Annotated in this window: 54 protein-coding genes and 2 tRNA genes (2 of these 56 only partly in view); 36 read left to right on the forward strand and 20 right to left on the reverse strand. The window is 63.7% G+C overall.

Translation table 11 applies throughout. The features are described 5' to 3' along the window. The 6 genes from J2X67_RS16900 to rimO all read left to right on the forward strand — a co-directional run. A protein-coding gene (locus J2X67_RS16900) for an alpha/beta hydrolase (protein WP_309954552.1) crosses the window boundary here: on the forward strand, positions 1–795 show its 3' portion. Its footprint begins 198 nt before the window's first position; only the last 795 of its 993 coding nucleotides appear in the window; its start codon lies off the left edge, out of view; it ends in the stop codon at positions 793–795. A 58-nt stretch (positions 796–853) separates the two neighbouring features. Next, a complete protein-coding gene (locus J2X67_RS16905) occupies positions 854–3043 on the forward strand; it encodes a bifunctional (p)ppGpp synthetase/guanosine-3',5'-bis(diphosphate) 3'-pyrophosphohydrolase (protein ID WP_309954989.1) in 2190 nt (729 codons plus the stop codon). 48 nt (positions 3044–3091) lie between these two features. Further along, a tRNA-Val gene (locus J2X67_RS16910) sits at positions 3092–3168 on the forward strand. A gap of 188 nt (positions 3169–3356) precedes the next feature. Then, positions 3357–3707 carry a hypothetical protein gene (locus J2X67_RS16915; RefSeq protein WP_309954554.1) on the forward strand — a complete coding sequence of 117 codons (351 nt, stop codon included), beginning with the start codon at positions 3357–3359 and terminating at the stop codon, positions 3705–3707. 69 nt (positions 3708–3776) lie between these two features. After that, the gene (gene phaR / locus J2X67_RS16920; protein ID WP_041946121.1) at positions 3777–4337 is read left to right on the forward strand and encodes a polyhydroxyalkanoate synthesis repressor PhaR; all 561 of its coding nucleotides are present in this window, start codon (positions 3777–3779) and stop codon (positions 4335–4337) included. 41 nt (positions 4338–4378) lie between these two features. Continuing rightward, complete coding sequence (gene rimO, locus J2X67_RS16925) at positions 4379–5785, forward strand: 30S ribosomal protein S12 methylthiotransferase RimO (protein WP_309954556.1); 1407 nt, start codon at positions 4379–4381, stop codon at positions 5783–5785. A 320-nt stretch (positions 5786–6105) separates the two neighbouring features. Here the strand turns inward: rimO and J2X67_RS16930 are convergent, their stop codons facing one another. Further along, positions 6106–6498 (reverse strand): YkvA family protein, encoded by a 393-nt coding sequence (locus J2X67_RS16930; RefSeq protein ID WP_309954558.1) that lies wholly within the window; start codon positions 6496–6498, stop codon positions 6106–6108. A gap of 562 nt (positions 6499–7060) precedes the next feature. Then, positions 7061–7145: transfer RNA gene (locus J2X67_RS16935), tRNA-Leu, on the reverse strand. Between the two features lie 80 nt (positions 7146–7225). On the opposite strand from J2X67_RS16935, the gene rnr reads away from it, so the two are divergent. Next, positions 7226–9493, forward strand: a complete 2268-nt coding sequence (gene rnr / locus J2X67_RS16940; RefSeq protein WP_309954991.1) for a ribonuclease R — start codon at positions 7226–7228, stop codon at positions 9491–9493. Positions 9494–9554: 61 nt separating this feature from the next. Beyond that, complete coding sequence (locus J2X67_RS16945; RefSeq protein WP_309954560.1) at positions 9555–10319, forward strand: SDR family oxidoreductase; 765 nt, start codon at positions 9555–9557, stop codon at positions 10317–10319. Between the two features lie 7 nt (positions 10320–10326). Here J2X67_RS16945 and J2X67_RS16950 read toward each other — a convergent pair whose 3' ends face one another. The 3 genes from J2X67_RS16950 to J2X67_RS16960 are packed head-to-tail and all read right to left on the reverse strand — an operon-like array spanning position 10327 to position 14475. Then, entirely contained in the window at positions 10327–11790 is a 1464-nt protein-coding gene (locus J2X67_RS16950) for an NAD(P)H-hydrate dehydratase (protein ID WP_309954562.1), read from the reverse strand. A gap of 52 nt (positions 11791–11842) precedes the next feature. Continuing rightward, positions 11843–13099: a D-amino acid dehydrogenase gene (locus tag J2X67_RS16955; protein ID WP_309954563.1), complete on the reverse strand. Its 1257-nt coding sequence runs from the start codon at positions 13097–13099 to the stop codon at positions 11843–11845. A 50-nt stretch (positions 13100–13149) separates the two neighbouring features. Beyond that, positions 13150–14475 carry an amidase gene (locus J2X67_RS16960; RefSeq protein WP_309954565.1) on the reverse strand — a complete coding sequence of 442 codons (1326 nt, stop codon included), beginning with the start codon at positions 14473–14475 and terminating at the stop codon, positions 13150–13152. Positions 14476–14698: 223 nt separating this feature from the next. Between J2X67_RS16960 and rpsB the strand changes: the two genes are divergently transcribed. The 22 genes from rpsB (at position 14699) to J2X67_RS17070 (ending at position 37074) form a co-directional block, all read left to right on the forward strand. Continuing rightward, positions 14699–15451 (forward strand): 30S ribosomal protein S2, encoded by a 753-nt coding sequence (gene rpsB / locus J2X67_RS16965; protein ID WP_126749808.1) that lies wholly within the window; start codon positions 14699–14701, stop codon positions 15449–15451. 81 nt (positions 15452–15532) lie between these two features. Next, positions 15533–16462 carry a translation elongation factor Ts gene (gene tsf / locus J2X67_RS16970; RefSeq protein ID WP_281151092.1) on the forward strand — a complete coding sequence of 310 codons (930 nt, stop codon included), beginning with the start codon at positions 15533–15535 and terminating at the stop codon, positions 16460–16462. A gap of 102 nt (positions 16463–16564) precedes the next feature. Then, a complete protein-coding gene (pyrH, locus tag J2X67_RS16975) occupies positions 16565–17287 on the forward strand; it encodes a UMP kinase (RefSeq protein WP_012747709.1) in 723 nt (240 codons plus the stop codon). An 11-nt stretch (positions 17288–17298) separates the two neighbouring features. Next, positions 17299–17868, forward strand: a complete 570-nt coding sequence (gene frr, locus J2X67_RS16980) for a ribosome recycling factor (protein ID WP_309954569.1) — start codon at positions 17299–17301, stop codon at positions 17866–17868. A gap of 8 nt (positions 17869–17876) precedes the next feature. Further along, positions 17877–18620, forward strand: coding sequence for a polyprenyl diphosphate synthase (gene uppS / locus J2X67_RS16985; RefSeq protein ID WP_309954571.1), 744 nt, complete (start codon positions 17877–17879; stop codon positions 18618–18620). 30 nt (positions 18621–18650) lie between these two features. Continuing rightward, complete coding sequence (locus J2X67_RS16990; RefSeq protein ID WP_309954573.1) at positions 18651–19496, forward strand: phosphatidate cytidylyltransferase; 846 nt, start codon at positions 18651–18653, stop codon at positions 19494–19496. Continuing rightward, positions 19493–20680 (forward strand): 1-deoxy-D-xylulose-5-phosphate reductoisomerase, encoded by a 1188-nt coding sequence (ispC, locus tag J2X67_RS16995; RefSeq protein ID WP_309954574.1) that lies wholly within the window; start codon positions 19493–19495, stop codon positions 20678–20680. Before J2X67_RS16990 ends, ispC begins: the two co-directional genes overlap by 4 nt. 24 nt (positions 20681–20704) lie before the next feature. Beyond that, the gene (gene rseP, locus J2X67_RS17000) at positions 20705–22075 is read left to right on the forward strand and encodes an RIP metalloprotease RseP (RefSeq protein ID WP_309954576.1); all 1371 of its coding nucleotides are present in this window, start codon (positions 20705–20707) and stop codon (positions 22073–22075) included. Between the two features lie 38 nt (positions 22076–22113). Next, positions 22114–24543: an outer membrane protein assembly factor BamA gene (bamA, locus tag J2X67_RS17005; protein ID WP_309954578.1), complete on the forward strand. Its 2430-nt coding sequence runs from the start codon at positions 22114–22116 to the stop codon at positions 24541–24543. Continuing rightward, positions 24544–25092 carry an OmpH family outer membrane protein gene (locus tag J2X67_RS17010; protein WP_126749816.1) on the forward strand — a complete coding sequence of 183 codons (549 nt, stop codon included), beginning with the start codon at positions 24544–24546 and terminating at the stop codon, positions 25090–25092. 15 nt (positions 25093–25107) lie between these two features. Beyond that, positions 25108–26085 (forward strand): UDP-3-O-(3-hydroxymyristoyl)glucosamine N-acyltransferase, encoded by a 978-nt coding sequence (gene lpxD, locus J2X67_RS17015; protein ID WP_309954583.1) that lies wholly within the window; start codon positions 25108–25110, stop codon positions 26083–26085. Positions 26086–26108: 23 nt separating this feature from the next. Next, the gene (fabZ, locus tag J2X67_RS17020; protein ID WP_309954585.1) at positions 26109–26558 is read left to right on the forward strand and encodes a 3-hydroxyacyl-ACP dehydratase FabZ; all 450 of its coding nucleotides are present in this window, start codon (positions 26109–26111) and stop codon (positions 26556–26558) included. Positions 26559–26581: 23 nt separating this feature from the next. After that, entirely contained in the window at positions 26582–27370 is a 789-nt protein-coding gene (lpxA, locus tag J2X67_RS17025; protein WP_309954587.1) for an acyl-ACP--UDP-N-acetylglucosamine O-acyltransferase, read from the forward strand. 12 nt (positions 27371–27382) lie between these two features. Next, positions 27383–28531 carry a lipid-A-disaccharide synthase gene (gene lpxB / locus J2X67_RS17030; RefSeq protein WP_309954589.1) on the forward strand — a complete coding sequence of 383 codons (1149 nt, stop codon included), beginning with the start codon at positions 27383–27385 and terminating at the stop codon, positions 28529–28531. Next, positions 28503–29222: a ribonuclease HII gene (gene rnhB / locus J2X67_RS17035; RefSeq protein ID WP_309954591.1), complete on the forward strand. Its 720-nt coding sequence runs from the start codon at positions 28503–28505 to the stop codon at positions 29220–29222. The genes lpxB and rnhB overlap by 29 nt, the downstream gene beginning before the upstream one ends. Before the next feature lie 12 nt (positions 29223–29234). Beyond that, on the forward strand, positions 29235–30029 hold the full coding sequence (locus J2X67_RS17040) for an RNA methyltransferase (RefSeq protein WP_309954593.1): 795 nt from the start codon (positions 29235–29237) through the stop codon (positions 30027–30029). Between the two features lie 198 nt (positions 30030–30227). Beyond that, positions 30228–31412, forward strand: coding sequence for a glutamine-hydrolyzing carbamoyl-phosphate synthase small subunit (gene carA, locus J2X67_RS17045; protein WP_309954595.1), 1185 nt, complete (start codon positions 30228–30230; stop codon positions 31410–31412). Continuing rightward, a complete protein-coding gene (locus J2X67_RS17050; protein ID WP_309954597.1) occupies positions 31405–31962 on the forward strand; it encodes an ORF6N domain-containing protein in 558 nt (185 codons plus the stop codon). Before carA ends, J2X67_RS17050 begins: the two co-directional genes overlap by 8 nt. 1 nt (position 31963) lies before the next feature. Continuing rightward, the gene (gene carB, locus J2X67_RS17055; RefSeq protein WP_309954599.1) at positions 31964–35212 is read left to right on the forward strand and encodes a carbamoyl-phosphate synthase large subunit; all 3249 of its coding nucleotides are present in this window, start codon (positions 31964–31966) and stop codon (positions 35210–35212) included. Between the two features lie 8 nt (positions 35213–35220). Beyond that, a complete protein-coding gene (locus tag J2X67_RS17060; RefSeq protein WP_309954601.1) occupies positions 35221–36090 on the forward strand; it encodes a Kdo hydroxylase family protein in 870 nt (289 codons plus the stop codon). A gap of 64 nt (positions 36091–36154) precedes the next feature. Beyond that, positions 36155–36631 carry a transcription elongation factor GreA gene (greA, locus tag J2X67_RS17065; protein ID WP_126749827.1) on the forward strand — a complete coding sequence of 159 codons (477 nt, stop codon included), beginning with the start codon at positions 36155–36157 and terminating at the stop codon, positions 36629–36631. A 17-nt stretch (positions 36632–36648) separates the two neighbouring features. Continuing rightward, positions 36649–37074, forward strand: a complete 426-nt coding sequence (locus J2X67_RS17070) for a DUF4149 domain-containing protein (protein WP_309954603.1) — start codon at positions 36649–36651, stop codon at positions 37072–37074. A gap of 48 nt (positions 37075–37122) precedes the next feature. On the opposite strand, the gene J2X67_RS17075 is transcribed toward J2X67_RS17070, so the two are convergent. Beyond that, positions 37123–37842, reverse strand: a complete 720-nt coding sequence (locus J2X67_RS17075; protein ID WP_309954605.1) for a glycosyltransferase — start codon at positions 37840–37842, stop codon at positions 37123–37125. Between the two features lie 41 nt (positions 37843–37883). After that, positions 37884–38363, reverse strand: coding sequence for a YhbY family RNA-binding protein (locus J2X67_RS17080; RefSeq protein WP_309954607.1), 480 nt, complete (start codon positions 38361–38363; stop codon positions 37884–37886). A gap of 90 nt (positions 38364–38453) precedes the next feature. Here J2X67_RS17080 and J2X67_RS17085 point away from each other — a divergent pair, with 90 nt between their 5' ends. The 5 genes from J2X67_RS17085 (at position 38454) to J2X67_RS17105 (ending at position 44011) form a co-directional block, all read left to right on the forward strand. Further along, positions 38454–39122 carry an RlmE family RNA methyltransferase gene (locus tag J2X67_RS17085; protein WP_309954609.1) on the forward strand — a complete coding sequence of 223 codons (669 nt, stop codon included), beginning with the start codon at positions 38454–38456 and terminating at the stop codon, positions 39120–39122. 190 nt (positions 39123–39312) lie between these two features. After that, the gene (gene ftsH, locus J2X67_RS17090) at positions 39313–41229 is read left to right on the forward strand and encodes an ATP-dependent zinc metalloprotease FtsH (RefSeq protein WP_281151074.1); all 1917 of its coding nucleotides are present in this window, start codon (positions 39313–39315) and stop codon (positions 41227–41229) included. Positions 41230–41295: 66 nt separating this feature from the next. After that, positions 41296–42195, forward strand: a complete 900-nt coding sequence (gene folP / locus J2X67_RS17095; RefSeq protein ID WP_309954612.1) for a dihydropteroate synthase — start codon at positions 41296–41298, stop codon at positions 42193–42195. Continuing rightward, complete coding sequence (gene glmM, locus J2X67_RS17100; RefSeq protein WP_309954614.1) at positions 42192–43529, forward strand: phosphoglucosamine mutase; 1338 nt, start codon at positions 42192–42194, stop codon at positions 43527–43529. Before folP ends, glmM begins: the two co-directional genes overlap by 4 nt. After that, positions 43526–44011, forward strand: a complete 486-nt coding sequence (locus J2X67_RS17105) for a GNAT family N-acetyltransferase (protein ID WP_309954616.1) — start codon at positions 43526–43528, stop codon at positions 44009–44011. Before glmM ends, J2X67_RS17105 begins: the two co-directional genes overlap by 4 nt. An 80-nt stretch (positions 44012–44091) precedes the next feature. Here the strand turns inward: J2X67_RS17105 and J2X67_RS17110 are convergent, their stop codons facing one another. The 9 genes from J2X67_RS17110 to lexA all read right to left on the reverse strand — a co-directional run bounded on the left by J2X67_RS17110 (position 44092) and on the right by lexA (position 53273). Next, on the reverse strand, positions 44092–45363 hold the full coding sequence (locus J2X67_RS17110; RefSeq protein WP_309954618.1) for an acyl-CoA dehydrogenase family protein: 1272 nt from the start codon (positions 45361–45363) through the stop codon (positions 44092–44094). A 33-nt stretch (positions 45364–45396) separates the two neighbouring features. Next, the gene (locus tag J2X67_RS17115; protein ID WP_309954620.1) at positions 45397–46503 is read right to left on the reverse strand and encodes a phosphotransferase; all 1107 of its coding nucleotides are present in this window, start codon (positions 46501–46503) and stop codon (positions 45397–45399) included. A gap of 24 nt (positions 46504–46527) precedes the next feature. After that, on the reverse strand, positions 46528–47247 hold the full coding sequence (locus J2X67_RS17120) for a Crp/Fnr family transcriptional regulator (RefSeq protein WP_157614137.1): 720 nt from the start codon (positions 47245–47247) through the stop codon (positions 46528–46530). 59 nt (positions 47248–47306) lie between these two features. Continuing rightward, positions 47307–48086, reverse strand: coding sequence for an oxepin-CoA hydrolase, alternative type (locus J2X67_RS17125; protein WP_309954623.1), 780 nt, complete (start codon positions 48084–48086; stop codon positions 47307–47309). A gap of 33 nt (positions 48087–48119) precedes the next feature. After that, positions 48120–49640 (reverse strand): 3-hydroxyacyl-CoA dehydrogenase, encoded by a 1521-nt coding sequence (locus tag J2X67_RS17130; protein ID WP_309954625.1) that lies wholly within the window; start codon positions 49638–49640, stop codon positions 48120–48122. Positions 49641–49768: 128 nt separating this feature from the next. Then, positions 49769–50926, reverse strand: coding sequence for an MFS transporter (locus J2X67_RS17135; protein WP_309954627.1), 1158 nt, complete (start codon positions 50924–50926; stop codon positions 49769–49771). A gap of 63 nt (positions 50927–50989) precedes the next feature. Then, a complete protein-coding gene (locus J2X67_RS17140; protein WP_281151066.1) occupies positions 50990–51997 on the reverse strand; it encodes a D-2-hydroxyacid dehydrogenase family protein in 1008 nt (335 codons plus the stop codon). Positions 51998–52089: 92 nt separating this feature from the next. Further along, positions 52090–52461 carry a hypothetical protein gene (locus J2X67_RS17145; protein WP_309954630.1) on the reverse strand — a complete coding sequence of 124 codons (372 nt, stop codon included), beginning with the start codon at positions 52459–52461 and terminating at the stop codon, positions 52090–52092. A 137-nt stretch (positions 52462–52598) separates the two neighbouring features. Next, positions 52599–53273, reverse strand: a complete 675-nt coding sequence (gene lexA / locus J2X67_RS17150) for a transcriptional repressor LexA (RefSeq protein ID WP_093023612.1) — start codon at positions 53271–53273, stop codon at positions 52599–52601. A gap of 73 nt (positions 53274–53346) precedes the next feature. Between lexA and J2X67_RS17155 the strand changes: the two genes are divergently transcribed. Further along, on the forward strand, positions 53347–54336 hold the full coding sequence (locus J2X67_RS17155; protein ID WP_309954632.1) for an asparaginase: 990 nt from the start codon (positions 53347–53349) through the stop codon (positions 54334–54336). 69 nt (positions 54337–54405) lie between these two features. Here the strand turns inward: J2X67_RS17155 and adk are convergent, their stop codons facing one another. From adk to lpxK, 4 genes are all read right to left on the reverse strand, one after another. Continuing rightward, positions 54406–55062 carry an adenylate kinase gene (adk, locus tag J2X67_RS17160; protein WP_309954635.1) on the reverse strand — a complete coding sequence of 219 codons (657 nt, stop codon included), beginning with the start codon at positions 55060–55062 and terminating at the stop codon, positions 54406–54408. A 135-nt stretch (positions 55063–55197) separates the two neighbouring features. After that, entirely contained in the window at positions 55198–55968 is a 771-nt protein-coding gene (kdsB, locus tag J2X67_RS17165) for a 3-deoxy-manno-octulosonate cytidylyltransferase (protein WP_309954637.1), read from the reverse strand. Beyond that, positions 55965–56147 (reverse strand): Trm112 family protein, encoded by a 183-nt coding sequence (locus J2X67_RS17170; RefSeq protein WP_013541700.1) that lies wholly within the window; start codon positions 56145–56147, stop codon positions 55965–55967. Before J2X67_RS17170 ends, kdsB begins: the two co-directional genes overlap by 4 nt. Next, positions 56128–56651 carry the 3' portion of a tetraacyldisaccharide 4'-kinase gene (gene lpxK, locus J2X67_RS17175; protein ID WP_309954640.1) on the reverse strand. The gene runs 499 nt beyond the window's last position, so 524 of the gene's 1023 nt are visible here — the last part of the coding sequence; its start codon lies beyond the right edge, outside the window; its stop codon occupies positions 56128–56130. Before lpxK ends, J2X67_RS17170 begins: the two co-directional genes overlap by 20 nt.

Raw genomic sequence — 56651 nt, forward strand, 5'->3', positions numbered from 1 at the left:
GCCATCGTTGCGCGTGCCAATGGCAACGTTCGCGTGGTGTGTCCCGACGTTGCCGGGCGAGGCCGAAGCGATTGGTTGCGAGATCCGGCGCTTTACCAGGTGCCAGTCTATGCGGGCGACATGCTGGCGCTGGTTGCACAACTGCACCGCGAGCAGCCGATCGACGCATTCGACTATCTGGGTACCAGCATGGGCGGGTTGATCGGCTTCGTGCTGGCAGGCCACAAGCAGTTGCCGTTGGCGAGGCCCATCCGCCGCTTTGTCGTGAACGACGTCGGCCCGACCATCGAGGCAGGCGCCATTCAACGCATCGGAGCCTATGTAGGGCAGGGCGGCCGCTACGCCAGCGTGCAGGAAGCAGCAGACGCCATGTGGTCGATATCGACCACCTTCGGCCCGCACACGCCGGCTCAATGGCTTGCGTTGTCGCAGCACATGGTGGTGCCTGCATCGCAGCGCACGGCGGATGGCTTGGGCAAGCTCGAAGGCGGTGAAGACTTGGCGGGCCCGTGGGTACTTCACTACGACCCGGCCATCGCCGTGGCGTTGCGCGCCATCACGCCCGAGGCTGCGGCCCAGGGCGGCACCGTGATGTGGAGCCTTTATGACGCCATCGAGGCGCGCACGCTCGTGACGCACGGTGCCCAGTCGGATCTGCTCTCGCGCGAAACGGCCCTGGCCATGACCGAGCGCGGCCCGCGCGCGGCGCTGGTCGAGTTCGAAGGTGTTGGCCATGCCCCCACCTTCATCGACCCCGCGCAGGTCTCCGCCGTCACATCCTTCCTGTTCGATTGAGGCCAACGTGAAGCGCGAGTCTTCGAGCCTTCAGACGGCAAACACGTCCGACGCGGTCATGGTGGACTATCCGTTGTCCGCCGCAACGGCCGATCGCACTCCGGTAATGGAGAACATGCTCGCGCGCGCACGCGCATTTGCCGAGCCGCTGATTGCCGACGAAAAGCTGGACACTGGTGAAAACACCTTGGCGCACGCAGATGCCGTAGCCGGCATCGTCGCGAAGATGGGCGGCTCCGAGGCCATGCAGGCCGCAAGCTACCTGGTGTACGCCTGCCAGCACCTCAACCGCCCGCAGGAGGTGATTGCCAAGGTGTTCGGCGACAACTTCGCTGCGCTGGCGGTGGAAACCACCAAGCTGGTCCGCGTGCAGGAACAGGCGCGCTCGGCTTCGCAGGGCCACCATCTGTCTGAAGGTGCGGGAGCGCAGACAGAGAATGTGCGCAAGATGCTGCTTGCGTTTTCACGCGACCTGCGCGTGGTGATGCTGCGACTTGCTTCACGGCTGCAGACGCTGCGGCATGCAGCCGCCAGCAAGCAGCCGGCGCCCGAGAGCGTGGCGCGCGAATCGCTGCAGGTGTTTGCGCCCCTGGCCAACCGCCTGGGCATCTGGCAGGTGAAGTGGGAAATCGAAGATCTTTCGTTCCGCTTTCTGGAGCCCGAAACCTACAAGCTGATTGCGCGTCTTCTCGACGAGAAGCGTGTCGAACGCGAAGGCCACGTGGAGCAGTTGCGCTCGCAGCTCGAGCGCGAACTGCAGGCCGAAGGCGTGCGCGCCACGGTGCAGGGCCGGCCGAAGAACATCTACAGCATCGTCAAGAAAATGCGCGGCAAGTCGCTCGACTTCGCGCAGGTGTTCGACATCCTCGCGCTGCGCGTGGTGGTGCCCGATGTGAAGGACTGCTACGCGGCACTGGCCTGGGTGCACTCGCACTTCTTGCCTATCGACGAAGAGTTCGACGACTACATTGCGCGGCCCAAGCCCAACGGCTACCAGTCGCTGCACACGGTGGTGCGCGAGGTGGTCGACGGCAAGCCCGGCAAGCCGATCGAGATCCAGATCCGCACCGAAGAAATGCACGACCATGCAGAGCATGGCGTGGCTGCGCACTGGGCCTACAAGGAAGCAGGGCACAAGGGCTATGCGGGCGTGTGGGCGAGCGGAGAGTACGACGCGAAGATCGCAGTGCTGCGGCAACTGTTGGCCTGGGAGCGCGACCTTTCTGGCGGCTCGCAGGGCCAGGGCCTCTTCGACGACCGCATCTATGTATTGACGCCCGACGCGGCCATTGTCGAACTGCCGCAGGGCGCAACCCCGGTGGATTTCGCCTATACGGTGCACACCACGCTCGGCCATCGGTGCCGCGGCGCGCGTGTCGATGGGGCGATGGTGCCGCTGAACACGCCGCTGTCCAATGGGCAGACGGTAGAGATCATCGCGGCGAAAGAGGGCGGTCCTTCGCGGGATTGGCTCAACGCGGAGTTGGGCTATCTGGCAAGCCACCGCGCCCGTGCAAAAGTGCGCGCGTGGTTCAACGCGCAGATCACGCACGAGACCGTGGCGCGCGGGCGAGAGGCCGTCGAGAAGCTGCTGCAGCGCGAAGGCAAGACTTCGACGCGGCTTGAAGACCTGGCTTCACAGCTCGGATTCAAGTCTGCGGATCATCTGTTCGAAGTGGTCGGCAAGGACGAGTTTTCGCTGCGCAACATTGAGATGCTGCTGCGCCCGCCAGAGCCCGCACCCAACCCTGACGACGGCGTGCAGCTCAAGAAGCCGCGCGCGAGCGAAAAGTCCGGCAAGGGCGGTGTGCTTGTGGTGGGCGTGTCTTCGTTGATGACGCAGCTGGCCAAGTGCTGCAAGCCCGCGCCGCCGGATGCCATCAGCGGCTTTGTGACGCGCGGCCATGGCGTGAGCGTTCACCGTACAGACTGCAGCAACTTCCGGATGATGGCCTCGCGCGATGGCGAGCGCGTGATCGATGTCGAGTGGGGCGCAGCCAAGGGTGGCGAAGCACCAATGTATGCGGTCGACGTGGCGGTGGAAGCGGCAGACCGCCAGGGCTTGCTGCGCGACATATCCGATGTGTTCGCACGAGAAAAGATGAACGTGATCGGCGTGCAGACCCAATCGGTCAAGGGCACTGCGTGGATGACGTTCACTGTAGAAATCGCCGATGCGGCGCGCCTCGCGCAGGTGCTTGGCGTGGTTACGGCGGTTGCAGGTGTGCGATCTGCACGTCGGCGCTAAAAAGCGCGTTTTCTCCTGCTACAATAGCTGCTTCTCGGACACATCCTTAGGCGCGTAGCTCAGCTGGTTAGAGCACCACCTTGACATGGTGGGGGTCGTTGGTTCGAGTCCAATCGCGCCTACCAATTTCTGTTCCAACTTCCGGCCAACCACCGGGTCTGTTGAACAGAGCTCTCACCGGGTTCCCCGGTGTTTCAATCGTCCTTGCGGTTAAGCAGACAAAGACCATGGCCATGTTGTTGTGCTACCTTGGCCGCTCTGCAAGCCTTTTCCAAATTTCTTGATAAGCGATCCGATGAATACGCGATCAACGATGGTTGATCGGGCTCATGCCGATATGCGCCTTGCCGCATTGCTTCGGCAAGCCCCTGTTGAATTTGCACGTGCGGTCTATGGCATCAACGACCACGCAAGCGGCCGTACCGACACCATGGCAGCGCGCGAAATTGCGCGCGCCTTGAGCCAGGGCATACCTGTCACGCAAGAGCGCGCCGAGCAGCGCTCCCGCGCTTACTTGCCTACCGCCGGCCACGAGCATTGCCCACGTTGCTGGGTGGTGTACGGCCACAAGAGCCCTTTGCGTTTTCGGGAGGCGACCGCAGAGCGCCCCGAGAGCGCGGCGTGCAATGCGTGCGGCGCCGAATACGCCACAACCTCCGATTGAAGGGGATGCGCGGTCAGGGTAAACCTTGTCGCGATGCAGCAAAACCGCTACCTAGAATCATCGGATGACATGGGCATCCATGTGAAGGAGTCCGCAGTGCAGAGCAAGAAGTCCGGGGTCAAGCCGGTGCAACGTGTAATCAAGAAGTACCCCAACCGAAGGCTCTACGACACCGAGACATCCACATACATCACCCTCACCGAGGTGAAGCAGCTGGTCATACAGAATGCCCAGTTCGTGGTGCGCGATGCCAAGACCGGCGACGACCTTACGCGCAGCATCCTGCTGCAGATCATTCTCGAGGAAGAAGCGGGCGGCGCGCCCATGTTCACCGAGCAGGTGTTGGCCAACATCATCCGTTTCTACGGACAGGCGATGCAGGGTTACATGGGCCCCTATCTCGAGAAGAACATCCAGGCCATGACGGAAGTGCAGGCGCAGCTCGCCGAAAAGGCCGAAGGCCTTACGCCTGAAATGTGGTCCCGCTTCATGACGATGCAATCGCCAATGCTCCAGGGGCTGATGGGCAACTACGTCGAACAGTCCAAGAACGTGTTCCTGCAGATGCAGGAGCAAATGCAGAAGAACACCGAGCAGGTTCTGGGCGCATTCGGCATCAAACGCCCCTGAAATTCCGGTCCCGGCCGATAGCTGGGACAATAGGGGCATATATGAGCGAAGTTGCCTCCCCCGAACGTACCGCCACGCCGGCCACCCCCAAGGTCGGCTTTGTGAGCCTGGGCTGCCCCAAGGCCCTTACCGATTCCGAATTGATCCTGACCCAGCTAAGTGCTGAGGGCTACCAGACCTCGAAGACTTTCGAGGGCGCCGACCTGGTGATCGTCAACACCTGCGGCTTCATCGACGACGCGGTGAAAGAAAGCCTCGACACCATCGGGGAGGCGCTGGCCGAAAACGGACGGGTCATCGTAACGGGGTGCCTTGGCGCCAAGACGGGCGACCAGGGCGGCAATCTGGTGCGGCAAATGCATCCGAGCGTGCTGGCCGTGACGGGGCCGCACGCGACGCAAGAAGTAATGGATGCGGTGCACGCCAACCTGCCAAAGCCGCACGACCCGTTCGTCGATCTTGTTCCCAACACGTTTGGCATTGCCGGCCTCAAGCTCACCCCGCGCCACTACGCATACCTGAAGATCAGCGAAGGCTGCAATCACCGCTGCACCTTCTGCATCATTCCCTCGATGCGCGGCGACCTGGTGTCGCGGCCCGTCGGCGACGTGCTCAGCGAGGCCAAGGCCTTGTTCGAAGGCGGTGTGAAAGAGCTGCTGGTGATCAGCCAGGACACTTCGGCCTACGGGGTGGACGTGAAATACCGCACCGGGTTCTGGGACGGCAAGCCGGTGAAGACCCGCATGCTCGAACTGGTGCGCACGCTCGGCGAAATTGCCGAGCCATACGGCGCCTGGGTACGGCTGCACTATGTGTACCCGTACCCGAGCGTGGACGAAATCATTCCGCTGATGGCGAGCGGGCAGGTGTTGCCTTACCTCGATGTGCCGTTGCAGCACAGCCACCCCGATGTGCTCAAGCGCATGAAGCGGCCTGCCAGCGGCGAAAAGAACCTGGAGCGGCTGGCGCGCTGGCGCGAAGTTTGCCCCGAGCTCGTGATCCGCAGCACTTTTATCGCCGGCTTTCCCGGCGAAACCGAGCAAGAGTTCGAGCACCTGCTCGACTTCATCCGCGAAGCCCAGATCGACCGGGCAGGCTGTTTTGCCTATAGCCCTGTCGAAGGTGCCACCGCCAACGACATTCCCGGCATGCTGCCTCCGGCCGAACGCGAAGCGCGCCGAGCCCGTTTCATGGAAGTGGCCGAAGCCGTGTCGATTGCCAAGCTGCAACAGCGCATCGGCGCGACGATGCAGGTACTGGTGGATTCGGCGCCCGGCTTGGGGCGCAAGGGCGGCGTTGGGCGTACTTACGCCGACGCGCCAGAGATCGACGGAACCGTGCGTTTGCTGCCGCCAGAAAAGATAAGCAAGACGCTCAAGGTGGGCGAGTTCACCAAGGCCCGCATCGTTGGCGCCGAAGGGCACGACTTGATCGCCTTGCCCATCTAGGCTGCTGCGCTGCTGCAAAAGAAAAGCCCGCAGAAGCGGGCTTTTCTTTTGGCTTGGATCGGGCGGCCATTGCCCGGCGGTGCTCAATCATCCGAACGCGAGATGACCAGAAGGCTCATGAACAACGCTCCGAGGAACATTCCGATCAACAGGGTAAATGCAGTAATCACGATGGTTTCCATTAGTTTGATGGCTATATTTTCAAACTAAACGTAACCATATGTGCGTTTTCAAGTTACTTTTAGAATCATATTGATGGAAAAGTGTGACTTTCGCCACACTTCGGTTCGGCTGAGGGCCTGCAGTCGCTGGTGCAGCCGCTAGGCGTGCGCGTTGAACCAAGCCCAGGAGCCAATCGCAACGCCAATCCAGATGGCGACGACCAGCACGGCGCCGGCAACGCTTCGCGGCTTCGCGCCTTGTTCTTTCATCCACCCATCTGCCCGGGCACGGCATTCCTGGAGAACATCTCCTGGAATGAGCCGGATGTTCAGCCAGATCAGTCCTGGCAACAGCAAGGCGTCGTCCAGATAGCCAAGTACCGGAATGAAATCTGGAATGAGATCGATCGGACTCAGCGCATATGCGACGACAAAAGCAGCAAGGGCTTTTGCGAACCACGGCGTATCCGGGTGGCGGTAGGCAAACCACAGTGTCACGGCGTCGCGCTTGATTCGCGATGCCCACTGCCGGATGCTTTTGAAAATGGACATGGAAGAGAAAGGGCGGTTGCCGCGCGCCAGTATGGCGCGGAAGATGGCCGGTAGATGTGGTTTGCACATTGCCGGATCGGCAGCAACCTTGGCGTGGTAAGGTGCACAACGGGCTGCAAAGCCTGTCGCAACTCCGCAGATTCATTCGATGATCGCGCAGCGAGTTGAACGCCGCGCTCATCAGGTTGAGTTTGCGGTTCACCTTTACTGGCAACGCGGTGTATTGACTCCGTTGCCGCGCTTCATGAGACTGTGCGCGATCATTCGTCGATGTACTGCGTCAGAATGGCGAAAAGCCGCTTCTCCGTAAGCGGGTTGCCGCATCACTTCATGAGACGAAGCCCATTCCACTTGTTTACATCCGCGCCGTCGACAGCTGCTTCTCCGGAAGTCCCGATTTGGGACTGTGCTGGAATGCGCGAATACGGTGGAGTGCGGTCGGTTCGGCCTGGTTTGGCTGCGACCGGATTTAGCGGGGGAGAGCATCCCTCGACCATGTTCCCAGGGAAAAGAAAAAACCCCTGTAAATCACAGATTCACAGGGGTTTCAGCTTGGTAGGGGTGGTGCCCAGAAGAGGACTCGAACCTCCACGATGTTACTCGCTAGTACCTGAAACTAGTGCGTCTACCAATTCCGCCATCTGGGCCCACATAGCTGCCGAAGCAGTTATGTTTTGAATTTCAGGAAAGAGAGAATCATATCAAAAATAATGGCCACTCCAGCGGTCTGCTGGATGAATTTGAAGGAACTGTTCAAGGGCATCGCGACGGACACGGTTTCGTGCAGCGCGACGACGGCGAAGCCGACATCTATCTGCCCCCGAACGAGATGCGTGCGGTGCTGCATAAAGACCGCGTCAAGGCACGCGTGGTGCGGCAAGACCGGCGCGGTCGTCCCGAGGGGCGGGTGGTCGAAATCGTCGAGCGCCCGGAGCAGCCGATCATCGGCCGCCTGTTGCATGAAGGCGGCATCTGGCTCGTTGCGCCTGAAGACAAGCGCTACGGACAGGACGTCCTGATCCCCAAGGGCGCAACCGGTCCCGCCAAGGTTGGGCAGGTCGTGGTGGTGCAACTCACCGAGCCGCCGGCGCTGTTCGGCCAGCCGGTGGGGCGGGTAAAAGAAGTGCTCGGCGAAATCGACGACCCGGGCATGGAGATCGAAATTGCAGTGCGCAAGTACGGCGTGCCGCACGAGTTTTCCGCGGAGTGCCTGGCCGAAGCGAAGGCCCTGCCCGAGAAGGTTCGACCCGCGGACAAGAAGGGGCGCATCGACCTGACCGACGTGCCGCTGGTCACCATCGACGGCGAGGACGCACGGGACTTCGACGACGCCGTGTACTGCGAACCCGCAAAGGTTGGCCGGGGCAAGGGATGGCGCCTGCTGGTGGCCATTGCCGACGTCAGCGCCTATGTGCAGACCGGCTCGGCGATCGACATCGACGCCTACGACCGCGCCACCAGTGTCTACTTTCCGCGCCGCGTTATCCCGATGCTGCCGGAAAAGCTTTCGAACGGCTTGTGCTCGCTGAACCCCGAGGTCGAGCGCCTGTGCATGGTGTGCGACATGCTCGTGGCCGCCGACGGCGAGATCTACGCCTACCAGTTCTACCCGGCGGTGATGTTCAGCCATGCGCGCTTCACCTATACCGAGGTGGCGGCCATTCTTGGCAACACGCGCGGCCCCGAGGCAGCCAAGCGCAAGGACCGCGTGAAAGACCTGCTGAACCTGGCCGACGTGTACAAGGCGCTGCTCAAGCAGCGCGGCAAGCGCGGCGCGGTCGACTTCGAAACCACCGAGACGCAGATCATTTGCGACGACGCAGGCCGCATCGAGAAGATTGTGCCGCGCACGCGCAACGAGGCGCACCGCCTCATCGAAGAAGCCATGCTCGCGGCCAACGTGTGCAGCGCCGACTTCATTGCTGAAGGCAAGCACCCGGGCCTGTTCCGTGTGCACGAAGGCCCGACCCCCGAGAAGAAGGAAATCCTGCGCGGCTATCTGAAAGCCATGGGTGTGGGGCTGAGCATTACCGACGACCCGCGGCCCGGCGAGTTTCAGGCAATTGCCGAAGCCACCAAGGAGCGGCCCGACGCGCAGCAGATTCACACCATGCTGCTTCGCTCGATGCAGCAGGCAATCTACACGCCAATCAACAGCGGCCACTTTGGTTTGGCGTACGAGGCCTACACGCACTTCACGAGCCCGATCCGGCGCTATCCGGACCTGCTGGTGCATCGCGTGATCAAGGCGATTCTTGGCAAGACGCGCTATCAGCTGCCGATGTTGCCGACTCCGGGTGAGGCGCATGCCAAGCTCGCCAAGCGGTTGGCCTCGCGCGTCAAGGCGCCGACCACCAAGCCGCAGAAGGCCACCGTCGCGCCGACCAAGGAAGTGCTGGCGTGGGAAGCCGCCGGCCTGCATTGCAGCGCCAACGAGCGCCGTGCCGACGAAGCCAGCCGCGACGTCGAGGCATGGCTCAAGTGCAAGTACATGCGCGAGCACCTGGGCGAGGAATACGGCGGCGTGGTTACCGCGGCCACCACCTTCGGCATCTTCGTGACGCTGGACGCCATGTATGTCGAGGGGCTGGTGCACATCACCGAGCTCGGCGGCGAATACTTCAAGTTCGACGAAATGCGCCAGGAACTGCGTGGCGAGCGCACCGGCATTCGCTATGCCATCGGCACACGCGTGCGGGTGCAGGTAAGCAGGGTCGACCTGGACGGACGCAAGATCGATTTCCGCCTGGTGCGCGAGGGTGAAGAACTCACGTCGCGTGCCATGAAGGACAAGGGTGTGGGCTCGACCGGTGTACCGGTCAAGGCGTCAGCCAAGCGCAGCTCGCGCCATAAGGCCGAAGCGGCGCCCGAACAGCGCGCCGAGCGCGCCGCCACGGCTGCGGTGGGGCCCCAATCGGCAATGCAAGCCTTCAAGTCGGCGGTGAAGAAAGCCGCCAACAAGATGAAAGGCCGCAAGCCACCGCGCCGCACATGATGCACAACGCATCGCATCCATATACAACCAGGACAGACAAGCTGAGAAGGAGACACTGAGCATGAGCGTGGAAAACAACAAGGGCCGCATCGCCATCGTCACGGGTGCTGGCACAGGCATTGGGCGCGCCGCGGCGCTTGCATTGCTGGCCGACGGCTGGAGCGTGGCGCTGGCGGGGCGCCGCCCCGAGCCGCTGGAGCAGGTGGCGGAAGAGTCCGGAGCCGGCGCGCGCGCCTTTGCCGTGCCCACCGATGTGGCCAGTGCCGAATCGGTTCAGGCACTGTTTGCCGCGGCTGTGGAGCGCTTCGGCCGCGTCGATCTGCTGTTCAACAATGCCGGCGTGGGCAACCCGCCGGGCCCATTCGAAGACTGGACGCCGGAGCAATGGCGCGGCGTGGTCGACATCAACCTGAGCGGCATGTTCTTCTGCATCCAGCAGGCGTTTCGCACAATGAAGGCGCAGACCCCGCGGGGAGGGCGCATCATCAACAACGGCTCCATCTCGGCCACCGCGCCGCGTCCGAATTCGCCCGCCTACACTGCGACCAAGCATGCGGTCGAGGGCCTCACCAAGACCGCATCGCTCGATGGGCGCAAGTACGACATTGCCGTCGGCCAGATCGATGTGGGCAACGCCATGACCGAACTGGCCGCGCGCATGGCCAAGGGCGTGCCGCAAGCCAGCGGAGAGCTCGCGATCGAGCCGCTGATGGACGTGAAGATCGTCGGCCAGTCGGTGCTCTATATGGCAAACCTGCCGCTGGAAGCCAATGTGTTGTTCCACACCGTGATGGCGACGAAGATGCCCTTCGTCGGACGCGGCTAGAACCGCGTCAGCCGGATGCCTGGCGCGCCAGTGCGCCGGCCGTCAAGGGCGGCGCATCGGCCGGCCACGTGTCGGCGATTTGGCCATGGCGCCAGACGGCGGTATGCGCGTCTTCGAACGGCGACTGCTGCGCGGCCAGCGCGGCGCCAATCATCCCGGCCAGCACGTCGCCGGTGCCAGCCGTTGCAAGTGCTGCGTTGCCGGTCAGATTCAGCACTGGCGGCGTGCCGCTGCTGTCTGCGATGACAGTCCCTGAGCCTTTGAGCACGACAATCGCGCCGTAGCGTGACGCCAGCTTGCGGGCTGCTGCCAGCCGGTCTGCCTGAATGTCCGCGGCCGTGCAATTCAACAAGCGTGCGGCTTCGAGAGGATGCGGGGTGATGACGGTGGGCTTTCCGCGCCGGGTGCGCGATACCAGTTGCTGCTGCAAGGAGCCATCGCCGGCAATGGCGTTCAACGCATCGGCATCGAGCACCAGTGTGGCCGCCGTCGCCAACACGCGTGGCAGCACCGAGCGTACGGCCGTACCTCCACCGCATCCGCAAACTGCGGTCATGCCTGAAAGATCCAGCGCGTCGGCGTCTCGCAGCATCAGTTCGGGCTGTGCAAAGTCGACCGGGGCAACGCTCGGATCGAGCAGCCCGACAAACACCCGTCCGGCACCTGCATGCAGCGCGGCCGACGCAGCCAGCAGCGCGGCGCCCGCCATGCCGGACGCACCGCCGATCACCGCCGCGTCGCCATAGCTGCCTTTGTGCGACGCGTGGCGGCGTGGTGCTGTCGTCGGCATGCCTGCGAGGCGCGCGGCGGGCGGTTCGGCAATGCCGTTGCCGCAGCCCAGGTCGTCGAACCACACCGCACCTGTCGCATCCCGCCCGTGCGCTGTGAAAAGTCCCGGCTTGAGGGTCAAAAAGGTGATGCAGAAACGGGATGCTGCGGCATCCGAATGAGCGGAGGCGCTTGAAATGCCGGTGTCGGCATTCAACCCTGAAGGCACATCGACACTGAGTACCGGTTGGGCTGTCGAATGCATCTGGCGAAGCCACTCAGCCATGACGGTCTCGGGCGGCCGGGTGGCTCCGATGCCGAGCAGCGCGTCGATGGCCAGTCCGTAGGTAGCGGGTGGGGTGGGCGCAAAGATCACACCGGCATCGCGGGCCCGCTGAAGGGATGCCATCGCATCCGCCGGCAACCGGCTTTCGTCACCGGCGAAAGTGACAATGGGCAAGAAGCCGCGTTGCTGCAGCTGCGCGGCTGCTTCGAAACCGTCGCCGCCGTTGTTGCCGGGCCCGCATGCGATCCAGATCGTGCGCGCATGAGGCGCAATTGCCATGGCCAGCCGCGCCACGGCCAAGCCGGCGCGCTGCATCAAAGTGTGGGCGGGCAGGTTGGCCGCCGCCGCTTGCTCGATGCGCCGCGTTGCCGCGATATCGAAAAGGTTGGCGACCGTGGCGGAGGTGATGCGTTGCATCGAACCATTTTGCCGCTCCGTGAGAAGCAAGCTGCTGCGGGAGCTGTGGAATCTAGCGAAGATAGAGCCGCTCGACGCCGAGCCCTTCCAGGTCGACGCCCGCATCGCGGCCCCTGATCAGGTCGGCCAGCACGCGCGCGCTGCCGCACGACAGCGCCCAGCCGCTCGAGCCATGGCCCAGATTGAGCCAGACGCCCGGTATGCCGCTGGCGCCCAGCACCGGAGGGCCATCGGGCAGCATCGGCCGTGCGCCTTTCCATTGCTGCACGCCGGACTGCAGCGTGACTGCGCCAGGGAACCAGTCGTGCAGCACCTTGTAGAGCGTTTGCACGGCGGACGGGTTCATGGTGTCCAACGAGCCGCCGATTTCCGCGCTGCCGGCCACGCGCACGCGCTGGCCCAGGCGCGAAATTGCGACTTTGTAGCGCTCATCCATCACCGCACTGCGGGGGGCGTTGAGTGATTCGCGAATGGGTGCGCTCACGGAATGGCCGTAGATGGGTGCGAGCGGAATCCGCAGGCCGAGCGGCCGCAGCAGCGACGCCGAGGCGAGCCCGGCGCACACCACCACCGCATCGAAACGCAGCGGCGGGGAGCCGCTCGCAAGCGAAAGGGATGTGGGATCGGCGCGGCTCAGCGGCGCAATGTCGCAATTGAAGTGAAACTCGGCGCCGAGCGCCTCGGCCTCCCATTTGAGCAGGAGCGCAAACTGGCGGCAATTGGCCACCTCGTCTTCGGGCAGGTAGATGGCGCCTGCGAGTGCGGTGTCGGTGCTGAGTGCAGGTTCGATGCGCCGGGCCTCGTCGGCATCGACTTCGCGAAAGACGCTGCCTGCCGCCCGCAGCACATCGAGGCCGGGCTGCACCAGCTTTTTCTCGCGTTTGGATCGCAGCAGCACAAGGTAGCCGTCGCTGCGCTCATAGCTGAGTTCGCGCGCTTCAGTCACCTCATGCAGGCGGGTACGGCTGTAGAAAGCCAGGCGCTGCATGCGGGCACGGTTGGCCAGGTAGGTTTCGAGCTTGCAGGCTTTCTGCCAGCGCGACATCCAGCCAATATCGCGCGGACTCAGCGGCCAGCGCAGCTTGATGGCGCCGTGAGACGAGAGCAGCGAACGCAGAACCTTGGCACGCATGCCCGGGGCGGCCCAAGGCGTTACGTAACCCGGTGCGACCACGCCCGCATTGGCAAAACTGGCTTCCTCGGCCGCCGCGCCGCGGCGCTCGAATACAGACACTTCATGGCCGTCCGAAGCCAGTTCCCAGGCGGTGGTGACGCCGATGATGCCGGCGCCCACGATCGCGATTTTCATTGAATGCTTGAGTAAGAAGAGATGGCTGGCGCCCGTCGACAGGCGTGCAGCTATTGTCTTCGCAGTGCGTGTTCCGTTTGTAAGGCAATCGCGAGAATGGCATCGTCGTGCAGCGCTGCGTGCCACAGCATCAGGCCGACCGGCAACTCGCCGGCGGCATGGCAGGGCAATGAAATGGCGCAGCCATCGAGCATGTTGACGATCGATGGATTGCGCAGCAACAGTGCATTGACGCGGAAGAACTCTTCGTCACGCTCGGCGCCAGGCGCCACGCACTCGATGGGAGGCGCGGTCATCGGCACCGTTGGCGATAGCACGGCGTCGTAGGGCGCGAGCGCCGCTTCGACGCGGGCAATCCATGCGCGCCGGGCATTCACGAGGTCGATGTATTCGTGAGCCTTCATGCCCGCGCCCCTGAGGATGCGCTGGGCGACGCGAGGGTCGTAGCCGGCGCCGCTGCGTTCCAACAGCAGCCGGTGCCAGGCGTACGACTCTGCCGCGGAGAAGCCGCCGGTGGCATTGATGGCCTGCAACTCCGCCAATTCTGGCAGGGCGATTTCCTCGACGTGGGCGCCGCTGGCGCGCAGCGTTCGGAGCGCGTCGTCAAAGGCACGGGCCACCGCAGGTTCGATGTCGTCGAAGAACACGTTCTTCACGACGGCCAGCCGGTATGCCCCCAGGGCGGCCGCGCCCGCAGTTACCCGGCGGGCTGCGAGGACTTCATGTGCTGCGATGGCATCCCGCACCGATCGCGTCATGGCACAGACGGTGTCCAGGGTGGTCGACAGCGGCAGGGCTCCGTCGGCGGGAACGAGGCGGGCGGTGCTCTTGAAGCCCACGATGCCGTTCAGCGCGGCGGGTATGCGAATAGAGCCGCCGGTGTCCGAACCCAGTCCGATGAACGCGGCCCCGGTCGCAACTGAAATGGCCGCGCCGGAAGACGAGCCCCCCGGAATGCGCGGCTTGGCCGAGTCGCTCACGTTGGCCGGGGTGCCGTGGTGCGGGTTGACACCCACGCCCGAGAAGGCGAACTCGGTCATGTTGGTACGGCCGGTGAGCGTGCCGCCCGCGGCGCGCAGCCTCGCCACAGCCACTGAGTCCGCCTTGGCGGCCGGGGCATGCGCAAGCACCACGGAGCCAGCGGGAGTCGGCTGCCCTTCAATGTCGAACAGGTCCTTGGCGGTGAACGCGAGGCCGGCGAGCCTGCTTTGCGGCGCCGATTGCGCAGCCTGCCGACGGGCTTCGTCAAAAAAGGTGCGGGTGAAAACGTGGCTGCAGGCAGGGGATTCGGAGATTTCGATGGCATGCTCCATTTCGGTGCGTGCATCGGTGCCGCCTGCCAGAAGGTTCAGACGGGCGGCGTGAAGGTCATTCATGGGTGGTGCTGCGAGGGCGCGGACGCTTGATTCCGGGAGGCGGGGCGGGGAGAAAGACAGGGGCAGGCGTGCTATACTCGTTGGGTTTCGCTGATCATGCGGCGGCTCCCGCCGCACCCCAGCCAGACACATTCGCAAACCGGCCCAATCAAGGTGTTGTGACTCCATTCGAAGGAGGCGCAAAACGGGCTGGATTTTAGACCCAACCTTTGGAGTAATTTCAATGTCGACCACCATGCGCGAAATGCTGGAAGCCGGTGTCCACTTCGGTCACCAAACCCGCTTCTGGAACCCCAAGATGGCTCCGTTCATCTTCGGCCATCGCAACAAGATCCACATCATCAACCTGGAAAAGTCGCTCCCGATGTTCCAGGACGCGATGAAGTACGCCAAGCAGCTCACCGCAAATCGCGGCACCATCCTCATGGTCGGCACCAAGCGCCAGGCTCGTGAAATCGTGGCTGCCGAAGCCCGCCGCGCTGGCGTGCCTTTCGTCGACACCCGCTGGCTCGGCGGCATGCTGACCAACTTCAAGACGGTCAAGACCTCGATCAAGCGTCTCAAGGACATGAAGGCCCAGCAAGAAGCCGGCCTCGAAAGCCTGAGCAAGAAAGAGCAGCTCACGTTCACGCGTGAAATCGAGAAGCTCGAGAAGGACATCGGCGGCATCCAGGACATGACCGCGCTGCCCGACGCCATCTTCGTGATCGACGTGGGTTTCCACAAGATCGCCGTGGCAGAAGCCAAGAAGCTCGGCATTCCGCTCATCGGCGTGGTGGACTCCAACCACTCGCCCGAAGGCATCGACTACGTCATTCCGGGTAACGACGACTCGTCGAAGGCTGTCACGCTCTACGCCCGCGGCATCGCCGACGCAATCATCGAAGGCCGCAACAGCGCCACCGGCGACGTGGTCAAGGCCATCGCCGAAGGCAGCGACGAATTCGTCGAAGTCGAAGAGGGCGCCTCGGCCTGATCGAGTGCTCTCACGCGCCTGAAGAAGGGGCTTTGGTGCCCCTTTTTTTTAATCTGATTTTTTGGACACGGAGATAGAACAATGGCTGCAATCACCGCAAGCATGGTCGGCGAACTGCGCGCAAAGACCGACGCGCCGATGATGGAATGCAAGAAGGCCCTGACCGAGGCCGACGGCAACATGGAAAAAGCCGAAGAGCTGCTGCGCATCAAGCTCGGCAACAAGGCCGGCAAGGCTTCGGGCCGCATCACCGCCGAAGGCGTGGTCACGGCGTTTGTCGAAGGCTCGGCCGGCGGCATGATCGAGATCAACTGCGAAACCGACTTCGTCACCAAGAACGACAGCTTCCTGGCCATGGCCAACGCTGCCGCAATGCTTGTTGCCAAGAACAACCCCGCCGACATCGCTGCGCTCGGCGCACTGCCCTATGAGCAAGACGGTTTCGGCCCCACGCTCGAAGACGTGCGCAAGGGCCTGATCGGCAAGATCGGCGAGAACATGAGCTTCCGCCGCTTCAAGCACTTCGGTGGCAACGGCAAGCTGGCGTCGTACCTGCACGGCACGCGCATTGGCGTGATGGTCGAGTTCGAAGGCGATGACACCTCGGCCAAGGACGTTGCCATGCACGTTGCTGCCATGAAGCCGGTTGCCATTTCTGCTGCCGACGTTCCCGCCGACCTGATCGAAAAAGAGCGCGCCGTTGCTGCCGGCAAGGCCGAGGAAGACCGCAAGACGGCCGAAGCCGAAGGCAAGAAGCCGCAGCCTGCCGACATCGTTGCCAAGCGCATCGAAGGCGGCGTGCAGAAGTACCTCAAGGAAGTATCGCTGCACAACCAGGTCTTCGTGAAGAGCACCGACGGCAAGCAGACTGTCGAGCAGATGCTCAAGGCCGCCAACACCACCATCAAGGGCTTCACCCTTTACGTGGTCGGCGAAGGCATCGAAAAGAAGGTCGACGACTTCGCTGCCGAAGTTGCAGCTCAGGTTGCAGCCGCCAAGGCCGCCGCGTAAAAACTGTTACGCCCCAAAGCGACGGCGCACACGTGTGTGCCGCCGCTTCTTCACCGCCTCGTTCTACACTCGCCCCCGCCAACCCAAGTAAGGAAATTGCCCATGTCTGATCCCCGTCCAGCCCACAAGCGAATCTTGTTGAAGCTGTCGGGTGAGGCGTTAATGGGAGATGATGCCTTTGGTATTAATCGTGCGACCATCGTTCGCATGGTCGAAGAGGTGGCCGAGGTGGTGAATATGGGCGTGGAAGTCGCCGTCGTCATCGGCGGCGGCAACATCTTCCGCGGCGTCGCGGGAGGTTCGGTGGGCATGGATCGCGCCACTGCCGACTACATGGGCATGTTGGCGACCGTGATGAATTCGCTGGCGCTGGCTGACGCCATGAACAAGCAAGGGCTGGTGGCGCGCGTAATGTCTGCCATTGCCATCGAGCAGGTGGTGGAGCCCTACGTGCGCCCCAAGGCGCTTCAGTATCTCGAAGAGGGCAAGGTAGTCGTGTTTGCCGCTGGCACCGGAAACCCGTTCTTCACCACCGACACGGCTGCTGCGCTGCGCGGCGCCGAAATTGGCGCCGAGCTGGTGCTGAAGGCAACCAAGGTCGATGGTGTCTATTCCGCCGACCCCAAGACCCATCCCGACGCAACGCGCTATTCCACGCTCACTTTCGACGAGGCAATCGCGCAGAATCTCGGCATCATGGACGCCACGGCTTTTGCGCTGTGCCGCGACCAGAAGTTGCCGATCAAGGTGTTCTCGATCTTCAAGAACGGCGCACTCAAGCGCGTCGTCATGGGCGAGGACGAAGGCACGCTGGTGCATGCCTGAGGAGTATTGAGATGACGACCCCAACCATTGCAGAAATTCGCAGCACGACCGATGCGAAGATGAACCAGTCCCTGGCTGCGTTCCAGAACAACCTCACCAAGATCCGTACCGGCCGCGCCAACTCCGCGCTGCTCGACTCGATCCACGTCGAGTACTACGGCTCGCAGGTTCCGCTGAGCCAGGTGGCCAACGTGTCGGTGCTCGATTCGCGCACCATCAGCGTCCAGCCCTGGGAAAAGGGCATGGGAGCCAAGATCGAAAAAGCCATCCGCGAAAGCGACCTGGGCCTGAACCCGGCTTCGATGGGAGACCTCATCCGCGTGCCGCTTCCCGCAATGAGCGAAGAGCGCCGCAAGGAAATGACCAAGCTGGTCCGCAACGAGGGCGAAAGCGCCAAGATCGCCACGCGCAACCTGCGCCGCGACGCGAACGAAGCGGTCAAGAAGCTGGTCAAGGAAAAGCTCGCCTCGGAAGACGAACAGAAGCGCGCCGAAGCCGAGATCCAGAAGGTCACCGACCGCCACATCGCGGAAATCGACCGGCTGGTCGCGGCCAAGGAAGCGGAGATCATGGCCGTTTGAGGCTGCGCATGCCCTCGTCTTCGCTGCAGATTCCTCACCACATTGCCATCGTCATGGACGGCAATGGCCGCTGGGCCACGCGGCGGTTCCTGCCTCGGGTGGCGGGCCACAAGCAGGGTGTCGAGTCGCTGCGCCGATGCGTCCGGGCCTGCGTCGACCGCGGGGTGGGCGTACTTACGGTCTTCGCGTTTTCGTCCGAAAACTGGAACCGTCCGCCCGAAGAGGTCTCGGGGCTCATGGAGATCATGGTCGGTGCACTTGCACGCGAGGTGCCCAAGCTGAGCCGCGACGGCGTGCGGCTGCACTTCGTCGGCGAGCGGGCCGGGCTCTCCAAAAAGATGGTGCAAGGTTTGGTCGACGCAGAGCAGGCCACGGCGCAGAACACCAAGCTGATACTCAACGTTTGCTTCAACTACGGCGGTCGCTGGGACATTGCACGCGCGGCTGCCAAGCTGGCCGAGCAGGGCGACGCGCTTACCGAAGCCAATCTCGATCGGGCCATGGCGTTGGCCCATGTGCCAGACCCTGACCTGCTCATTCGTACCGGCGGCGAGCAGCGCCTGTCGAACTTCTTGCTGTGGCAGAGCGCCTATTCGGAGCTTTTCTTCAGCGACAAGCTGTGGCCCGAGTTCGACGAAGCCGAGCTGGATGCCGGAATTGCCGCATTCCAGCTCCGCGAGCGCCGTTTCGGCAAGACTTCCGCGCAGGTCTCGGCCGGCAGCGATTCCACCTCAGATCGCCAGTTGGCCTGACGGCCTCAACACGGCCCGAAACCCAGCCGCATGCTCAAACAACGCATCCTCACGGCCATCGTCCTGCTGGCGATCCTGCTGCCGGCACTCTTCTACCCATCGCATGTTCCGTTCGCCTGCGTCATGCTTGTGCTGATCGGTGCCGGGGCTTGGGAGTGGGGGCGCCTCAACGGCTACGGGCAGCGGCTGTCCGTGTTCCTGGGGCTGGAAACGGTGGCGCTTTGCGCGCTGTCGTGGTGGCTGGGCCTTCTTGAGCGCCAACTGCTGTTCGTGTGGCTGCTGGCCAGCGCAGCCTGGGTGCTTGGCGGTGCCGCATTGTTGCGTGTGGCGGTGCCCGGGTGGCCGCGCATTCCGCGCGGCTTGCGGCTCGTGGGCGGACTGCTGGCGCTATGGGTGGCATGGCTCGCGGCCGTGCAGGCGCGCATGGTCGGCATCAACTTTCTACTTTCCATTCTTGTGCTGGTCTGGGTGGCCGACGTGTTCGCCTATTTTGCGGGCCGCGCTTTCGGTCTCAAGTTCACGCGCGGCAAGCTTGCGCCCGCCATCAGTCCTGGCAAGAGCTGGGAAGGCGTGTGGGGCGGCATGGCCGGTGTGGTGGTGCTGGCTTTTGCCTGGGTTTGGGCCGACAGGGCTGCGGGCGCGACAGTGGCAAGCCTCTATACGCGGCTGCATGAGCGCGGCTGGTGGCTGTTGCTGGTAGGCGTGGTATTTCTTGCTGCAATGAGCGTGGTCGGCGACCTGGTTGAATCGCTGATCAAGCGCAGTGCCGGGGCCAAGGACAGCAGCCGCCTGCTGCCCGGCCACGGCGGCGTGCTCGACCGCGTGGATGCCCTCTTGCCTGCACTTCCCATTGCAATGATGCTGGCTTCCTTGTGAATACACCCAAACAACGCGTCACGGTGCTGGGCTCGACCGGTTCGGTCGGGGTCAGCACGCTGGATGTCATTTCGCGGCACCCCGAGCGCTTCGAGGTTTTTGCGCTGTCCGCCTCCACCAAGGTCGACGAACTGCTGGCGCAATGTGTGCGGTTTTCGCCCCGTTACGCAGTCATGGCGAGTGAGCCACACGCGGCATTGCTGGCGGAAAAGCTCGAACAGAACAATCTCCCAACGCGGGTTTTGACCGGACCGGACGCTATAGAAAAAATAGCGTCGCACGAAGAGGTCGATGCTGTCATGGCCGCGATCGTAGGCGCTGCGGGCCTTGGCCCGTGCCTGGCTGCGGCGCGCACGGGCAAGCGGCTCTTGCTGGCCAACAAAGAGGCGCTGGTCGTCGGCGGCGAGCTTTTCATGCGCACCGTGCGCGAAGGCGGCGCCACTCTGCTGCCAATCGACAGCGAGCACTCGGCCATCTTCCAGTCGCTGCCTGAAGACCCTTCCACGTGGTCGCGGCGCATCGACAAGATCATCCTGACCGCTTCGGGCGGCCCGTTCCGCACGCGTGCTCCCGGCACGCTCGGTGCGGTTACGCCGGAGCAGGCCTGCGCCCATCCGAACTGGGTCATGGGGCGCAAGATTTCAGTCGATTCCGCCACCATGATGAACAAGGCGCTCGAAGTGATCGAGGCGCGCCACCTCTTCGGCGTGTCGCCCGAGCAGATCGAGGTGGTCATTCATCCCCAGAGCGTGGTGCATTCGATGGTTCAGTTCACCGATGCTTCGGTCATTGCACAGCTTGGCACGCCCGACATGCGCGTGCCGATCGCCGTGGGCCTGGCCTGGCCCGAGCGCATTGAAAGCGGAGCGGGGCGCCTGGACTTTCGCCAGATGGCTGCACTGAGCTTCGATGCCCCGGATGCAGCGCTGTTTCCCGGACTTGGCCTGGCTTGGCACGCGCTTCGTGCCGCGCCCGGTACCACTGCGGTGCTCAACGCAGCCAACGAGGTCGCGGTCGAGGCTTTTCTTGACCGGCGCCTGCGTTTCGACCGCATTCATGCGGTCAACATGGAAACTTTGGAAACAGTTTCGCCCTCCAAGCCCGCATCGCTGGCGGACCTGCTCGCGCTCGATGCCAGTGCCCGCGCGGCAGCCAATGCCGCAGCGCTGCGCTTTGCGGCCTGATACGCCAGACAATCGAGGATCCGAATGCTCACCGTCATCGCCTTTGTGGTTGCCATCGGCGTCCTGATTGCCGTGCACGAATACGGCCACTACCGCGTCGCGGTTGCGTGCGGCGTCAAGGTGCTGCGGTTCTCGGTGGGTTTCGGCAAAACGCTGTACCGCTGGCAGCCCAAGCGCCAGCATCCTGGCCAGTCGACCGAGTTCGTCATTGGCGCATTCCCACTTGGCGGCTACGTCAAGATGCTCGACGAGCGCGAGGGGCCTGTCGCACCTGAAGAGCGGCATCGCGCCTTCAACACGCAGCCGTTGCGCTCGCGCGCGGCCATTGTTGCCGCTGGACCCATTGCCAATCTGCTGCTCGCCGTGGTGCTTTACACGGCCGTCAACTGGATCGGTGTGGACGAGCCGGTCGCCAAGCTTGCCCGCCCCGTGGCTGCCTCATTGGCCGACGACGCGGGCCTGCGCGGCGGCGAGCACATCACGCGCGCAGGTTTCGATGGCGACCTGGCACCCGTGCAATCGTTTGAGGACCTTCGCTGGCGCATGACGCGCGGCGCCCTCGATGGCCAAGACCTGACGCTCGAAATCGCGGGCGAGGGCGGTCGGCCCGAACGCCAGATCGTGCTGCCCCTTAGCCGCATGCAAGCCAAGGACGCCGACCCGCAGATGTTCCGCAAGATCGGCGTGCTTGCTCCGCTGACACGGCCCGAGATCGGCGAGGTCATGGCGGGCAGCGCCGCGGAGCGTGGCGGCCTGCGCAATGGCGATCTGGTGCGAGCCATCGGCAACACGCCGATCGTCGACGGGCAGCAGCTGCGCGAGGTGATCCGTACATCGGTCGACGGCGACCAGCCGCGCGTGCAAACCTGGCAGGTGCAGCGCGCCGGCCAACTGATCGAGCTTGAAGTCCGGCCCGAACTGCGCGAAGAAGCCGGCGCCAAGGTCGGCCGAATTGGCGCATATGTCGGCGCACCGCCTGAAATGGTCAAGGTCAGGCAGGGGCCCGTCGACGGTGTGTGGCGCGGAATTGTGCGCACATGGGAGGTTTCCGCGCTCACCGTTCGCATGATGGGCAAGATGGTGATCGGCGAGGCATCGCTCAAGAACCTGAGCGGGCCGCTCACGATTGCCGACTACGCGGGCAAGTCCGCGAGCCTTGGGCTGACCCAGTACCTGGTGTTCCTTGCGCTGATCAGCGTGAGCCTGGGCGTGCTCAATCTCATGCCGCTGCCGGTCCTCGATGGGGGACACCTGATGTATTATCTTTGGGAGGGCCTGACCGGCAAGAGCGTCTCTGACGCTTGGATGGAACGGCTTCAGCGCGGCGGTGTCGCTTTGCTGCTGGTCATGATGTCGGTCGCACTCTTCAACGACGTCACGCGGCTCTTTGGTTAACTTTCTGCCGGCCCTTTCCGCGCCGGCCCAATTCACAGATGAACACAAACTTCAGTCGCTTTCGCCTGCGTAGCGTTGCCGCGGTAGTGGCCAGCGCGCTGGCGGCCACGGCAGCCTGGGCCGTTGAGCCTTTCACGGTGCGCGACATTCGCGTCGAAGGCTTGCAACGCGTGGAGCCCGGCACGATCTTCGCGTCGCTGCCGCTGCGTGTGGGCGATACCTACAGCGACGAACGCGGATCGGCCGCCATCCGCGCGCTGTTCGACCTGGGTTTGTTCAAGGATGTGCGCATCGATGTCAACGGCAATGTGCTGGTGGTCATCGTCGAAGAGCGGCCAACCATTGCAGACGTCGATTTCGTCGGCACCAAGGAATTCGACAAGGCTGCGCTCCAGAAGGCGCTGCGGGAAGTCGGCCTGACCGACGGCCGTCCGTACGACAAGGCGCTGGCCGATCGCGCCGAGCAGGAACTCAAGCGCCAGTACGTGAGCCGCAGCCTCTACAACGCCCAGGTGGTAACCACGGTAACGCCCATCGAGCGCAACCGCGTCAACCTGACTTTTACCGTGACCGAAGGCGATTCGGCCCGTATCCGCGAAGTGCGAGTGGTCGGCAACAAGGCATTCAGCGAATCGACGCTGCTGAGCCTGTTCGACCAGGACAGCGGCGGCTTCATGAGCTGGTACACCAAGTCGAACCAGTATTCGCGCTCCAAGCTGAACGCCGACCTGGAAACGCTTCGCTCGTACTACATCACCCGTGGCTACCTCGAGTTCCGCATCGACTCGACACAAGTGGCCATCTCGCCCGATCGCCAGGATCTGACGGTGACCGTGAACATCACCGAAGGCGAAAAATTCGTGGTGGCCGGCGTCAAGCTCGACGGCAACTACCTGGGCCGCGACGAGGAATTCAAGTCGCTCGTGAGCATCAAGCCCGGCGAGCCGTACAACGGCGAGCAGGTCACCGAAACCACCAAGGCCTTTACTGATTATTTCGGTACCTTCGGCTATGCGTTCGCGCGCGTGCAGGCTCGCCCTGAGATCGACCGCGTCAACAATCGCGTGACGCTGACGCTGCAAGCCGAACCGTCGCGCCGTGTCTATGTGCGCCGCGTGGCCGTGGGCGGCAACGCCAAGACGCGCGACGAAGTGATCCGCCGCGAGTTCCGCCAGTTCGAAGCTTCGTGGTATGACGGCGACAAGATCAAGATCTCGCGCGACCGCGTAGACCGCCTTGGCTTCTTCACCGAAGTGAACGTCGAAACCCAGGAAATTCCGGGTTCACCCGACCAGGTCGACCTGGTCGTGAACGTGGCGGAAAAGCCCACCGGCAGCCTGCAGCTCGGCGCCGGCTATTCCAGCGCAGAGAAGGTGGCTCTTACCTTCGGTATTTCGCAGGAGAACGTGTTCGGCTCGGGCAACTTCCTCGGCCTGCAGGTCAACACCAGCAAGTACAACCGTACGCTGTCGCTGACCACGACCGATCCGTACTTCACGCAGGACGGCATCTCGCGCACGGTGAGCGTCTATCACACCACCACGCGGCCGTACAACTACTCGGTCGACGGCGATTACAAGCTGGTCAACCAGGGCGCTTCGATCCGCTTTGGCGTGCCGTTCAGTGAAGTCGACACCGTCTTCTTCGGCATCGGCCTGGAGCGCTACGCATTCGACGCACAGAGTTCGTTTGCCTTCCTCACGCCCAAGTCGTACCGCGACTACTTCCAGTGCAAGACGGACGCCTCGGGCCTTTTCGTCTCGCGATGCGACCAGGACAGCGTGTGGGGCGTGCCACTGACCATCGGCTGGGGCCGCGACAACCGCGACAGCGCACTTGTTCCGACGAGCGGGCGACTGCAGCGCGCCAGCCTCGAACTGGGCGCCGGCGGGGACATGAAGTACCTCAAGACGAGCTACCAGTACCAGCAGTTCTTCCCGATCAACAAGCAGTACACCTTCGCCATCAACGGCGAAGTGGGATACGGCAAGGCGTTCGGCGGCAAGACCTTCCCGATCTTCAAGAACTTCTATGCGGGCGGCCTGGGTTCGATCCGCGGCTTCGAACAAAATTCGCTGGGTCCGCGCGATGCTCCGCTGCTCGGCCAGACCGAAGGTGCGGCCTTGGGCGGCACCAAGAAGGCGATTTTCAACGCCGAACTCAGCACTCCGTTCCCGGGCGCCGGCAACGACCGCACCCTGCGCCTGTACGGCTTCTTCGACGTCGGCAATGTGTTCGGCTCGCGCGCAGAAGGCCTGACCGATGCGCAGTACAAGGCCCAGAAGAAGCTGCGCGCTTCCGTTGGCTTGGGCGTCAGCTGGATTTCGCCGCTCGGCCCGCTGCGTTTGGCCTACGCCTTCCCCATCAAGTCGCAGAAGGAAGTTCTGGATCCCAACAACCCTAATATTGTCCTGATCCCGAAGGATAGAATTCAGCGCTTGCAATTCCAGATCGGAACTTCTTTCTAAATGACGCATTTGATCCGCGCCGCAGCTGGCGCGTTGTTGATCCCCGTTTTTGCACTGGTTGCCGCGCCTGCCGCCCAGGCGCAGGAGACTTTTCGCATCGGATTCGTGAACCCGGACCGCGTGCTGCGTGAAGCCCAGCCTGCCAAGGCGGCGCAAGCCAAGCTCGAATCGGAGTTTCTCAAGCGCGAGAAAGACCTCACGACGCAGGGCGAAGCGTTGAAGTCGGCCTCCGAAAGGTTCGAGCGCGAGGCGCCCACCTTGTCGGAAAGCCAGCGCACGGCGCGTCAACGCGCGCTGGTCGACCAGGACCGCGATTTCCAGCGCCGTCGCCGCGAGTTCCAGGAGGATCTCAATGCGCGCAAGAACGAAGAACTCCAGCAGGTTTACGAACGCGCCAATCGCGTGGTGAAGCAAGTGGCCGAGGCCGAAAAGTACGACGCCATCCTGCAGGAAGCGATCTACATCAATCCGAAGCACGACATCACGGACAAGGTGATCAAGGCGCTGAACGCCTCGACCACTTCTTCCGCGCCTGCGGGCGGCAAATAACGCCGCGAAAACGGCGTGGCACTGCAGCTCGGAGCCATTGTTGACGCCTTGGGAGGCGAGCTCCACGGGGACGCGGCGCTTTCCATCGAGCGACTGTCGCCGCTCCAGAACGCCCAGCCCGATGCGCTCAGTTTTCTGAGCCATCCCAAATACCAGCAGGAACTGGCGGCGTCCAAGGCCGCCTGTGTGATCGTTTCGCCCGCCATGCGCGAGGCGGCAGCGGCGCGCGGTGCGTTCATCGTCGCCCCCGACCCTTATCTCTACTTTGCGCGCTTGACGCAGCTCTGGAAGGCGCGCCACGCGCGTCCGGAGGCTGATCGCATCCATCCCTCCGCTGTCATTCACCCTGAAGCCCATGTCGAGGCCACGGCTCGCGTCGGCGCGTTATGCGTGGTTGAGCGGGGCGCGCGCATCGGTGCCGGCACGGTCCTGAAGTCGCGCGTGACCATCAGCGAAGACTGCGTGGTTGGCGAGCGTTGCCTGCTGCATCCGGGTGTTGTGATTGGTGCCGACGGCTTCGGCCTGGCTCCGCATGAGGGAGCGTGGGTCAAGATCGAACAGTTGGGCGCGGTGCGTATCGGGAACGACGTCGAAATCGGTGCCAACACCTGCATCGATCGCGGCGCGCTCGACGACACCGTCATCGAAGACGGCGTCAAGCTGGACAACCTCATCCAGATCGGCCACAACGTGCGCGTGGGCAAGCACACGGCAATGGCCGGCTGCGTCGGCGTGGCGGGCAGCGCCACCATTGGTGCGCATTGCACCTTTGGCGGTGGGGCGATCGTGCTCGGCCACCTGACCGTTGCCGATGGCGTGCATGTTTCGGCCGCCACCGTAGTGACGCGCTCGATCCACAAGGCCGGCCAATACACCGGCATGTTCCCCATCGACGACAATGCGAGCTGGGAAAAAAATGCTGCAACGCTCAAGCAGTTGCACAGCCTGCGCGAACGACTGAAGGCGCTGGAGAAGGCTCCCCAGAAAAAGTGAAGACGATGCAGGAACAGAAAATCATGACGACGACGCTCGATATCCATCAAATCCTCAAGCTGCTGCCCCACCGTTACCCGTTCCTGCTGGTGGATCGCGTGCTGGACATGGAAAAGGGCAAGCGCATCACGGCGCTCAAGAACGTGACCATGAACGAGCCGTTCTTCAACGGCCACTTTCCTCACCGTCCGGTCATGCCGGGCGTGCTGATGCTCGAAGCCATGGCCCAGGCAGCGGCGCTGCTGTCGTTCCATTCGCTGGACATCGTGCCCGACGACAACACGGTCTACTACTTTGCAGCCATTGACGGCGCGCGCTTCAAGCGCCCTGTGGAGCCGGGTGACCAACTCACGCTCGAAGTCGAAATCGAGCGCATGAAGGCCGGTATTTCGAAGTTCAAGGGCCGAGCCCTCGTGGGCCCCGAGCTCGCCTGCGAGGCGACCCTGATGTGCGCCATGCGCCAGATCAACTGATCTCGCGGCGGCTACAACAAGGCATGACGCAGGTTCACCCGACAGCGCTCATCGACCCGAAGGCAGAACTGGACGCCTCGGTTTCGATCGGGCCGTACACCATCATCGGACCCCATGTGCGGGTTGGCGCGGGCACGAGCATCGGCCCGCATTGCGTGATCGAAGGCCGTACCACCATCGGCCGCGACAACCGGATTTTTCAGTTTTCGTCGCTCGGCGCCGTGCCGCAGGACAAGAAGTACGCCGGCGAGCCGACCGAACTGGTCATTGGCGACCGCAACGTCATTCGCGAGTTTTGTACCTTCAATCTCGGTGTGCCGGGGGCGGGCGGCATCACCCGCGTAGGCAACGACAACTGGATCATGGCGTACACGCACATCGCGCACGACTGCCGTGTCGATGACCACACCACACTAGCCAACAACACGACGCTGGCCGGCCACGTCCACCTGGCCGACTGGGTCACTGTCGGCGGCCTCACGGGCATTCACCAATTTGTTTCGGTCGGCGCCCACGCCATGGTTGGCTTTGCCAGCGCGGTGTCGCAGGACGTGCCGCCCTTCATGCTGGTCGATGGCAATCCGCTTGCGGTTCGCGGCTTCAACGTTGTGGGCCTTCGCCGCCGCAATTTCTCGGCAGCCCGGCTGGCTGCGGTGAAGCAGATGCACCGCCTGCTGTACCGGCAGGGCAAGACCCTCGAAGAAGCGCGCGCCGGCATCGTTGCCTTGGCGGCTGAAACCCCCGAAGCCGCCGAGGACGTAGCGCTGATGGAGCGCTTCCTCGCCAACTCGACGCGCGGCATCGCGCGCTAAAGCAACAGTCGCATGGGCAAGGACGAGCAGCGACGGTTTGCGCTGGTCGCGGGAGAAGCCTCCGGCGACCTGCTGGCGGGCCTGCTTCTCGACGGCCTGCAGGCGCGCTGGCCGTCGCTCCAGACCGTCGGTATAGGCGGCCCCCGAATGCTCGCGCATGGCTTGCAAAGCTGGTGGCCGCAAGAAAAACTCGCGGTGCGCGGCTATATCGAAGTGCTGCGCCACTATGCCGAGATTGCCGGCATTCGTCGCCAGCTGAAGGCGCGGCTGCTGCGCGAATGGCCCGAACTCTTCATCGGCGTCGACGCCCCGGACTTCAACCTCGACCTGGAAGCGGGCCTGCGCAGCCGAGGCGTGAAGACGGTGCACTTCGTCTGTCCCTCGATCTGGGCCTGGCGCGCCGAGCGCATCGAAAAGATCCGGGCCGCGGCCGATCACGTGCTGTGCATCTTTCCGTTCGAGCCCGCTCTGCTGGCCGAAAACGGCGTGCAAGGCAGCTACGTCGGCCATCCGTTGGCCAACGTGATTCCCATGACGCCCGACCGCGACGCGGCCCGCGCAGCATTGGGCCTGGCGCCGGATGCGAAAGTCGTCGCCTTGCTGCCGGGCAGCCGACGTTCAGAAGTCCGCTATCTGGCCGCCCGATTCTTTGCCGCCGCCGCGCAAATGCTCAAGGCAAGGCCGGCGCTGCGGTTCGTGGCACCCATCCTGCCAGGCCTGCGCGTCGAGGTCGAAGCTTTGCTGCAAGCCAGCGGCGCGGCAGGGCGCGTGACGTTGCTGGACGGGCAGTCGCATGCTGCTCTGGCCGCCTGCGACGTAACGTTGATTGCCAGCGGCACTGCCACGCTCGAGGCTGCGCTTTTCAAGCGGCCGATGGTCATTGCATACAACATGAATTCGCTTTCATGGCGCCTCATGCAGCGCAAGCAGCTCCAGCCGTGGGTCGGTTTGCCCAACATCCTTGCCCGAGAGTTCGTGGTGCCTGAACTGTTGCAAGAGGCGGCCACGCCCGAGGCACTGGCTCACGCCACGCTGGAGTGGCTCGATGCACCTGAAAAGATCCGGGCGCTGCAACAAAAATTTTCAGAGCTGCACGTGCAACTGCAGCGCGATACGCCGACACTTTGCGCCGATGCGATCCAGAAAGTTCTTGAAAGCTGAGCAGGCGGCCCTCGTGTGGGACGCGCCGGGCTTGGTTGCGGGTGTCGACGAGGCAGGCCGCGGGCCGCTGGCCGGCCCAGTGGTGGCTGCGGCCGTCATATTGGACGACCAGCGCCCGATTCGCGGCCTGGCCGATTCCAAGACCCTCACGGCCCTGCAGCGCGAACGTCTGCACGACCAGATTCTTGCCAAGGCGCTGTGCTGCTCGGTAGCTCAGGCCACGGTCGAGGAAATCGACACCCACAACATCCTGCAGGCCACGATGCTCGCGATGCGCCGCGCGGTCGACGGGCTGCGCCTCAAGCCCGCAAAAGTGCTGGTCGACGGCAACCGCCTTCCGACGCTTGACGTGCTGGCCGAGGCCATCGTGAAGGGCGATGCGCGAGTCAAGGCTATTTCCGCTGCGTCGATCCTCGCCAAGGTCCACCGAGACCGGTTGTGCGAGCAACTGCATGTCGAATTTCCTCACTACGGCTTTGCCGGCCACAAGGGCTACGGCACGCCTGAGCATCTGGAGGCGCTGCTGCGCCACGGCGCTTGCGTTCACCATCGCCGGTCGTTCAGCCCGGTGGCCGCCGCGTTGGCGCGCGCGGCCGGCGGAGCTGCCGTGCCTTACGACGCCTCGATGCCGATCTCGATGGACTCCGCAACGGTCGAGATCACGCATCTTGACCTGCGCGCCGCTCCCTGAGACGCCTGCGGCATGACCACTCCCGCCGGCGCGAGCCACATCAGCTCGCGAGACAACCCGCTGCTCAAGGACCTGCGCAAGCTGGCACAGGACCCTGGCGCCTACCGCAAGCTCGGACGGGTCTGGCTGGAGGGCGACCACCTCTGCCGCGCCGCGCTCGCCAGGGGCATCAAGCCCGCCCTTGCCGTATTTTCAGAATCGTTCTGGCCGGAATGTCCTGCCGAATGGGCGAATGTCGCTATCAAAACAGTAGTGGTCGACGATGATCTCTTGCGCGGCACCAGCGGACTGGAGTCGCCCGCGCCCATGGGTTTCGTACTCGACTTGCCCGACCGGCCGGCGCTGCTGCCCGATGCGCCCAGCGTGGTGCTGGACCGTCTCCAGGACGCGGGCAATGCGGGCTCCATTCTTCGCAGTGCAGCGGCCTTCGGGTTCAAGCAGGTGATCGCGCTCAAGGGCACCGCCGCATTGTGGGCGCCCAAGGTGCTGCGGGCCGGCATGGGCGCGCATTTCGGCCTGCGATTGATCGAAGGCGTGGAGGCCGACGCGCTCGACGACCTGAAGGTGCCGCTGGTAGCCACCAGTTCACACCGCGGCGAATGGTTGCATGAAGCCGGGCTGCCACATCCTTGCGCGTGGCTCATGGGGCACGAAGGGCAGGGCGTTTCAGCGCTGCTGGAGGCGCGCGCAACCCACCACATTCGCATTGCGCAGCCAGGCGGCGAGGAATCGCTGAACGTAGCGGCCGCAGCGGCCATCTGCCTGCATGCGAGCGGAGCGGCGGGGCTTGCGCGGCCAGGTTCCTGATTCTCGGACGCCATAAAGGCGTCAGCCGCGTATGTTTTCAGGCCCTTCGAGGCAAGACGGTGACGCCGCCGAGCTACAATCGGGGGCTTACTCGCAATAGCGTCGCCCGGCCGCCTACAACGCCATCTTCCCCTTAAGCAGCAGTCCGCAGGCAACGCGCCTGGGGCTCCGGGCGACCGTAACCATCCGGAGAACCCAGTGCTTTTGTCTCTCAAGGGAAGTTTCCCGCCCGCCATCCTGGCGCTCGCAGACGGCACGGTCTTTCAAGGCAATTCGATCGGAGCCGCCGGCTCCACGACCGGTGAAGTGGTGTTCAACACCTCGATGACCGGTTACCAGGAAATCCTCACCGACCCGAGTTATTGCCAGCAGATCGTGACGCTCACGTATCCGCACATCGGCAATTACGGCGTCAACGGGGAAGACATCGAAGCCGACAAGATCCATGCCGCTGGCCTGATCATCAAAGACCTGCCGCTCGTCGCGTCCAATTTCCGCAAGACAGCCACGCTGACCGAATACCTCGTCGCGGGCAAGACGGTGGCCATTGCGAATATCGACACCCGCAAGCTCACGCGCCACCTGCGCACCCACGGCGCGCAGAATGGCTGCATCCTCGGGCTGGCCGCAGGCGAATCCGTTACCCAGGCGCTCATCGACAAAGCCATTGCCGCTGCCAAGGCGGCGCCCAACATGGCTGGCCTCGATCTGGCCAAGGTCGTGTCGGTCAAGCAAACCTACGAGTGGACCGAAACCGAGTGGAAGCTCGTCAACCTGAACGGCAAGCCGGGCTACGGCGTGCAGATCACGCCCAAGTTCCACGTGGTGGCCTTTGATTACGGCGTCAAGAAGAACATCCTGCGCATGATCGCGCAGCGCGGCGCGCGCATCACGGTGGTGCCGGCCCAGACGCCCGCAGCCGACGTGCTCAAGCTCAAGCCCGATGGCATTTTCCTGGCCAACGGCCCTGGTGATCCGGAGCCCTGCGACTACGCCATCAGCGCGGTCAAGGAACTCATCGAAACCGGGATTCCCACCTTCGGCATCTGCCTGGGGCACCAGATCATGGCGCTGGCCTCGGGTGCGAAGACCTTCAAGATGAAGTTCGGCCACCACGGCGCGAACCACCCGGTAAAAGACCTGGACAACGGCCGCGTGAGCATCACGAGCCAGAACCACGGTTTCGCTGTCGACGAGAAATCGCTGCCGGCCAATTTGCGCGCCACCCACATCAGCCTGTTCGACAACACGCTGCAAGGCCTCGCGCGCACCGACAAGCCGGCGTTCTGCTTCCAGGGTCATCCGGAGGCCTCGCCCGGCCCGCACGACATCGGCTATCTGTTCGACCGCTTCACCGCGCTCATGGAGCAGGCACGTGGCTGATGCACCCGCGGTGCTCGACGTCTCGGTCATCGCCGCACTGCGCGATGCCGAGGGCAAGATCTACGTGCTGCGCGGCCTGAAGGTCATGCTGGCGCAGGACCTTGCCGCGCTCTACGGCGTCGAGACCCGGGTGTTGTTGCAGGCCATGCGCCGCAACCTCGATCGTTTTCCGGCGGACTTTGCCTTCACCCTGGAGGACCAGGACCTCGCGAATTTGAGATCACAACTTGTGATCTCAAAACCCGAGAAGCCGGGTTCCGGCGGCGCGCGCTACCGCAGCGTGGCGTTCACCGAGCAGGGCGTGGCCATGTTGTCGAGCGTGCTGCGCAGCGAACGCGCGGTAGCCGTCAACATCGAGATCATGCGTACCTTCGTCAAGCTGCGCAGCATGCTGTCGGAGCACGCCGATCTCAAGCGCAAGCTGAACGCGCTGGAACAGCGATACGACCAGAACTTTCGCGATGTATTCAACGCGATCCATCAACTGATGGATGAGCCGAAGCCGGGCGCCTACAGCGGCCGCGGCATCGGTTTCACCAAGGATAAATAAGATGCCCAAGCGCTCAGACCTCAAATCCATTCTCATCATCGGCGCCGGCCCGATCATCATCGGCCAGGCCTGCGAGTTCGACTACTCCGGCGTGCAGGCTTGCAAGGCTTTGCGCGAAGAGGGCTACAAGGTCATCCTGATCAACAGCAACCCTGCGACGATCATGACCGACCCGGCCACGGCCGACGTGACCTACATCGAGCCCATCACCTGGCAAACGGTCGAGAAGATCATCGCCAAGGAGCGCCCCGACGCCATTTTGCCGACCATGGGCGGACAGACCGCGCTCAACTGCGCGCTCGATCTCTGGCGCAACGGCGTGCTCGACAAATACATGGGTGCGGCCACCAACAAGCCGGTCGAACTCATCGGCGCCACGCCCGAAGCCATCGACAAGGCCGAAGACCGCCTGAAGTTCAAGGACGCGATGACCAAGATCGGCCTCGGTTCGGCGCGCTCCGGCATCGCACACTCGATGGACGAAGCCTGGGCCGTGCAGAAGTCGGTCGGCTTCCCCACCGTGATCCGCCCCAGCTTCACGCTCGGCGGCACGGGTGGCGGCATTGCCTACAACCCGGAAGAATTCGAGACCATCTGCAAGCGCGGCATCGAAGCCTCGCCGACCAACGAACTCTTGATCGAAGAATCGCTGCTCGGCTGGAAAGAGTACGAGATGGAAGTCGTGCGCGACAAGGCCGACAACTGCATCATCGTCTGCTCGATCGAAAACCTCGACCCGATGGGCGTGCACACGGGCGACTCGATCACCGTCGCCCCGGCCCAGACGCTCTCCGACAAGGAATACCAGATCCTGCGCAACGCCTCCCTGGCTGTGCTGCGCGAGATCGGCGTGGACACCGGTGGCTCGAACGTTCAGTTCTCCATCAACCCTAAGGACGGCCGCATGGTCGTCATCGAGATGAACCCGCGCGTCTCGCGTTCGTCGGCGCTGGCCTCCAAGGCCACGGGCTTCCCCATTGCCAAGGTCGCAGCCAAGCTGGCTGTGGGCTACACGCTCGACGAGCTGCGCAACGAAATCACGGGCGGCGCGACGCCGGCGTCGTTCGAGCCGTCGATCGACTACGTGGTTACCAAAATCCCGCGTTTTGCGTTCGAGAAATTCCCGCAGGCCGATTCGCGCCTCACCACGCAGATGAAGTCGGTGGGCGAGGTGATGGCCATGGGCCGCACCTTCCAGGAGTCGTTCCAGAAAGCGCTGCGCGGCCTTGAAGTGGGTGTGGACGGCCTCAATGAAAAAACGCAAGACCGCGAAGTGCTCGAGAAGGAACTGGGCGAACCCGGTCCCGAGCGCATCTGGTACGTGGGCGATGCCTTTGCCATGGGCCTGAGCGTCGAAGAAGTATTTGCGCTGACCAAGATCGACCCGTGGTTCCTGGTGCAGATCGAAGAGATCGTGAAGATCGAACTCGAGCTTGAAACCAAGTCGCTCGACGACATCGACAAGGACACGCTGCTCGCGCTCAAGAAAAAGGGCTTTTCCGACCGGCGCCTCGCCAAGCAACTCAAGACCACCGACACGGCCATTCGCGAGAAGCGCCGCGCCCTGGGGGTGCGCCCGGTCTACAAGCGCGTGGACACCTGCGCGGCCGAGTTTGCGACGAACACCGCCTACATGTACTCGACCTATGAGGACGAGTGCGAAGCCGATCCGACGGATAAGAAGAAGATCATGGTGCTCGGCGGCGGTCCCAACCGCATCGGCCAAGGCATCGAGTTCGACTACTGCTGCGTGCATGCCGCACTCGCCATGCGCGAGGACGGTTACGAGACCATCATGGTCAATTGCAACCCAGAGACCGTGTCGACCGACTACGACACGAGCGACCGCCTGTACTTCGAGCCGCTCACGCTCGAAGACGTGCTCGAGATCGTCGACAAGGAAAAGCCCTGGGGCGTGATCGTGCAGTACGGCGGCCAGACGCCGCTCAAGCTCGCGCTCGACCTCGAAGCGAACGGCGTGCCGATCATCGGCACCTCGCCCGACATGATCGATGCGGCCGAAGACCGTGAGCGTTTCCAGAAGCTGCTGCACGAGCTCAAGCTGTTGCAACCGCCGAATGCCACTGCCCGCACCGAACCCGAGGCACTTGAAAAGGCCGCTGCGCTGGGCTATCCGCTGGTGGTGCGCCCGAGCTACGTGCTCGGTGGCCGCGCAATGGAAATCGTGCACGAGCAGCGCGATCTTGAGCGCTACATGCGCGAAGCCGTCAAGGTAAGCAACGACTCGCCGGTGCTGCTCGACCGCTTCCTCAACGATGCCGTCGAGTGCGACGTCGACTGCCTGCGCGATGCCGAGGGCCAGACCCTCATCGGCGGCGTGATGGAGCACATCGAACAAGCCGGCGTGCATTCGGGCGACTCCGCCTGCTCGTTGCCGCCCTACAGCCTGAGCGCCGAGACCATTGCCGAACTGAAACGCCAAAGCGCAGCCATGGCTGCCGCGCTCAACGTGGTGGGCCTGATGAACGTGCAGTTCGCCATTCAGCAGAAGGACGGCAAGGATGTCATCTACGTGCTCGAAGTGAACCCGCGTGCTTCGCGCACCGTGCCTTACGTGAGCAAGGCCACGGGCATCCAGCTCGCCAAGGTGGCGGCACGCTGCATGGCCGGCCAGTCGCTCAAGTCGCAGGGTGTGACCAAGGAGGTCACGCCGCCTTACTTCAGCGTGAAAGAGGCCGTGTTCCCGTTTGTCAAGTTCCCGGGCGTGGACACCATCCTCGGCCCTGAAATGAAGTCCACCGGCGAAGTGATGGGCGTGGGCAAGACCTTCGGCGAAGCTTTCGTGAAGTCGCAACTCGGCGCGGGCACGCACCTGCCGAAATCGGGCAAGGTTTTTATCTCGGTGAAGAACAACGACAAGGCGCGCGCTGTGGAAGTGGCGCGCGGCCTGGTCAAGCTCGGCTTCGAGATCATCGCCACCAAGGGTACGGCAGCCGCCATCAGTGCCGCGGGCATCGAATGCGCAACGGTCAACAAGGTGACCGAGGGCCGTCCGCACATCGTGGACATGATCAAGAACAACGAGATCGCCCTGGTCATCAACACGGTCGAAGAGCGCCGCAACGCAATCAACGATTCGCGGCAGATCCGCACTTCGGCACTGCTCGCGCGCGTAACCACCTTCACCACCATTTTTGGTGCTGAAGCGGCCGTCGAAGGCATGGGCTTCATGGACGAATTGGGCGTGATCTCGGTGCAGGAGATGCACGCGCAACTCGCCGCCGCCTGAGCGCAGTGATGCAAACGCAGCTCGTCGAACTGGACCTCGCAGACTGGAATGCGGCCACGCCCAACGAGGCGTGGATCGCCGAGCTGGAAGCGGGCAAGGTGCTGTACTTTCCGCGCCTGGGCTTCGAGCTGCTGGCCGAAGAGCGCAGCCTGCTCACGCCCAGCCTGCTGTCGCCAGACGTGCGCAACATCAGCCTGGACGCCAACGGCAAGCTCAAGGGCGCCGTCGGCGACGAGGGAGTGCAGCGCAAGGCAGCGGCAATGGTGGGGCGGTTTCGCGCGCAGGCGCAGCAGCTCATCCACGGCTTGCTGCCCCACTACACGCCGGCCCTGCGGCTCGCGCCGACCAGCTACCGGCCGGCGCAGGTCGAGACGCGCGTGCAGTCGTGGCGCGCCGACGACCGTCGATTGCACGTCGATGCATTTCCGTCGCGCCCCAACTACGGCGAGCGCATCCTGCGCGTGTTCACCAACGTGAACCCCGAGGGTGCGCCGCGCGTGTGGCGCGTCGGCGAACCTTTCGAGGACATCGCCAAACGCTTCTTGCCGCGCGCCAAACCCTACGTGCGCTGGCAGGCGAAGCTGCTGCATGCGCTGCATGTGACCAAGTCGTTCCGCAGCGAATACGACCACCTGATGCTTCAGCTGCACGACGGCATGAAGTCGGACATGGCCTACCAGGAAACCTCGCCGCAAGAAACGGCGAAGTTCCCGCCGGGCTCTGTGTGGGTGTGCTTCTCCGACCAGACCTCGCACGCCGTGATGGCCGGCCAGTACATGCTCGAGCAGACCCTTCATCTGCCCGCGGCTAAGCAATACAATCCCGATTCGAGCCCGCTCGCCATCCTGAGCCGGCTGACCGGACGCACACTCGTCTGATCCCTTCCCCCAATCGACCGCCGAACGGCAGCGTTCGGCGGTTTCGCTTTATGGAGAACCAAACATGGCAACCATCCCAATTACCAAGCGCGGTGCCGAGAAACTCCGCGCCGAGTTGCATCAACTCAAGACCGTGGATCGCCCCTGGGTAATCAACGCAATTTCCGAGGCCCGGGCGCAGGGCGACCTGAGCGAAAACGCCGAGTACGAAGTCGCCAAGGACCGCCAAGGCTTCATCGAAGGCCGCATCCAGGAAGTCGAAGGCAAGCTTTCCGCCGCGCAGATCATCGATCCGGCCGAGCTCGACGCCGGCGGCAAGGTGGTGTTCGGCTCCACGGTGGAACTCGAGGAAGAAGAAACCGGCGAAGCGGTCAAGTACCAGATCGTCGGCGAGGACGAAGCCGACCTGAAACTGGGGCTCATCAATATCTCCAGCCCGATTGCCCGTGCACTCATCGGCAAGGAAGAGGGCGACGTCGCCGAGGTGCAGGCACCGGGTGGCCTCAAGCGCTACGAGATCGTGGCGGTCCGCTACATCTGACCTGATTCGCGCGCCCGATGAAGGACCGCCTCGCGCTGTTGCTGGCCGCATTCTGGTGGGGCAGTCTCACCACGATCGGCTTCCTCGTGGTGCCGATGCTTTTCGCGCGGCTCGGCAACCCCGCCGTCGCGGGCAATTTTGCAGGTCAACTGTTTGAGGCGCAGAGCTGGATAGCCATTGGCTGCGGCCTGCTGCTGCTCGTTCATTTCAGGACGAAGATGGACGACCGCATCGACAGTGCCTCGATGACGGCCATCTTCTTGATTCTGGGTGCATTGCTCTTGGCGCTGTTACAGCAATACGCCGTGGCGCCCCGCATTCTTGCGCGCGACAACCTGAAGCTATGGCATGCCGTGGGAAGCGGCATGTACCTGGTTCAGTGGCTCTTCGCGGGGGCGCTGCTGTGGCGCATGGGCGCTGCAAGAGCGCCCGTGGCAAGCTGAGGACCGGCGGCGGGACTGCTGCCATCCCGCCCGCCGTATCCATTCACTTCATTCTTTCCAGAACTTCGCGACCCAGTTCGCAGGCCGGATGTAGCGGAAAGCGCGGTTGCGCCGGCCCGCCAGCGCGTCGGGCGGATTGCATTCGCCGTGGAACACCATGATGCGAGCGCCTTCGGGCACGAAAGGCTCTTCCCAGTAATTGGCCGGCCAGGTGGGAATGCCGTGGTACTTGAAGCTTGGGCACCAGGCGGCGGGCCAATAGCCGAGTTTCCCCTGCTTGTGCATCATGGCTGACAGGTAGGTCTGCTCATTGCGGTACTCGGCCTGTACCTTGTCCATGTTCTCGCGGAAATACGCCAGCACGTCGGCATGGGCACCAAGTTCGAACCGGTAGACCGATGAGTTTCCGGTGATTCGCTGACGCCGCCAGGGACGCGCGTAGTCATGGATGATCAGGAATTCGCCCGGGTGTTCGAAGAATGCATCCAGGCTGCCCACGATCACCACGTCCACGTCGAGGAAGAGGGCGGTGCCGCGCAGGCCGTGCAGGTCTTTTTCGAAGGTGGTGAGCTTTTTCCACGCGCCGTCGCGCTGGCCGGGCGCCAGCTGCAGGTTGAGTGGAGGAATCGGCAGGCACGTCACTTCGGGGCGAATGCCGGTGCCGTCGTCCGTCAGGCACACGAACTTGAAGTCGCCGCTGAGATTGCGGCGCACCATCGCGTAGAGGCGGTTGACGTATTCGGGGCCGTATTTCGTGCCCCACTTCATGCAGAGGATATGGCGCTGGGCGCCTTGCGCTGGCGCCAAGTTCAGTCTGCCTGGTTGCGTTTCTTGGCCGAGAGCGGCCTTTTGGCCTTGGCGCGCTTGATGGTGCCGCCAGGGGTGAGGCGCTGGTTGCCCAGCACCCGCAGCGTCTTGATCTCGGGGCGCTGGCCGCCGCGCTTGCTGTACTTGAGCACCTTCACGTCACGCGGGCCGGGCATGCGGTCCTCATCGATGACGCGCTCTTTTTCGGGCTTGGGACGCCACAGCACCAGCAGCTTGCCAATGTGCTGGATAGGCGCAGCGCCGAGTTCGTCGGCCAGTTCCTGCAGCATGGCGTCGCGCGCCAGGCGATCGTCGGAGAAGACGCGGATCTTGATCAGGCCGTGAGCCTTGAGCGCCGCGTCGGCTTCTTTTTTAACGGCAGGGGTCAGCCCGTCTCCACCGACCATGACGATCGGATCCAGGTGGTGAGCTTCGGCGCGGTGCACCTTGCGCTCGGCAGGGGTAAGTTGAATGGCGGGCATCCCCGTATTATCGAGGGTAGAAAGCAACCTCTCGAACCGCCAGGCCGCTTCCAAGGCGAATACCGCAGCCCGAAGCACGAGAGGCCACCCATGAGCACCAAGGCAAAGAGCAAAAAAGTCAACAAGGCGTGGTTGCACGACCACATCAACGATCCGTACGTGAAGCTGGCCACGCGGGAGGGGTATCGCGCACGTGCCGCCTACAAGCTCAAGGAAATCGACGAGTCGCTGGGCCTGGTCAAGCCGGGCCAGCTTGTGGTCGACCTGGGGTCCACACCGGGCGCCTGGAGCCAGTATCTCCGGCGGCGGATGTCGCCCGATGGCGCGGCCGCAGGGGAGTTGAACGGCACCATCATCGCTCTGGACATCCTGCCAATGGAGCCTATCGAGGGCGTGACCTTCCTCCAGGGCGATTTTCGTGAGGCAGAGCTGCTGGAGCAGGTGCTGGGCGTGCTGGCGGGCCGAAAGGCGGATCTGGTGGTTTCCGACATGGCGCCCAACCTGTCGGGCATCCACTCGGCCGACGCAGCCCGTGTGGCGCATCTGATCGAGCTTGCAATCGACTTTGCTCAGCATCACCTGAAAGCAGAAGGGGCTTTGGTCGCCAAACTGTTTCACGGCAGCGGCTACGACGAGCTCGTGAAGCTGTTCAAGGCCAACTTTCGCACCGTCAAGCCCTTCAAACCGAAGGCTTCACGCGACAAGTCGTCCGAAACCTTTTTGGTGGGAATGGGTCTGAAGGCCCAGGAAACGCTTTGATACCTTGACGCGCCAGCCCCTGAATAAGCTGCCAAGGGGTGTCGAAGGGGTGCAAACCCTTCCGAGGCTATGGCCGCATTAGGGAAATGCCCGCTTTTCGTAGCTTGAAAAGCCTAAAATGGGGCGCAATTGCGTATCCACAGCGCGTTCTTTTCATAATCTTGTCACGCGCTTTCGACTGGAGCTTCGTTTGAACAATCAGTGGTTTTCCAAAGTTGCCGTATGGCTCGTCATTGCCATGGTGTTGTTCACTGTGTTCAAGCAGTTTGACACCCGCGGCGGCGTTGGCTCGGGAACGGTAAGTTATTCGGAGTTCCTTGATCAGGTCCGAAACAATCAGATCAAGAGCGCCGTCATTCCTGAAGGCGCAGGCGGCGGAGAAATCATCGCCGTCACCAACGACGATCGCAAGATCCGCACGACCGCCACGGTGCTCGACCGCGGTCTGGTCGGCGACCTGATCGATCACAACGTCAAGTTCGACGTCAAGCCGCGCGAAGAGGGCTCGCTCCTCATGACGCTCCTGGTGAGCTGGGGGCCCATGCTGCTCCTGATCGGCGTCTGGATCTACTTCATGCGTCAGATGCAGGGCGGCGGCAAAGGCGGAGCGTTCAGCTTTGGCAAGAGCAAAGCCCGCATGATGGACGAGAACAACAACACGGTCACCTTCGCCGACGTCGCGGGCTGCGACGAAGCCAAGGAAGAAGTCCGCGAGGTGGTCGACTTCCTGAAAGACCCGCAGCGCTTTCAAAAGCTCGGCGGCCGCATTCCGCGCGGCCTGCTGCTGGTTGGCCCTCCGGGTACCGGCAAGACCTTGCTCGCCAAGTCGATCGCCGGCGAAGCCAAGGTTCCGTTCTTCTCGATCTCGGGTTCCGACTTCGTTGAAATGTTCGTCGGCGTGGGCGCTGCCCGCGTACGCGACATGTTCGAAAACGCCAAGAAGAACGCCCCTTGCATCATCTTCATCGACGAAATCGATGCAGTGGGCCGCCAGCGTGGCGCCGGCCTGGGTGGCGGCAACGACGAGCGCGAACAAACCCTGAACCAGATGCTGGTCGAGATGGACGGTTTCGAAACCAATCTCGGCGTGATCGTGGTGGCTGCAACCAACCGTCCCGACATTCTTGACGCCGCACTGCTGCGCCCGGGCCGTTTCGACCGTCAGGTGTATGTCACGCTGCCCGACGTCAAGGGACGCGAGCAGATCCTCGCCGTTCACATGCGCAAGGTGCCGCTCGGCCAGGACGTCAATCCGAACGTCATCGCGCGCGGAACGCCTGGCATGTCTGGTGCCGACCTGGCCAATCTTTGCAACGAAGCCGCCCTCATGGCTGCACGCCGCAATGCGCGCGTGGTCGAGATGCAAGACTTCGAAAAAGCCAAGGACAAGATCTTCATGGGCCCGGAGCGCCGCTCGGCGGTCATGGACCCCGAAGAGTTGCGAAACACCGCCTATCACGAAGCCGGCCATGCCCTCATCGGCAAGCTTCTGCCCAAGTCGGACCCGGTTCACAAGGTAACCATTGTTCCGCGCGGTCGCGCACTGGGTGTGACCTTCACGTTGCCCGAGAAAGACCGCTATGGCTACGACAAGGAATGGGCGCTCAACAAGATCTCGATGCTGTTCGGCGGCCGGATTGCCGAAGAAGTCTTCATGAACCAGCGCACCACCGGCGCCTCGGACGACTTCAACAAGGCAACCCAGCTGGCACGTGACATGGTTACGCGCTACGGCATGACCGATGCACTGGGCCCGATGGTCTACGCAGAAAACGAAGGCGAAGTCTTCCTGGGCCGCTCCGTCACAAAGACGACCACCATGAGCGAGCAGACGATGCAAAAGGTGGACGAGGAAGTCCGCCGCATCATCGACGAACAGTACGCCCTGGCACGCCGCCTCATTGAGGACAACAGCGACAAGATGCACGCCATGGCCAAGGCGCTGCTCGAGTGGGAAACCATCGACAGCGAACAGCTCGACGACATCATGGCCGGCCGCGCACCGCGCCCGCCCAAGGACTGGACGCCCCGCATTCCGCCTTCGGGCAGCGGCGGCAGCGGCGGTACGCCGGCAGTGAAACCGGATCCGGCACCGACTGCTGCCTGAAGTGCATCATCCGGTGTCACACAACAACGGGGCCATTGGCCCCGTTTTCGATAGTGAAGGTGCCGCATGGCGATGGCTCCGTTGATCTGGCAGACCGCACGTTTCGCGATTGATCTCGCGCAGCCGCGCGTGATGGGCATCGTCAACGTCACTCCCGATTCTTTTTCCGACGGCGGGGCGCATGCCTCCACGGCGGCCGCACTGCAGCACTGCGAGCGGTTGCTGAAAGAGGGCGCCGACATTCTCGATATTGGGGGCGAATCGACCCGGCCCGGCAGCCCTGCCGTGCCGCTCGATGCCGAACTGGCGCGCGTGCTGCCGGTGGTGCGCGAGGCGGTCAAACTGAACGTGCCGCTCTCCATAGACACCTACAAGCCCGAAGTCATGCGCGCCGTGCTCGAACTTGGCGCCGACATCATCAATGACGTCTGGGCGCTGCGGCAACCCGGCGCACGCGAAGCCGTTGCCTCGCATCCTTCGTGCGGCATTTGCCTGATGCACATGCACCGGGATCCGCAAACCATGCAGGCCGCGCCCATGCTGGGCGACGCGGTGCCAGAAGTGCTGTCGTTCTGGGCGCGGCAATTGGCCCAACTGCGTTTGCTCAAGATCAATCCCTCGCGGATCACCTTGGACCCGGGAATCGGTTTCGGAAAGACGGTGGCGCAAAATTTTGCGCTGCTGGCACGGCAGCGTGAGCTGCTCGAAGCCGGTTACCCGCTGCTCCTGGGCTGGTCTCGTAAATCGTCGATCGGCACCGTCAGCGGCATTCCGGCCGCTGCCGAACGCCTGGTGCCCAGCGTCACGGCGGCAATGCTCGCGGTGGACCGCGGCGCGGCCATCGTGCGGGTGCACGACGTGCGCGACACGGTGGCGGCGCTTGCGGTGTGGCAAGCCATGAAAGCCCAAGAGCCGCAGGCGGGCGCACCGGCTTCAAACAGTCAACAACAAGAACAAACCTCATGACCCGTAAATACTTTGGCACCGATGGCATTCGCGGCACCGTCGGCCAGTCGCCCATCACTCCCGATTTCGTTTTGCGCCTTGCGCATGCGGTGGGCCGCGTGCTCAAGAAGAGCCAGTCGCGCCCCACGGTGCTGATCGGCAAGGACACCCGCATTTCGGGCTACATGCTTGAATCGGCCCTGGAATCCGGCTTCAACTCCGCAGGCGTCGACGTGGTGCTGCTGGGTCCGCTGCCTACGCCGGGCGTGGCTTACCTCACCCGTGCACAGCGCGCCAGCCTGGGCGTGGTGATCAGCGCAAGCCACAACGCATACCCGGACAACGGCATCAAGTTTTTCAACGCCCATGGCAGCAAGCTCGACGATGAATGGGAGCTTGCGGTTGAAGCCGCGTTAGAGGAGGCCCCCGTGTGGGCAACCTCCGCCGAACTCGGCAAGGCGCGCCGTCTCAACGATGCGCCCGGCCGCTACATCGAGTTCTGCAAGAGCACATTTGCCAACGACCTGACGTTGCGCGACATGAAGCTCGTGATCGACGCGGCGCACGGGGCGGCCTATCAGGTGGCGCCGAACGTGTTTCACGAACTGGGGGCTGAGGTCACCAGCATCGGATGCGCACCCGACGGGCTCAACATCAACAAGGGTTTTGGCGCCACGCACCCCGAAGCGCTGGTAGAGGCCGTGATGGCGCAAAAAGCCGACTACGGCATCGCGCTCGACGGTGACGCCGACCGCCTGCAACTCGTCGACGCCAGCGGGCGCCTTTTCAATGGCGACGAACTGCTCTACCTCATGGTGGCCGAACGCATAGCGCGCGGAGAAAAGCCCGTCGGCGTGGTCGGCACGCTCATGACCAACAAGGCAGTGGAGGTGGCGCTGCGTGGGCAGGGCATCGAATTCGTGCGCGCCAAGGTGGGCGACCGGTATGTGCTCGAAGAACTCGACAAGCGCGGTTGGCTCCTGGGTGGCGAAGGCTCCGGCCATCTGCTGGCGCTCGACCGCCACACCACCGGCGATGGCATTGTGAGCGCACTGCAGGTGCTTCAAGCCTGCGTGCGCAGCGGCAAGACGGTGGCGCAGCTCCTGGCCGACATCACGCTGTTTCCCCAGACTCTCATCAACGTTCGGCTCACGCCGGGGCAGGACTGGAAGAGCAACAAGGCGCTGGCCAGCGAAACGCAGCGCATCGAAGCCGAGCTCGGCGAGGGCGGCCGTGTGCTGATTCGTGCCAGCGGCACTGAGCCGCTGGTGCGTGTGATGGTCGAGGCACGCGACGCGAGGCAGTCCGAATCTTGCGCGAAGCGCCTGGCCACGACTCTCGAGTCCGCCGAATGACGATGATCGAAGTTGTTCTGGCCGATTACCGCGATGCCGGGCATTCGGCCGCATTGGTCGATTTGCTCGATAGCTATGCGCAGGACCCCGCGGGCGGCGGCACGCCGCTCGAAGCGGGCGTGCGTGCCGGATTGCCCGCTGCATTGGCCGCGCGGCCACAGGCTTTCAGCGTGCTGGCATACGACGGTGCGCAGCCCGTGGGGCTCATCAACTGCATCGAAGGTTTTTCGACCTTCGCGTGCAAGCCACTGGTCAATGTGCATGACGTGGTCGTTTTGGCCAGCCATCGCGGCCAGCGGGTTGCGCAACGCATGTTCGAGCGGGTAGAGCAGGAGGCCCGTGCGCGCGGCGCCTGCAAGCTGACGCTGGAAGTGCTGTCGGGCAATGCGCCGGCATTGCGCAGCTATGAGCGCGAGGGGTTTGCCAGCTACCAGCTCGACCCCGCGTTCGGGCACGCGGTGTTTTTGCAGAAGAAGCTCTGAAAAAGAAAGAGGGCCGGGGCGCGTTTGGCGCCGTCGGCCCTCACCGCAACGCTCTCCCGAGGGAGAGGGGGTAATGCAGATCAGAAGCGCGTGACGGGTGCCTCGGCTTCGGCCTTGCCGGGCGCGTACTTGCCCAGCTCCCACTTTGCAATCGCGTTGCGGTGCACTTCGTCGGGGCCGTCCGCAAAGCGCAGCGTGCGCGCGCCGGCGTAGGCGTAGGCAAGCGGGAAGTCGTCGCACATGCCGCCGCCGCCATGCACTTGCATGGCCCAGTCGATCACCTGGCAAGCCATGCTCGGTGCCACCACCTTGATCATCGCGATTTCATTCTTTGCAACCTTGTTGCCGGCCACGTCCATCAGCCAGGCGGCCTTGAGTGTGAGCAGGCGCGCCATGTCGATCTTGCAGCGCGCCTCGGCAATGCGTTCTTGCGTCACGGTTTGCGATGCGACCGTCTTGCCGAAAGCCACGCGCGACGAGGCGCGTTTGCACATCAGCTCGAGCGCGCGTTCTGCCAGGCCGATCAGGCGCATGCAGTGGTGAATGCGTCCCGGGCCAAGGCGGCCCTGCGCAATTTCAAAGCCGCGGCCTTCGCCCAGCAGGATGTTGTCCACTGGCACGCGCACGTTCTCGAAGTACATCTCGACGTGTCCGTGCGGCGCATCGTCGTAGCCCATGACGTTGAGCGGGCGCACGATGCGGATGCCCTTGGCATCTGCCGGCACGATCACCATGCTTTGCTGCGAATGCCGTGGCGCGTCGGGGTCGCTCTTGCCCATGGTGATGAAGACGGCGCAGCGCGGGTCGGCGGCACCTGAAATCCACCACTTGTGGCCATTGATCACGTACTCGTCGCCCTGGCGTTCGATGCGGGTCGAGATGTTGGTGGCATCGCTGGAGGCAACGTCGGGTTCGGTCATTGCGAACGCAGAGCGGATTTCGCCTTCGAGCAGCGGCTTGAGCCAGCGCGCCTTGATGGCCTCCGAGCCGTAGCGCGCAATGGTTTCCATGTTGCCGGTATCCGGCGCCGAACAGTTGAAGGCTTCCGAAGCCCATTGCACCCGGCCCATGATCTCGGCCAGAGGCGCGTATTCCTGGTTGGTGAGGCCCGCACCTTCGTAGCCGGAGGCGGAGGCGCTGTCCACCGGCAGGAACAGGTTCCACAGACCCTGGGCCTTGGCCTTCGCCTTGACCTTCTCGACGGTCTTGAGCGCTGTCCAGCGCTTGCCTGCGGCCGTGTTGGCGGCCAACTCGGCGGCGTACTCGGCTTCGGCCGGGTAGATGTTCTCGTCCATGAAGGCCGTGACGCGTTTCTGCAATTCCTTGGTCTTGGCCGAATATTCGAAATCCATGCTGTCTCCTGGTGGGGTTTTTTGGGGAGCTGGTTACGCCTTTTGGGCGAACTGCCAGGCCATGTCGGCCATTGGTCGCGCGCCGCGTGCAGAAGCCACGGCTTGCTCGCTCGACGCGGTACCGGCCTCGACCCGCTTGGCAATGCCTTGCAGGATCGCGGCCATGCGGAACAGGTTGTAGGCCTGGTAGAAGTTCCAGTCGGGCGCCAGTGCTTCAGGCGTGCTGATGCGCGTGCGCTCGCAGTAGCGGCGGATGTATTCGCTTTCGGTGGGAATGCCCAGCGCTGCGACATCCACGCCGCCGATGCCGCGGCCGGTGGTAGGAGGCATATGCCACGACATGCAGTGGTAGCTGAAGTCCGCCAGGGGGTGGCCCAACGTAGAGAGCTCCCAATCGAGCACTGCAATGATCCGCGGCTCGGTGGGGTGGAACATCACGTTGTCCAGGCGGTAGTCACCATGTACGATCGACACTTTGCTTTCGTCGCGTGCGCTCGCCGGCATGTGTGCGGGTAGCCAGTCGATCAGGCGCTCCATGGCCTCGATGGGCTGCGACAGTTCGCCGGCGCCATCGGTCGAGGCCTTGTACTGCTTGCTCCAGCGGCCGATCTGGCGCTCGAAGTAGTTGCCGGGCTTACCGTAGTCGGCAAGGCCGCGCTCGGCAAACTTCACGGTGTGCAATGCCGCAATGACGCGGTTCATCTCGTCGTAGTAAGCCGCGCGCTCGGAATTGCTCATGCCGGGCAGCGACTGGTCCCACAGCACACGTCCCTGCATGAACTCCATCACGTAGAAGGCACGGCCAATGACGGATTCGTCCTCGCACAGGCAATGCATGCGCGGCACGGGCACATCGGTGCCGGCCAGACCGCTCATTACCTTGAACTCGCGCTCCACCGCATGGGCCGATGGCAGCAGCTTGGCCACAGGGCCGGGCTTGGCGCGCATTACATAGCTTTGCGTCGGCGTAACGAGCTTGTAGGTGGGGTTCGATTGCCCGCCCTTGAACATCTCCACGCTCAGCGGACCCTGGAAGCCGTCGAGATTTTTAGTGAGCCAGGCCGCAAGCGCTTCGATGTCGAAGGCATGCTGTTGCGAAACGGCGCGGGTGCCGATGAAGTTCGAAAAATCCTGGCTCATGTCTCTGTCTCTTTTTTGGTTTTCTTAGCTCTCAGCTTCGGAGACGCGCATCAAGGCTGCGCGGTCCAGCACGACCAGCCCGCCCGGCTCGATCCGGATGGTGCCCTCGCGTTCCATGGTCTTGAGCTCCTGGTTGACCCGCTGGCGCGAAGCACCGAGCAACTGCGCGAGCTCTTCTTGCGCCAGTTGCAGGCCGATGCGCGTCTGGCTGCCGTCTTCCAGGTTGGGCACACCGTAGCTGCGAACCAGGTGAATGAGCTGCTTGGCCAGGCGCGCGCGCAAGGGCAGGGTGTTGAGGTCTTCCACCAGCCCGAACAGCGTGCGGATACGGCGCGCCTGCAGCCGCATCAGCGCTTCGTACAGCTCCACGTGCGTGGCCAGGATCTTTTGAAAGTCGGCCCGCGCCACGCAGAGTACGGTCGTATCGCCATGCGCATAGGCGTCGTGCGTGCGCCGGTCCCCGTCGAACATTGCCACGTCGCCGAACCAGATGCCCGGCTCCACGTAGGTCAGCGTCACCTGCTTGCCCGATACGGCCGTCGAACTCACGCGCACCGCACCCTTGGCACAGGCAATCCAGTGATCGGGCGGATCGCCGCGGGCGGCAATCAGGTCGCCGTCCTTGTAGCGTTTGACAAAAGCGCATCGAAGAATGTCGTGCCGTAGCGATGGAGAGAGAGAAGAAAACCAGCGACCACTGTTGATCGCTTCACGTTCTTCGATGGTAAGAATTGGGTCGTCCATTGGTCTGTCCTGTCGGCGACTGAAAGGCTGAAGGGTGTCACGGGAGTGACGTCTTGCCGCTATTCGTACTGCGGCGGCTTCTTCTCGAGAAAAGCGGCAATGCCGATGCCGGCATTCGGGTGGTGAAGGTTGCGAACGAAGTGGTCGCGCTCCTGTGAGAGCTGCGACGCGAAGGTGGCGCCGCGCGCCTCGCTGAGAAGCTCCTTGATGCTGGCCAGTGAGTTCGGAGCGCGGGCATTGAGCCTGGCCGCAAGCGCCAGTGCGCTTGCAAGCGCCTGGCCGTTCTCGCTCAACTCGTTGACCAGCCCGAGCGCATGCAGACGCGGCGCGCCGATGCGCTCGCCGGCCATCAGCCATTCGCTGGCCAGCTGGCGTGGCAATGCCTGGCCCAGGTGCCAGCTCAGGCCACCGTCGGGCGAGAGCGCCACATTGCTGTATGACGCCGCAAAAATCGCATCGCGTGCAGCCACCACGAAGTCGCAGGCCAGTGCCAGAGAAAAGCCCGCGCCCGCCGCCGCGCCTTCGACGGCCGCGATGATCGGCTTGGGAAAGGTACGGATGGAGTCGATCCAGTTGTGCAGGCCTTCGATGCTTTCGGCCTGCACCGAAGGGTCGCGCTGGCGGTTGTCGGACAGCCGCTGCAGCGAGCCACCCGCGCAGAACCACGCGCCTTCGCCGACGATGACGACGCTGCGGATCTCGTCGCTGCTCTCGGCGCCGTTGAGCGCCTCGATGCCTGCGGCGTAGATCTCGGGGCCCAGCGCATTGCGTTGGGTCGGGTTGGCGATGGTCAGCACCATGGTGCGTCCTTCGCTGGTGCTCTTGAGTTCTGCGGTCATCGATGTCGTGCTTTCTTGTCTGGGCGGCTCTGTTTATTCTTCTTCGTGCAGCAGGCTCAGGCCGAGCGCGCCGCGCCGGCGCAGCCAGGGGCTCGGGCGATAGCGCGGATCGCCATAGACAGTCTGCAGGTTGAACAGCACCTCGAGCATGTTGGTCGGCCCGTACAGGTTGCCCATGGCCAGCGGACCGCGCGGGTAGCCCAGGCCCAACTGCACCGCCGTTTCAAGATCGGCCGGCGAGCACACGCGCTGCTGGCACATGTCGGAGGCGATGTTGACGATGGTGCCGATCACGCGCTGCGTGACGAAGCCGCCGCTGTCGCGGATCACGCTCACAGCCTTGCCGTCGCGCGCGAAGAGGGCATGCGCCGCATCGCGAATGTCGCGCCGCGTGGCGGGATTGGTGGCAAGCACGCGGCGCTTCGTGGCGGCATCATCGATGAGCATGTCGATGCCGACAGTGCGCGTGGCGTCCAGGCGCTCGACCGCGGCCACCGTGGTCACATCGAATCCTAGGGGCGCCACCACAATGAGCGAAGTGGGCGCGGCGGTAGCGCCGCTGTCGATCTGGGCGCCCAAGGCGTTCACAAGCCGCAGCAACTCGGCGCGGCGCGCGGCGCGGGGCGAAACCCACACCGAAGGCAGCGCCTCCAGCGTGGGCGTTGCCGCCTCGGCGGGCTGCTGCATCACACCGTCGTTGTAGGTGTAGAAGCCCTCATTGGTCTTGCGGCCAAGCACGCCCGCTGCCAGCCGCTGCGCCGTGATTACGCTGGGGCGGAAGCGCGGCTCTTCGTAGTACTGGCGATAGATCGACTCCATTACCGGATGCGAAACGTCGAGCGCCGTCAGGTCCATCAGCTCGAACGGTCCGAGGCGAAAGCCGGCTTGTTCCTTGAGGATGCGGTCGATGGTGGCGAAGTCGGCCACGCCTTCGCCCACGATGCGTAGCGCCTCCGTGCCGTAGCCACGGCCGGCATGGTTGACGATGAAGCCCGGCGTGTCCTGCGCCTGCACGGCGCTGTGGCCCATTTGCACGGCATAGCCGGCGAGTCGTTTGCAGACTTCGGTACCCGTCTTGAAGCCCGCCACCACCTCGACCACCTTCATCAGCGGCACAGGGTTGAAAAAGTGAAAGCCAGCCACGCGCTCCGGGTGCTTGAGGCCGGCGGCGATCGCCGTGACTGAAAGCGACGAGGTGTTGGTGGCAAGTGTGGCCGTGGGGGCAACAACTGATTCGAGTTCGCGGAACAGGTTGCGCTTGACCTCGATGTCTTCGACCACGGCTTCGATCACGAGGTCGCACGTGGCCAGGGCCGCGACCGAATCGACCGCCTTGACGCGCGCGGTTTGCGCATCGCGCGCTGCGGCGTCGATCTTGCCCTTCTCGTGCAGCTTGTTCCACTGGGCCGCCAGGGCTTCGCGCCCTTTCTCAGCGGCGCCTTCAAAACTGTCGAGCAGGAGCACTTCGCTGCCTGCTTGCGCGGCGATCTGGGCGATGCCCCGGCCCATGGCGCCAGCGCCGACGACGCCGATCCGGGTGTAGTTCACTGTCATTGGAGGAAGATTTTCGCTGGTTGAGGTGTATGCGCCCCCGGCTGCAGGCGGGGCGCGATGCTTGCACAGCCTTCGATTTTGCAGCCACCCGGCACTGGGGCCTCCCGGGTTTTACGCGAGGCCGGCTCTCAGGCCCGGCGGCGGCTGCGATCGATGATCACGCTCAGGGAGATGGCGGCCAGCAGCAATGCGAGGCCGACCCAGTTCATCCATGCCACCGCGTCGTTTGCAAGCAGCCATCCGCCCAGCCCTGCGCCGACCGCCTGGCCGATGTAGATGCCCGAGCTGTTGAGCGCAACCGAGCCCGGCGCAAGAGCGGGCGCGAGGCCCACCAGCCGCGCCTGCTGCGCGGAATTGGTGGCAAAGCATCCAAGGCCCCACGGCACAAGAACGGCCGCCAGCCATGGGAGCGTGCCGGCCCACGGCCAGAGAAAGAGGCTGAGCGCGATCAGCGAACTTGTCAGCAACACCATGCGGCCCGCGCCCACGCGGTCGATGAAGCGGCTCACCAGCATGTTGCCCATCAGCCCGAAAACGCCGAACAAGGCCCACATCAGGCTCAGCGTGGTTGGATCGGCGCCAAAGTTCTGCTTCAGGATCGGACCGAAGTAACTGAACAGCACAAACTGCCCGGCTCCCTGCAGTGCCGTGACCGAGACGATGCCCATCAGCACCGGACTGCGCAGCACGCGCGACCACGCGGCCGCCGTGAGTGCAGCGGGGCGGATGCCGCGCGGAAGCGTCAGCCAGATCGACGCCGCGCTCACGACGCTGAGCATTGCGACTGCCGTGAAAGCCATGCGCCAGCCCAGGTGCCCGCCGATCAGCGCGCCGAGCGGCAAGCCCAGCACCGAGGCCATCGACCAGCCGAGAAAGACGAAGGTCACGGCGCGCCCGCGCTGCTCCGGCGGCACCAGCATGCCCGCGCACGCCGCGGCCTGGGGTGTGAAGATTGCAGGCGCCACCACCGTGAGCATGCGCACCGGCAGCAGGGCGCCAAAGCTCGGCATCAGAGCCGAAACAATGTGACCCACGGCGTACCAGATGAGGGTGAGGGCGAGCAGTTGGCGGCGGTCCCACCCCGCGACAACGGCCGCCAGCAACGGCGCCCCGAGGCACATCACAACTGCGGCGACCGTAATCAACTGGCCCGCGGACGCAACTGTCACGGCGAGCGAGGTGCTGATTTCATTGAGCGTGCCGGGCACCACCATCACACCCGTGCCGATCACGAAATTGCCGGCCAGCAGCGCCCAGAGAGCGCCCCGTGGCGCAGGGTGGCTCACTGAAGGACCTTCGCCTTCGGCTGCTGCGGTATTCGCCTTGGGGCGGCCCGGCGGCTCATGAGGTTACCGGCGAACCTGCAGCGCGCCCGGATTCACGATGTTGGTGGGGTTGCCCTTGATGAAACTCACCACATTGTCGAAGGCCTGGCCGAAATAGCTCTCGTAGCTGTCTTGCTCGACATAGCCGATATGCGGCGTGCAGATGCAATTTTCGAGGCGCAAGAGCGCGTGGCCCTGCAGCGGCGGCTCGCTCTCGAACACATCGACGGCAGCCAGCCCCGGACGGCCACGGTTGAGCGCGGCCAGCAGGGCATCGGGCTCGACAAGTTCCGCGCGGGATGTGTTGACGAAGAGGGCCGTCGGCTTCATGCGCGAAAGGTCTTCGAGCGTGACCAGGCCCACGGTTTCTTCGTTCAGCCGCAGGTGCACCGACAGCACATCGGCGGCAGCGAAGAACTCGTGGCGGTTCTGCGCCACCTGGAAGCCGTCGGACCTGGCCTTGGCGCAGCTGGCCTCGCGGCCCCAGATGACGACCTGCATGCCGAAAGCCTGCCCGTAGCGAGCCACCAACTGGCCTATGCGGCCATAGCCCCAGATGCAGAGTGTTTTGCCCTTGAGGACAGAGCCCAATCCGAAGTTGGGGGGCATCGAGGCCGACTTGAGCCCGGATTGCTGCCACGCGCCATGCTTGAGGTTGCTGATGTACTGCGGCAACCGTCTCATGGCCGCCATGATCAGCGCCCAGGTGAGTTCGGCAGGCGCCTGGGGCGAGCCGGTGCCTTCGGCCACAGCCACGCCTCTCTCGGTGCAGGCCGTGACGTCGATATGGTTGCCTACCCGCCCCGTCTGCGAAATGAGCTTGAGCTTGGGCAGCTTTTCGATCAGCTGGCGCGAGATGTGGGTGCGCTCGCGTATCAGCACGATCACGTCGGCGTCCTTCAGGCGGATTGACAGCTGACCAATGCCCTTGACCGTGTTGGTGTAGACCTTGGCCGCATACGCGTCCAGCTTGGTGGCGCAGCGCAGCTTGCGCACGGCGTCCTGGTAATCGTCGAGGATCACAATGTTCATGGCGTGCCATTGTGCCTCGCAGCATTGGCATGACGCGCGTGTGAACGTTTGGATACCCGCCCCGGGCAGTGGTCACCGGGGTTTGCACAGCACTAGTGCAGGTGAGTGGAGGCCGGCGCGGTGCTGACGGCTTCCATGGCCTCCAGAGCCGCCAACCGGTCGAGTTCGGCGCAGACATCAGCCATGCGGCCAGAAATCACCATGCGGTTGGTGCTGCATTTTTCGCCTTGGGGGCCGTCCACCACGCGAATGACGCGCAGCGGCCGTACAGGTGCGGGCGCGGCCTTTGGGGCGGCAGTGCCGTGGGCGCGGGCCGTGCATGCCGGCCGAACCGCGACGTAGCGCAACCCCGCTGCAGTGCTGCTTCCGTCGCGGCGGCGTGGGCGGCGCGTCGGCAGCAGCCGGGTTGCGAGCGATTGCAGCGGCATCCACAAATCAACGATGGCGAGAAGGGCGATTCCCATGTGAACTCCAAAAAAATATGAGGTTGAACACAGGCAGGATTTCTTTGATTGGGCGCAACAGGGTGATGGCGACATAGCGCCATACGCCCGCCACCTGTTGCGACCGGATGGGTGCTGCTCTGGGCAGGCCGCCAGGCCTACATGAGCATGGTGTTGCGAATGAGGCCGACCGCCAGGCCTTCGATTTCGAAGGGCTCGCCGGGTTGGACCACGATGGTTGGGTAGTCGGGGTTTTCGGCGTGCAGCTCGATGACCTGCTTGTTGCGCTTGAGGCGCTTGACAGTGACTTCGTCGCCGAGGCGGGCCACCACGATCTGGCCATTGCGCGCTTCCTTGGTGGCTTGCACCGCCAGAAGGTCGCCGTCCATGATGCCGGCGTCGCGCATGGACATGCCGCGCACCTTGAGGAGGTAGTCGGGTTGGCGCTGGAACAACGTGTTCTCTACGTAATAGGTCTGGTCGACGTGTTCTTGCGCGAGGATGGGCGACCCCGCCGCAACACGGCCGATGAGCGGCAATGCCAACTGCGCCATGCCGGGCAGCGAAAGCGAAAACTGGTTGTTGCGAGACTCATTGAGCGAACGCAGGGCGTCGCCCTTGAGCCGGATGCCGCGCGAGGTGCCGCTGACCAGCTCGATGACACCTTTGCGGGCCAGCGCCTGCAAGTGCTCTTCGGCGGCATTGGCCGACTTGAAGCCCAGTTCATTGGCGATTTCGGCCCGCGTGGGCGGAGCGCCCGTGCGTGCGATGGCGCTCTGAATCAAGTCCAGAATTTGCTGCTGGCGGGCGGTAAGCTTCACGGCGAACTGCATATGTTGTTCCTTGCGGCACTGGCTAGATATCCAGTACCTGTATTTTTAACCAGTTTTTAAAAGTTGGCAAGCCATGGTTGATTCGCTTTCGTCGAGCCTGCGGCGCGTTGTGGTTCTTGGAACGGGCGGCACCATTGCCGGAAGGGCCGAAAGCGGCGGCGACAACATCGGCTACACGGCCGGGCAAGTGGGCGTGGCCGATCTGCTCGGCGGCATAGACGCACCCGAGGGCCTGGTGCTGGTGGCGGAGCAGGTGGCGCAGCTCGACAGCAAGGACATGGACTTTGGCGTCTGGGTGCAGCTTGCCCGGCGCTGCGCTTTCTGGCTCGCCGAGGCCGACGTGGCGGGTGTGGTGATCACGCACGGCACGGACACCCTCGAGGAAACGGCTTTCTTTCTTCAGGCTGTGCTGGCGCCGGACAAGCCGGTGGTGCTGACCTGCGCCATGCGTCCAGCTACATCGCTTTCGCCCGACGGCCCGCAGAACGTGCGCGATGCAATCGCAGTTGCGGCAACGTCGTCGGCGCAGGGCGTGACAGTGGTCTGCGCGGGTGTGATCCACAGCGCAATGGACGTTCAAAAGGTGCACACATACCGGCAGGATGCGTTCGCATCGGGCGATGCCGGTCCGGTCGGCTATGTGGAAGAGGGCGCAGTACGGCGACTGAGGGACTGGCCCCGATCGCAGGCAGGCGGGAACTCAAGAATTCTCGAAGCCAACGAAGAAGCCATAGCTCTCTGGCCCAGGGTCGAAATTCTCACAAGCCACGCCGGCGCGAGCGGCGCCATCGTCGACTTGCTGCTTCAGGAGCGGGCGGCGGGCTGCGCCGATCCGATGCGTGGATTGGTTCTGGCTGCGACAGGCAACGGCACGGTGCACCATGCGCTGGAGGCTGCCGCGCTTCGTGCGCAGGACGCGGGAGTTGCCGTGTTGCGCGCCACACGTTGCACGAGCGGGCGCATCCTGCCAAGACCAGACGACAAGCTGCGCAACGCCGGTGCGCTGACGCCGGTCAAGGCGCGCATTGCGTTGATGCTGGAATTGATCGGGAAGGCCGCCTGAAAGACGGCAACAAGCCAGACAGACAAGCAGGCAGCGCAGCCACAACAGCAGCGCGCCTGCGGGTGAAGTTCAGTTGCTCAGAGCGGCCAGCGCGCGCTGGGTGATCTCTTCGACGGTGCCTACGCCCTTGATGGCACGGTACTTGGGTGCCGAAGCCGGATCGGCCTTGGCCCATGCCGAGTAGTAGTCGACCAGCGGACGCGTTTGCTGGCTGTACACCTCGAGCCGTTTGCGCACGGTTTCTTCTTCGTCGTCCTTGCGCTGGATGAGTTCTTCGCCCGTGACGTCGTCCTTGCCCTCGACCTTCGGCGGGTTGAACTTGACGTGATAGATGCGGCCCGATGCGGGATGCGAGCGACGACCGCTCATGCGCTCGATGATGTCGCTGAAAGGCACGTCGATCTCGAGCACGTAGTCGAGCTTGACGCCCGCCGCCTTCATGGCGTCGGCCTGTGGAATGGTGCGCGGGAAGCCGTCGAACAGGAACCCGTCGGCGCAATCGGGTTGCGCGATACGTTCCTTCACCAGGTTGATGATGAGGTCGTCGCTCACCAGGCCACCCGATTCCATGACCGCCTTGGCTTGCTGGCCGAGCGGTGTGCCGGCCTTGACGGCTGCGCGCAGCATGTCGCCGGTCGAAATTTGAGGAATGCCGTATTTCTGGCAGATGAAGGCCGCTTGCGTGCCTTTGCCCGCCCCGGGCGCGCCCAGCAAAATTAGTCTCATGGTGTCCTCGGAGGGTTCTTAGATCTTGTGTCGCACCAAGCGACGGCCCGGGAGCCGTGCAGGGCGGAATTGCGTCGAGGATAGCATGCGAAAGCGTGAAGAATTTCCGTTACAGCCGCCCCTGCGGCCCGCGCTTCAGGGTGTTGGCTTGGCTGCGAACAGCGCACGCACGCGGGCCAGGTCTTCGGGGGTGTCGATGCCCGGGCCGGGAGCCGCTTGGGTGACATGCACCGCAATGCGGTGCCCGTGCCAGAGGGCCCGCAATTGTTCGAGTGCTTCGGTCGCCTCGACTGGCGCCGGCGGCAGCAAAGGAAATTTGCGCACGAAACCGGCGCGGTAGCCATAGATGCCGATGTGGCGCAGCGGTGCCGGGCTAGGCAGCGCGGTTGGCACCCGGTTGACGGAGCCGTCGCGCCACCACGGAACGGGCGCGCGGCTGAAATACAGCGCATTGCCCTTTGCATCGAGCACCGCCTTCACCACGTTCGGGTTGACAAAGTCATCGAGCGAGTCGATTTCATGGGCCGCGGTGCTCATGGCGGCTTCTGGGCGAAGGGCAAGCGCTGAAGCAACGGCATCGATCAGCAATGGGTCGATCAGCGGCTCGTCGCCTTGCACATTGACGACGATATCGTCGCCATCGAAGCCGAGTTTCTCGCAGGCTTCGGCAAGGCGGTCGGTGCCGCTCGGATGATCCTGGCGCGTGAGGATGGCCTCCACGCCGTGCTGCTTGCATGCCGACAGAATGGAAAGATCGTCTGCGGCAACCACTACCTGCAGCGCTGTCGATTGGCTCGCCCGTTGCGCCACCCGCACCACCATGGGCAAGCCTGCGATGTCCGCCAGCGGTTTGTTGGGTAGCCTGGTGGAAGCCAGGCGCGCCGGCACCAGAACAGTAAATCTCACAGCCCCAGCTCTTCGTCAGACAGCGTGCGCGCCTCGTTCTCGAGCAGCACCGGAATTCCGTCGCGCACCGGATAGGCGAGGCGGGCGCTGCGCGAGCAGAGCTCCTGCTTTTCGGCGTTCCAGGTGAGCGGGCCCTTGGTTACGGGGCAGACGAGCAGTTCAAGCAGCTTGGTATCCATCGAGCGATGATAGCTTTGCGTCGAGCGCGGCGAAGAATTCCGGCGCGGGCGTGAAATGCAGCGGCACAGCGAGTGCGCCGGGGGCTTTCCGCCACAGCTTGACCGCGTCTTTCTCGGTGCAGAGCAACGGGTGTCCGGCATCGGCTGGCGCTTGCCAGTCGGTGAAATCGTAGTGGTCGGGCAGCCCGAAGGTCTCGGTCAGCGTGAGGCCGCGCGCACGCAGCATGTCGAAAAAGGCTTCGGGCCGTGCAATGGCTGCAAGTGCGATCGCTGGCTTGCCGGCGAGAGCACTCAGCGCTACGCGTTTGCCATCGCTTGTTATAGCTTCTTGCGCCAGTGCGCGGGTCGCGGTGTAGCCGCTGTCGAATGCCGGCCGCTCTCCGCTGTGGAGCACCAGGTCGCACCGTCGCGGCCAAGGCTCGCGCAGAGGCCCGGCGGGCAACCGCCAGCCATTGCCGACACCGCGGTCGTCGAACACACAGATCTCGATATCGCGCGCAAGCG

Source organism: Variovorax sp. 3319, from assembly GCF_031456585.1.
Classification (GTDB): domain Bacteria; phylum Pseudomonadota; class Gammaproteobacteria; order Burkholderiales; family Burkholderiaceae_C; genus Variovorax; species Variovorax paradoxus_P.

Coding starts and splice junctions, on each gene's coding strand:
- J2X67_RS17125 (WP_309954623.1), bottom strand. CDS start 48,086: ATGACCGCAGAACTCAAGAGCACCAGCGAAGGACGCACCATGGTGCTG.
- uppS (WP_309954571.1), top strand. CDS start 17,877: ATGCCCTCGTCTTCGCTGCAGATTCCTCACCACATTGCCATCGTCATG.
- phaR (WP_041946121.1), top strand. CDS start 3,777: ATGGGCATCCATGTGAAGGAGTCCGCAGTGCAGAGCAAGAAGTCCGGG.
- J2X67_RS16950 (WP_309954562.1), bottom strand. CDS start 11,790: ATGCAACGCATCACCTCCGCCACGGTCGCCAACCTTTTCGATATCGCG.
- lpxB (WP_309954589.1), top strand. CDS start 27,383: ATGGGCAAGGACGAGCAGCGACGGTTTGCGCTGGTCGCGGGAGAAGCC.
- J2X67_RS17080 (WP_309954607.1), bottom strand. CDS start 38,363: ATGCCCGCCATTCAACTTACCCCTGCCGAGCGCAAGGTGCACCGCGCC.
- J2X67_RS17010 (WP_126749816.1), top strand. CDS start 24,544: ATGACGCATTTGATCCGCGCCGCAGCTGGCGCGTTGTTGATCCCCGTT.
- J2X67_RS17155 (WP_309954632.1), top strand. CDS start 53,347: ATGGTTGATTCGCTTTCGTCGAGCCTGCGGCGCGTTGTGGTTCTTGGA.
- J2X67_RS17130 (WP_309954625.1), bottom strand. CDS start 49,640: ATGACAGTGAACTACACCCGGATCGGCGTCGTCGGCGCTGGCGCCATG.
- lpxA (WP_309954587.1), top strand. CDS start 26,582: ATGACGCAGGTTCACCCGACAGCGCTCATCGACCCGAAGGCAGAACTG.
- J2X67_RS16905 (WP_309954989.1), top strand. CDS start 854: ATGGTGGACTATCCGTTGTCCGCCGCAACGGCCGATCGCACTCCGGTA.
- lexA (WP_093023612.1), bottom strand. CDS start 53,273: ATGCAGTTCGCCGTGAAGCTTACCGCCCGCCAGCAGCAAATTCTGGAC.
- J2X67_RS16955 (WP_309954563.1), bottom strand. CDS start 13,099: ATGAAAATCGCGATCGTGGGCGCCGGCATCATCGGCGTCACCACCGCC.
- J2X67_RS17040 (WP_309954593.1), top strand. CDS start 29,235: ATGACCACTCCCGCCGGCGCGAGCCACATCAGCTCGCGAGACAACCCG.
- J2X67_RS17075 (WP_309954605.1), bottom strand. CDS start 37,842: ATGAAGTGGGGCACGAAATACGGCCCCGAATACGTCAACCGCCTCTAC.
- J2X67_RS17110 (WP_309954618.1), bottom strand. CDS start 45,363: ATGGATTTCGAATATTCGGCCAAGACCAAGGAATTGCAGAAACGCGTC.
- rnhB (WP_309954591.1), top strand. CDS start 28,503: ATGCGATCCAGAAAGTTCTTGAAAGCTGAGCAGGCGGCCCTCGTGTGG.
- carB (WP_309954599.1), top strand. CDS start 31,964: ATGCCCAAGCGCTCAGACCTCAAATCCATTCTCATCATCGGCGCCGGC.
- pyrH (WP_012747709.1), top strand. CDS start 16,565: ATGTCTGATCCCCGTCCAGCCCACAAGCGAATCTTGTTGAAGCTGTCG.
- J2X67_RS17140 (WP_281151066.1), bottom strand. CDS start 51,997: ATGAACATTGTGATCCTCGACGATTACCAGGACGCCGTGCGCAAGCTG.
- fabZ (WP_309954585.1), top strand. CDS start 26,109: ATGACGACGACGCTCGATATCCATCAAATCCTCAAGCTGCTGCCCCAC.
- tsf (WP_281151092.1), top strand. CDS start 15,533: ATGGCTGCAATCACCGCAAGCATGGTCGGCGAACTGCGCGCAAAGACC.
- frr (WP_309954569.1), top strand. CDS start 17,299: ATGACGACCCCAACCATTGCAGAAATTCGCAGCACGACCGATGCGAAG.
- J2X67_RS17170 (WP_013541700.1), bottom strand. CDS start 56,147: ATGGATACCAAGCTGCTTGAACTGCTCGTCTGCCCCGTAACCAAGGGC.
- rimO (WP_309954556.1), top strand. CDS start 4,379: ATGAGCGAAGTTGCCTCCCCCGAACGTACCGCCACGCCGGCCACCCCC.
- J2X67_RS17105 (WP_309954616.1), top strand. CDS start 43,526: ATGACGATGATCGAAGTTGTTCTGGCCGATTACCGCGATGCCGGGCAT.
- bamA (WP_309954578.1), top strand. CDS start 22,114: ATGAACACAAACTTCAGTCGCTTTCGCCTGCGTAGCGTTGCCGCGGTA.
- J2X67_RS17115 (WP_309954620.1), bottom strand. CDS start 46,503: ATGAGCCAGGATTTTTCGAACTTCATCGGCACCCGCGCCGTTTCGCAA.
- J2X67_RS16930 (WP_309954558.1), bottom strand. CDS start 6,498: ATGTCCATTTTCAAAAGCATCCGGCAGTGGGCATCGCGAATCAAGCGC.
- J2X67_RS17120 (WP_157614137.1), bottom strand. CDS start 47,247: ATGGACGACCCAATTCTTACCATCGAAGAACGTGAAGCGATCAACAGT.
- rseP (WP_309954576.1), top strand. CDS start 20,705: ATGCTCACCGTCATCGCCTTTGTGGTTGCCATCGGCGTCCTGATTGCC.
- J2X67_RS17145 (WP_309954630.1), bottom strand. CDS start 52,461: ATGGGAATCGCCCTTCTCGCCATCGTTGATTTGTGGATGCCGCTGCAA.
- adk (WP_309954635.1), bottom strand. CDS start 55,062: ATGAGACTAATTTTGCTGGGCGCGCCCGGGGCGGGCAAAGGCACGCAA.
- J2X67_RS17085 (WP_309954609.1), top strand. CDS start 38,454: ATGAGCACCAAGGCAAAGAGCAAAAAAGTCAACAAGGCGTGGTTGCAC.
- glmM (WP_309954614.1), top strand. CDS start 42,192: ATGACCCGTAAATACTTTGGCACCGATGGCATTCGCGGCACCGTCGGC.
- J2X67_RS17060 (WP_309954601.1), top strand. CDS start 35,221: ATGCAAACGCAGCTCGTCGAACTGGACCTCGCAGACTGGAATGCGGCC.
- J2X67_RS16915 (WP_309954554.1), top strand. CDS start 3,357: ATGGTTGATCGGGCTCATGCCGATATGCGCCTTGCCGCATTGCTTCGG.
- folP (WP_309954612.1), top strand. CDS start 41,296: ATGGCGATGGCTCCGTTGATCTGGCAGACCGCACGTTTCGCGATTGAT.
- J2X67_RS16945 (WP_309954560.1), top strand. CDS start 9,555: ATGAGCGTGGAAAACAACAAGGGCCGCATCGCCATCGTCACGGGTGCT.
- rpsB (WP_126749808.1), top strand. CDS start 14,699: ATGTCGACCACCATGCGCGAAATGCTGGAAGCCGGTGTCCACTTCGGT.
- greA (WP_126749827.1), top strand. CDS start 36,155: ATGGCAACCATCCCAATTACCAAGCGCGGTGCCGAGAAACTCCGCGCC.
- J2X67_RS16960 (WP_309954565.1), bottom strand. CDS start 14,475: ATGAATGACCTTCACGCCGCCCGTCTGAACCTTCTGGCAGGCGGCACC.
- J2X67_RS16990 (WP_309954573.1), top strand. CDS start 18,651: ATGCTCAAACAACGCATCCTCACGGCCATCGTCCTGCTGGCGATCCTG.
- J2X67_RS17070 (WP_309954603.1), top strand. CDS start 36,649: ATGAAGGACCGCCTCGCGCTGTTGCTGGCCGCATTCTGGTGGGGCAGT.